This is a genomic window from Priestia taiwanensis (assembly GCF_014638355.1).
GTDB classification, from domain to species: Bacteria; Bacillota; Bacilli; order Bacillales; family Bacillaceae_G; genus Priestia_D; species Priestia_D taiwanensis.
On the sequence record NZ_BMFK01000002.1, the window covers coordinates 173,014 to 230,684 of the forward strand.

Below are 57,671 nucleotides of genomic sequence, written 5' to 3' on the forward strand. Positions count from 1 at the left end.
AGAAATGGAGTTTGTCGCAATTAGAGAGAGTGTCTCGCCTGAATTCGTTCGCTCTGAGATTGCACGTGGAAGAGCGATCCTTTTAGCAAACGTAAATCATCCTGAATCAGAGCCTATGATTATCGGACGTAACTTCCATGTAAAAATCAATGCAAACATCGGGAATTCTGCCGTTGTTTCATCCATTGAGGAAGAAGTAGAAAAAATGACGTGGGCAACAAGGTGGGGTGCCGATACGATTATGGATTTATCAACCGGAAAAGATATCCACACAACACGTGAATGGATTATCCGAAACTCCCCTGTCCCAATTGGAACAGTACCAATTTATCAAGCACTAGAAAAAGTAAATGGCATTGCCGAAAATTTAACATGGGAAGTGTACCGCGATACATTAATCGAACAGGCCGAACAGGGTGTCGATTACTTTACAATTCACGCAGGAGTCTTGCTGCGCTATATACCACTTACAGTGAAACGTGTGACAGGAATTGTTTCTCGCGGCGGTTCTATTATGGCACAGTGGTGTCTACACCATCACAAAGAGAGCTTCTTATACACACATTTTGAAGAAATTTGCGAAATCATGAAACAATACGATGTAGCTTTCTCATTAGGAGATGGCTTACGTCCAGGCTCACTCGCAGATGCGAATGATGAGGCACAATTTGCCGAGTTAGAAACATTAGGAGAACTAACAAAAATTGCATGGAAACATGATATTCAAGTCATGATTGAAGGGCCTGGGCATGTTCCAATGCATCTCATTAAAGAAAACGTCGATAAACAAATGGAAATTTGCCAAGAAGCCCCTTTCTATACACTCGGACCGTTAACGACAGATATTGCACCTGGTTACGACCACATTACATCTGCCATTGGTGCTGCAATGATTGGTTGGTTCGGTACAGCGATGCTTTGTTACGTAACACCAAAAGAACATCTAGGCTTGCCAAACAAAGACGACGTACGCGATGGCGTTATTACATACAAAATCGCAGCTCATGCAGCCGACTTAGCAAAAGGTCACCCAAGCGCAAGAAAGCGAGATGACGCTCTATCTAAAGCACGCTTTGAATTCCGTTGGCATGACCAATTCAACCTATCTCTTGATCCAGAGCGGGCAATGGAATACCACGATGAAACACTACCAGCAGAAGGAGCGAAAACAGCTCATTTCTGCTCCATGTGCGGACCTAAATTTTGCAGCATGAAGATTTCTCATCAAATACGTGAACAATCGACAGAACAAGAGATTGAAGCCGGTCTAAAAGAAAAAGCAAAAGAATTTAAAGAAACAGGTGGCGCAATTTACCAATAAGTTTCTACACAAAAAAACCGACAATGAATAGCTTCACTGTCGGTTTTCCTTATACTTAAAATACTTTTTTCAATAAATTAATATCCTCTAGCATCTGTCTTCCATTAATTAAATAATGGATATTTTGCATATAGTCCTCATACTCCTCTGGTGACATTTTCTTCAATTTCGCTACAATTTCATCTGTATCTTGATAGAAAAGATCTCCCGTTTGTTCAGCTATATGCACTTTTGAGATGAACGAAAAGAAGTTTTTATGCTGTTCCCAATCAAATATTGCTATCTCATCAAAAAAATCACTCGCATCAAGTTGAAGACGTTTGAACTCATCTGCCAATGCTACAGCAATCTCATCCTTCTCGCCATCTACATTCTCTTCTTCCTCTAAAAGAAAATCCCTATCCTCCCAAGCGGAAGAATAGTACTTTTCCACCTCTTCTACAGACATTTTCTTATCAAAATGAAAGACTTTCTTTGCAATATTATCTGTATTTTTCGCTACTGCCAATAATTCAGCCACATTTTCAACAGACGGGATTACTTCTTCTGTCTGCTTTGCGACATATACTTCACCATCGTCTTTTATATCTATTAATGTTTCTTCTTGAAACTTCGCATATTCCATTAAATCTTGTATATTAATAAACGCATGTAAGCGTATTGCTCCAAAAATGAGTACACTAGCAACTACTCCTAGAAAGGCTAATCTTCTCACATTCTCCACCCTTTCTTCCCCACCACAAAATTCCAACCGCTCCATTATACCATAGTTACTGTATGTATCAAAAGGGGATAGAATAAAGAAGAAAGGCTATTAAAGCCTTTCTTCTTTATTTCTCCTCTAATTCTGCCGCATCTACTGAAACACTTTCTTGCGGATACGCCACATCATGTACTTGTACAAGTTTGCCATTTTCTTCACACTTTTCAATCCACACCGGGACACCGTTATACTCTACACTGATTGTATCTGACGAAGATAAAATTTGTTTCACACGTTTAATATCCACCTTAATCACCTTTCCTTTTCTTTTCTTTTATCCCTTTTATACTTCCCCGAAAAAATTATTTTTATTGATTTCACTCGCATATATCATTACCTACTCATTTCACCGTTTCGCTATACTTATATATACCAATCAACGAAGGAGGTGATTAACATCCAAAAATGTACAGCTAGCTTCTTAATTGACCTTGTCATCGGTGTATTCCTCTCTCCAAGGATTCAACTTAACATCATTCAAAAAAGTAGTCATTTCTCCATTAATAGCGACAAAAGTACACGTCCACTTATCCATAACCGTATTATAGCTACTAACTACAACAACTCTACAGCTAAGAATCAGTAAATTTGGCATACTTTAGCTAAATATGCATAATCATCTACATATTGGAGAATATAAGGACAAATATTCTTTCCCTATTGAGGTGATTTCATGTCAAAAGTCCGACAAGATGCATGGTCCCACGAAGATGACGTATTATTAGCAGAAACTGTTTTACACTTTATTCGAGAAGGTAATACCCAATTAAAAGCATTTGATGAAGTTGGAGACAAGTTAAACCGTACTTCCGCTGCTTGCGGATTCAGATGGAATGCAGAAATAAGACAACAGTACGAACAAGCCATTGCAGTGGCCAAGAAACAACGGAAAGAAAAGAAGCGAGCTATAACTACGAACAAAAAAAGCAATCCAACACGCTCTTTGTTATCTGTTCTCCATCAACCAACTATTTCTTATGAAGAAGTACCAACAGAAATAACACCGGCTACGCCACTCATAGCACCTACACTTACAATGGATGATGTTATTTCTTTTTTACAAACGATGCAGAACGAACACGCGTCTACGCAACAGCTTTATGAAGAAAATATGGTACTCAAACAAGAAAACAAGAAATTGAAGCAAGAATATGAGCAACTCCAACATCGATATGCCATGTTAACGGAACAACAAAACGGCATTCAAGAAGATTACGAAGCGCTTATGAAAATTATGGATCGCGCTAGAAAACTTGTCTTATTTGAAGATAATGAAGACAGAATGGCACCTATTTTCAAAATGGACAAAAACGGGAATTTAGAAATCGTCTCTAATTAACAACAAAAAGCAAGAATGCTTCTATTATAAACTAGAAGCATTCTTGCTTTTCCCTTTACTTATCGATGCCTACTCGGCTAACTTGCACATCTTTAATTAACTCACGTACAACATGACTTGCTGCAATTAACCCAGCAACCGATGGGACGAAAGCATTTGATGATGGTGGCATTTTTGCCTTACGAATTGGTGTGTTTTCGTCACTTACGATTGATTGACGAATTTCTTCACGAATAACGATTGGGCTTTCATCAGAGAAAACAACGTTAACACCTTTATGAATTCCTTCTTTACGTAAACGGGTACGAATTACTTTTGCAATCGGGTCATGTGTTGTTTTTGAAATATCAGCAATACGGAAACGAGTTGGATCCATTTTATTTGCGGCACCCATGCTTGAAATCATCGGAATCTTACGCTTACGACATTCTTTAATTAAGTGAATTTTGAATGTAATTGTGTCCGATGCATCAACTACAAAGTTTAGTGGAAATTCAAAAAACTTCTCATATGTTTCGTCCGTATAGAACATTTCTAACGCATGTACTTCACACTCTGGATTAATATCTGCAATACGCTCTTTCATTAACTCCGCTTTTGAACGACCTACTGTTGATAATAATGCGTGGATTTGACGATTCACGTTCGTAATATCTACAACATCTTTATCGACAAGAATGATGCGTCCTACACCAGAACGAGCTAACGCTTCTGCTGCGAATGAACCTACTCCACCAATACCTAAAATCGCAACTGTACTATTTTTTAAAATTTCTAATCCTTCTTTTCCAAACGCAAGTTCATTGCGTGAAAACTGATGTAGCATATGATGTAATCTCCCTTATAAACGTAATAAATACCTATGTGGACTAGTATATCCACATAGGTACATCTATTTCAATTTCTATCTCTTCCGAATATGAAAGAGATTCACTCTTACTTCTCTTCTTTTTGAACAGCTAAGCTTAACTCTGTTAACTGTGCGTCTGCAACTGGGCTTGGCGCATGTGTTAATAGACAGCTTGCACTTGCCGTTTTCGGGAACGCAATCGTATCACGAAGGTTCGTTCTACCAGCAAGTAACATCACAAGACGGTCTAGTCCAAGTGCAATACCACCGTGCGGAGGAGTACCATACTCAAATGCTTCTAATAAGAAGCCGAACTGCTCATTTGCTTCTTCTTTCGTGAAACCGAGTGCTGCAAACATTTTCTCTTGAATGTCACGCTCGTAAATACGAAGTGATCCACCACCAAGCTCGTAACCATTTAATACTAAGTCGTAAGCTTGTGCACGTACACGTCCTGGATCGCTTTCTAAGTATTGTAAGTCTTCACGAACAGGCATTGTGAATGGATGATGTGCTGCGAAATAACGGTTTGCATCTTCATCGTACTCTAATAATGGCCAGTCTGTTACCCATAAGAAGTTGAACGTCTCTGTGTCAATTAAGTCTAAGTCTTTACCTAACTTCGAACGTAATGCACCTAATGCATCTGCAACAACACTCTTCTTATCTGCGACGAATAATAATAAGTCACCAGCTTCCGCATCTGTTAAACTCATTAATGTCTTAGCTGACTCGTCTGCGAAGAATTTCGCGATTGGACCAGTTAAGCCTTCCTCTGTTACTTTTAACCAAGCTAATCCTTTGGCACCGTAACGACCAACGAATTCTGTTAACGCATCAATATCTTTACGAGAGTACTTATCAGCAGCGCCTTTTGCATTTAATGCTTTCACTTCTCCGCCATTCTCTACAGCATTTGTAAATACTTTGAAGCCGCAATCTACTGCGAACTCAGAAATGTTGATTAACTCCATTCCAAAGCGAGTATCTGGCTTATCAGAACCGTAACGACCCATTGCATCGTCGTATGTCATGCGTGGGAATGGTGCTGATACGTCCACTCCTTTTGCTTCCTTCATGACTTTTACCATCATCTCTTCCATCATCGCAAGAATCTCTTCTTGGTCTAAGAATGATGTCTCAATGTCGACTTGTGTAAATTCAGGTTGACGGTCTGCACGTAAGTCTTCATCACGGAAGCAACGAGCAATCTGATAGTAACGCTCAAAACTAGAAACCATTAATAATTGTTTAAAAATTTGTGGTGACTGTGGTAATGCATAGAACTCACCTGAATGTACACGACTTGGTACTAAGTAGTCACGTGCTCCTTCTGGTGTTGACTTCGTTAAAATTGGTGTTTCTACTTCTAAAAATTCTGCACTGTCTAAGTAGTTACGGATTGTTTTCGTTACGTCGTGACGTAATTTGAATGTGTCATACATTACTGGACGACGTAAGTCTAAATAACGATATTTTAAGCGAATATCTTCTGATACATCTGTTTTGTTTTCAATAACAAAAGGAGGTGTTTTCGCACGGTTAATAATTGTAATATCACTTACTTGTACTTCTACTTTACCTGTTGCCATGTTTTTGTTTACTGCGCCTGCTTCACGCTGGGCAACTGTTCCCTTTACATGCAACACATATTCATTACGTACTTCTTCTGCAATTTTCAATGCTTCTGGTGCAACTTCAGGGTTTACAACAACTTGTACAATCCCTGTGCGGTCACGAAGATCAATGAAGATTAATCCACCTAAATCACGGCGTTTTTGTACCCAACCTTTTAACTCTACTTGTTTGCTTGTTTCCGTTTCCGTTACTTGACCACAAAAATGTGTTCTTTCAGCCATTTTTTCTCTCTCCCTTATACTCGTTCTTGTAAATAAGAAACAAATGAATCAATTGAAATTTCTTCTTGCTCACCTGTTGTCATATTCTTCATGTTAATTGAACCACGCTCTAACTCGTCATCTCCTAGTACCGCTACGAATTTAGCACTATAACGGTCTGCCGCTTTGAACTGAGCTTTCGCCTTACGATCTTGATAATCTTTCTCTGCCGAAAGACCAACTTTACGTACATCGTGTAATAGTTTTGCTGAGTAGTCTTTCGCTTTCTCACCTAATGTTACAACGAAACAATCTATTGATTGCTCTACTGGTAATTCTACCTTCTCCGCTTGAAGAGCAAGTAATAGACGCTCAATACTCATCGCAAATCCAATACCAGGTGTTTCAGGACCACCAACTTCTTGAACTAGACCGTTGTAACGACCTCCACCAGATAATGTTGTGATCGCTCCGAACCCTTCTGCATCACTCATAATTTCAAATACAGTGTGGTTGTAATAGTCAAGTCCACGTACTAAGTTTGCATCACACTCAAACGGAATACCCATGCTTGTTAAATAGCTTTGAACTTTTTCGTAATATACTTTTGACTCTTCATTTAAGTATTCCACGATAGACGGCGCAGTTGCCATTAATTCATGATTACGGTCTTTTTTGCAATCTAAGATACGAAGAGGGTTCTTCTCTAAACGCGACTGGCAATCTGAGCAAAACTCGCCAATACGTGGCGCAAAATGATCCATTAATGCATCACGGTGTGCTTTGCGGCTTTCATTGTCTCCTAAGCTGTTAATAACTAACTTCAATTTTTGTAAGCCTAATGATTGATACATCCCCATTGCTAGTGCAATTACTTCTGCATCAATTGCTGGATCATTACTTCCTAATGCCTCTACACCAAATTGTACAAATTGACGGTAACGCCCAGCTTGTGGACGCTCATAACGGAACATTGGTCCAATATAGTATAACTTCGTCGGTTGGTTCGGATTTCCGAACATTTTGTTTTCCACATACGAACGAACGATAGAAGCTGTTCCCTCCGGGCGAAGCGTTAAGTTACGCTCTCCACGATCGTTGAATGTATACATTTCTTTTTGAACGATATCCGTCGTATCTCCTACACCTCGTAAGAATAACTCCGTATGCTCAAAAATTGGTGTGCGAATCTCTTTGTAGTTATACGCTTTACAAATTGCACGTGCTTTCTCTTCAACATGTTGCCAAAGTTCTACTGTTCCTGGCAAAATATCTTGTGTTCCTCTTGGAATTTGAATCGACATGTACTATGTACCTCCTCTAAAAATAAAACACTCAGTGTCACTACTTATTACTTCTATAATAACGAGACAAGAATGGAATAAATCTAACAAAAAAACAACAAAAGCCCCCGTCTCTACTATTCCAACATAGTAGGGACGAGAGCTTATAACCCGTGGTGCCACCCTAATTGAAGACAAAAAATCTATCTTCCACTTTTTCGTTAACGCCTATACACGTCCAACTCCTACTAAAGAAAATCTTACCTTTCCCTTTCAGAGAGAAACCTCCGGAGTGTTCATTCAATAAGTCATCATGTAGAATTGCTTTCACCCAATGGCAATTCCTCTCTAGTCATGTGTACTCTTATCTACTATTCCCCATCACTGGTTATATCTTATTAACTTTTGAAGTTTATATTTAATGTTACTTTCCAACAACCCTCTTGTCAAGATGTTTACGAGCGTTCTAACTGTTTTTTTAGCTTTTGTACATCTCGTAACGACAACCCGAATTCAGAAGCTAATTCAATCATCGAGCTACTTTGCTCTTTTGCCAAGAAATCATGGAAGCTAACATCAAATAATTGATTTCCACCATTTGTTAATGATTGTCCTTTGTTGTTCGTACGCATATATGCATCCCTCTTTTTCTCTATGTTGTTAATACTTGTATTGTGTCCAATTTCATGATTTTTTTAACATAAAAAGAGAAAGGAATTTGCAAATTAAACAAGAATACTTTAAGAGGAAAGGGGACTTGCTATTATTATGATCACAAAACAACATTATTTGTTGTGGACAATCTTTCTACTCCTTGTCGCTCTCATCTTATACCGTTTCTTTTCTTCTTCACAACTAACAACCTCCAAAGAACATATTCAACGCACCGTTGTCCTCTTAGAAGACAACGTCAATATTCGAACCGAAGCTTCCGAAAAGAGTTCTATTGTAACAAAAGGAAAGAAAGGAGAAGAATTTCCCTATCTTCATCAAGAAGATGATTGGTATCACATTGCTCTCCCAAATAATGAAACAGCATATGTTACACGTGCATTAGCTGCTATGTCTTATGAAAAAACGGATAACTTATTAGAAGGAAAAACCATTATTCTTGATGCAGGACATGGCGGAAAAGATGAAGGTGCTACCGGTAAAAGAGGAACTCTTGAGAAAAACCTTACACTACAAACAGTGAAGAATATTCAGCAAGAACTTCTGACCTTAGGTGCTACCGTCATTTTAACAAGAGAAGATGATACATACATTGAATTGGAAGACCGTGTTGCCGTCTCCAAACAACAATGGGCAGATCTTTTCATCAGCATTCATTACGATAGCGCATTAACAAGTGCAGCAAAAGGCATTACAACCTTTTATTATCGACAGAAAGAAGATAAGCCGCTCGCTAAAACCATACATGAGTCCCTTATCAAACGGACAAAAGCGAACAACCGCAACTTCTTATATGGAGACTACCTCGTACTACGAGATAACAAAATCCCTTCCATTTTACTCGAGTTGGGTTTTTTATCCAACGAAGAAGACGAAAAACGGGTAAACACAGAAGAATTCCAACAAACTGCTGTTGAAGCGATTGTGGAAGGGATTATTGAATATGTCCATAAATGAAAAGGAGGTAGCTCTATTGGCTACCTCCTTTTCTTTATTTGCTTTCAACAATTAATGTAACAGGACCACTATTCGTAAATGATACGTCCATCATTGCACCGAAAACACCTGTTTCTACATTAATGCCTTTTTTGCGTAACTCTTCGTTGAAGAACTCATACAATTTCTTCGCTTCATCCGGCTTCGCTGCCGACATGAAGTTTGGCCTTCTTCCTTTTCGACAATCGCCATACAATGTGAACTGCGAAACAGATAGTATTTCTCCGCCAACATCTACTAAAGATAGATTCATCTTTTCATTTTCATCTTCGAATATACGTAGATTAGCAATTTTATCAGCAAGAAACACTGCATCTTCTTCCGTATCTTCATGAGTCACACCCACTAATACCATCAAGCCGAACCGAATTTGACCAACTATTTCTTCGTTAACTGTAACAGAAGCTTCTTTCGTCCGTTGAACAATTACTTTCAATGCTACTTCCTCCTAGTGCATAATTCGTCTTACAGAATAAATATCCGGAAGTTGCTTCACACGCTCGACCACTTTCTGTAAATGTTGAACGTTATGAATCGAAATAGACATATTAATTGTCGCCATTCGGTTACGATCTGTACGACCTGACACAGCCGAGATAAACGTCTTCGTTTCATTCACAGCCGATAACACTTCATTTAATAAACCACGACGATCATATCCGGAAATTTCAATATCAACATTGTATTCACGCTCTTGTGTAAAACTACCTTCCCATTCTACTTCTAATAAACGCTCTCTGACATCATCTTGTTGAACATTCACACAGTCTATACGATGCACCGATACACCACGACCTTTCGTAATGAAACCAACGATGTCATCACCCGGTACCGGATTACAACATTTAGACAGACGAATAAGCAAGTTGTCTACACCACGTACACGAATGCCAGAATCACGCTTCTTCGAGCCAGAACCACGCTTTAGCTCTACAACAACCTCTTCAATAGAGCCTTCTACTTCTAATTCACGTTGGCGACGAATTTTATCCGTTAAACGCGTCGCAATTTGTGCTGCTGTAATGCCGTTATACCCGACAGCCGCATACATATCTTCTTCATTCGAGAAATGGAACTTCTCTGCAACGCGCTTTAGATTCTCTGACGTTAATATTTCTTTCACATCAAAGTCCATTGCTTTAATTTCTTTTTCAACAAGTTCGCGACCTTTTTCCACATTTTCTTCACGACGTTGCTTCTTAAAGAATTGACGTATTTTATTTTTCGCATGAGATGTTTGCGCTAACTTCACCCAGTCCTGACTCGGCCCATACGAGTGCTTAGACGTTAAGATTTCAATAATATCGCCCGTTTTCAACTTATAATCTAACGTCACCATCTTACCATTTACTTTTGCACCGATTGTTTTGTTCCCTACTTCAGAATGGATGCGATATGCATAATCAATCGGCACTGAACCAAGTGGTAATTCGATTACTTCTCCCTTTGGCGTAAAAACAAATACCATATCAGAGAATAAATCAATTTTAAGCGACTCCATAAATTCTTGGGCATTATTCATATCACTTTGCCATTCAAGAATTTCTTTGAACCAGGTCATCTTCGTTTCTAATGTTTGGACTGGATTCATCGTCTTTCCTTCTTTATACGCCCAGTGAGCAGCAATCCCGTATTCTGCAATTTGATGCATTTCCTTCGTACGAATTTGTACTTCGAACAGCTCACCTTTTGGTCCAATAACGGTTGTGTGAAGCGATTGGTACAGATTCGCCTTTGGCATCGCAATATAATCTTTAAATCTACCAGGCATCGGCTTCCAACATGTATGAATAATACCTAATACTGCATAACAATCTTTAATACTATCCACAATAACTCGCACAGCTAACAAATCATAAATTTCATTAAACTGCTTATTATCCATAACCATTTTTCGATAAATGCTATAAATATGCTTTGGACGTCCAGAAATATCGCCTTCAATTTCTACTTCATCTAACTGTACTTCAATTTCGTGTTTCAACTCGTCTAACTGTTGCTCACGTTCAGCACGTTTTCTCTTCATTAAATTAACAATGCGGTAATATTGCTGTGGGTTTAAATAACGAAGAGCTGTGTCTTCTAATTCCCACTTAATACGCGAAATCCCTAGACGATGTGCAAGTGGCGCAAAAATTTCTAACGTCTCATTCGAAATACGGCGTTGCTTCTCCGTTGGCAAATGCTTTAACGTACGCATATTATGCAAGCGGTCTGCAAGTTTGATCAAGATAACTCGTATGTCTTGTGCCATTGCAACGAACATTTTCCGATGATTCTCCGCTTGTTGCTCGGCATGCGATTTATATTTAATTTTCCCTAGTTTCGTCACACCATCAACAAGCATCGCCGCTTCTTTGCCAAATTCACGTTCAATATCTTCAATTGTAACGTCCGTATCCTCCACGACGTCATGCAAAAACCCTGCCGACACAGTAACTGGATCCATATCGAGATCCGCTAAAATACCCGCAACCTGAATAGGATGAATAATGTATGGTTCACCCGATTTACGATACTGCTCTTTATGTGCTTCACGTGCAAATTCATACGCATGTTGGACATACAGAACATTCTCTTCATTTAAATATTTACTTACCTTCTCAATAACTTGTTCAGCCGTTAACACTTGTTCGTTTGCCATGGAATCACCTTTGAAAAATATTTATCTTTCTCCTAGACAAGTTCTCTTCCTTGTCTATACTGATACAGCTACCGTTGTTTATAAATAGCTCTTTTTTCCCCTTCTTAAAAAGAACCTCATTCAACAATATTTTCACGCTATGAGTTATGAAAGACACAGAACTTATTCTGTGTCTTTCATAATTGTTTGCATAATACGAAATTATCACTAATTAAAATGTATACTTTCACCTAGTATATCAAAAAGTTCCTCTATTCGCATCGTTTAATTACTATTTTCCATATATTTAATCTCGTCCGTATATAAATACACAGTCTCTCTTGTTTTCCATATTTTATACGCATTTCTTGTATAAAAAAAACAGGAAGCAAGTAGCTTCCTGTTAGGTAAAATTAATATTTCATTAAGCAAAGAACATCGTATCCATCTAATTTGTCCATACCATTTAAGTATGTAAGTTCGATTAAGAATGCGATACCTACTACAATACCACCAAGTTCTTCTACTAACTGAATTGTCGCTTCAATTGTTCCACCTGTTGCAAGTAAGTCATCTGTAATTAATACACGTTGACCTGGTTTAATTGCATCTTTGTGAATTGTTAAGTAGTCTGTTCCGTATTCTTTTTCGTATCCTTTTTGGATTACTTCACGTGGAAGTTTCCCTGGCTTACGAACTGGTGCGAAACCAACTCCTAATGAGTAAGCTACTGGGCAACCAATAATGAAACCACGCGCTTCTGGTCCAACGATTAAGTCTACTTGCTTTTCTTTTGCATATTTAACGATTTCATCTGTCGCATATCTATATGCTTCACCATCATTCATTAATGGTGAAATATCTTTAAATTGTACCCCTTCTTTCGGATAATTAGGTACAACTGCAATATATTGTTTTAAATCCATCTTTTAATTGCCTCCTCATAATGGCTAACGTTACTTTAATGCTTCAAACCATTCTTTTAGTTCTTGATAAGAAGAATAAAGCAACTCATTTTCTAATTTCATTTTTGCTTGCTTGTTTTGGTATGTCGGTGATTCTAACAAGTCACGCTTTACCGCTTTGTTCACTAGTGTCACGACACCATCGTCTATTGTAACAAATTCTAACTCAAAAAACACCTGTGTCATGAAAGTTAATGTTTCTTTTGACCATCCTTTATGCTTTAACACTTGTTCAGCCTGTCGTTTCATATGGAAAGGGCTATATTTCATCAAGAATCCATAATACCATTTGAAATGGTCACGCGTCGGATTCGTTTCAAATAGATGCGTTTCCTGCGTGGCAAACATCGTATAAATTCTTGAAGGATATCCATTCTCAAATAACGCACGCATGACATCTTCTGACGATGGTAAATCAAGAAAGACAACATTTTTGTTTAGCAATTCGATATGCGAAGCTTCTTCAACTGAATCAATAAAATAAAAACATTCTTCATAGCCATTAATATGGCTACTCGTTGACTCCTGGAAAGCAATAATACAAAGTGAGTCTTTCTCTACCGAAGAAATGACTTTCTGTATATCTTTACTTCCTCTCACATCAAACAATTGCCAATCATCTACGCGAATATCCTTCATCATTAGTTGTGGCTTTTTGATATTATTCCATTCATTAATTGATAATTCACCTAAAACGGATACTTTCGCCTCTTTCGAAAGATGATCATAAACAGCTCCAAATCCAAATCCTACTGTATCTAACGAAGTTCCGTTATCACACAGCGTCATTTTCAGATGATTTCCATTTCCGCCAATTTTGCGAATACCATCTGCATGTGCATCACAAATCATCACATACGGCTTTGGATTACCAACCCCATACGGAGCAAGCATCTTCATTTGTTCAATTACTTCTAACGTAACCTCTTCTACCGTACACTCTAAGTCAACTTCCATCGTAGGAATGAAATCCTCTTCTGTTAATTGTTCATTTGCGAAAGCATTCAAACGATTACGCAGTTCATCTACATCATCCATACTTAACGTCATACCAGCCGCCATCGGATGACCACCAAAGTGTGGTAAAATGTCTCGGCAATCAGATAAGTTGGCAAACAAGTCAAATCCGCGAATACTACGAGCAGAACCTTTTGCTATTCCTTTTTCCGCATCAATACCAAGAACAATTGCCGGACAACTATATTTATCAACAAGTCTCGAAGCAACAATTCCGATGACACCGACATTCCAGCCTTCTTTTGCTAATACAAGAACGCTGCCATTTTCTACGTAATTATTTGCTTCTACTTCTGCAATAGCTTCTTCCGTAATCGTATTTACAATTTGTTGACGTTCTTTATTTAAACTATCGATAAATTCCGCAATACTTTCCGCTTCTTCTGTATCCTCTGTTAATAATAAATCAACCGCAGGATGTGCTGATTGCAAACGTCCAACTGCATTAATACGCGGTCCTATTGAGAAACCTATACTCTCTTCAGACAATTCTTTTCCATTCAAACCACAAATAGATAATAACGCCTTCAAACCAATATTTTTCGTATGTTGTAACCGTGCAATACCTTCCTTCACAATTAAACGATTCTCATCATGTAATGGTACTAAATCTGCTACCGTACCAATCACTGCGAGTTCTAATAAATGTTCTGGCAAACGTCCAAGGAGCGCATGTGCTACTTTAAATGCAACACCTACCCCGGCCAGTTCCTTAAACGGATAAGCAGACCCATCCATTTTCGGATGAATAATGGCATATGCATCTGGTACAACTGGTGGTACTTCATGATGATCGGTAATAATTAAATCCATGTCTAATTCTTTTGCTAATGCAGCTTCATTCACCGCAGATATTCCTGTATCAACTGTTATGATAATAGAATATCCCATCTCCTTCGCACGACGGAACGCTCCCTCATTCGGGCCATACCCTTCTGTAAAGCGATTCGGTATATAAAAATCAACATTGGCATGTAACTCTTTGAGCGCTGTCATTAGAACAGTAGTACTACTCACGCCGTCCGCATCATAATCTCCATATACTAATATCTTTTCGTTCTGTGCAATTGCATCCTTTATACGAGTAACAGCTTTCTCCATATCTTCTAATAGAAACGGATCGTGAAATGTTTCTTCGTGATTTAGAAATGACCTTGCTGTTTCTGATGTTTCAAATCCACGCTGTACAAGCAACGAAGAAATAAGAGATGTTATACCAAGTTCATGGGATAAACGCTCTACTTTCTCTTTATCCATTTCTTTCTTTAACCAACGTGCTTTCGCCTGTAACAAGCTATCACCCCTCAACCAACCTATTATACTAAATGACCTATTAGATGGTAAATAGAAATTTATCCCGTACGAACAAACAGTAATTATTCTATTCATCTCATAAAGCCAAACAATCCATAAACATTAGATTAATCGAATACTTCTCCAAGTAAAGGGTACCCCTTATCTCCTATTAACAACTATTTTTCCGATTCGATTCCCTAATAAAAAAAGATTCCAAGGTACTCTTGCCCCTTGAAATCTTCCTTCTACCTTATACTTGTGGTTCGTCCGAAGTCTTTACTTTTTTCTTTACTGGCTTGTTTAATGTTTTTGCTTTCCACATTAACCATAGCTGTGATGCAACGAAGATTGAAGAGTATGCACCTGCAATTAAACCAACTAATAACGCTAACGAGAAGTTGGCAATTGCTTCACTACCAAATACATACAATGCAACAACTGTGAATACTACCGTTAAGACGGTGTTCACCGAACGAGTCAACGTTTGACGCAGTGCATCATTTACAATATCTCGTAATTCTTCTTTCGTACGAACTTGCTTTCTTAACTTCATATTTTCACGAATTCGATCAAACGTAACAATCGTATCATTAATCGAATAACCGATAATTGTTAATACCGCTGCGATGAAGGTAACATCCACTTCAATTTGGAAAATACTAAAGAACGTAATAATAAAGAATGCATCATGTAACAACGCAACAATTGCGGCCAATGCGAAGAAAATCTCAAATCGAATTGTTACGTATAAAATAATCCCAATCGATGCAATTAACACCGAATATAAGGCACTCCGTGCTAACTCTTTTCCTACAGTTGGTGATACCGTACTAACATTCGGCTCTGCACCGTACTTATCTTTTACATGCTGCTTCAATGTTGCGATTTCATCTTTATCCAACGTATCAATTGTGCGAACAACACCCATCGTATTGTTATCACCAGAAACTGTTACGTCTTTCGGCTCAACCGTTACCCCTGGAACCGATGTAATTGTACCACGTACGTCTTCTGTCGTTAATGATTCTTTTGCTGTAAATTCAATACGCGTTCCACTTACGAAATCAATACCTAAGTTTAATTTGAAAACGAATAATACGATAATCCCCACAACCGTTATAACTGCCGAGAATGCTAGACAACGATTTCCGATTTTCACAAAATCAATACGATCGAAAATAGTCGGCGGGTAAATTGTCTTATCCGTATCTGCTAATGACATAATACCTTTTTTCTTTACTCCGAACCATGTTGGCTTCTTATCAAAAGCACGACTATTTACTAATAACGAAAGAATCATGCGTGTTCCAAATACACACGTAATGAATGACACTAAAATACTAACAATTAATGACGTCGCAAACCCTTTAACAGAGCTTGTACCAAATGCGTACATAACGCCACCAGCTAGTAAAGTTGTTAAGTTGGCATCTAAAATAGTACCTAGCGAACGCTTCGTACCAGAACGGAATGCCGAACGTACAGACTTACCTACTTTTAATTCATCTTTAATACGCTCGTACATAATGATATTCGCGTCAACAGCGATACCTACCCCAAGTACAAGCGCTGCAATACCCGGTAATGTTAATACTGCGTTCATCCAGTCAAATACGAGTAATACTAAATATACGTAAGCAGCAAGCGTAATAACAGCTACTAAACCTGGAAGACGGTAATACACAAGCATAAATAATAGAATTAATCCTATTCCGATATAACTTGCGAAAATGGTTTTCTCTAATGCTGCTTCACCGAACGATGCACCAACAGAAGTAGAATATATTTCTTCTAATTCTACTGGAAGTGCTCCTGCATTTAATAAACTAGCAAGTTCTTTTGCTTCCTCTACTGTGAAGTTTCCTGAAATTTGGACATCTGTTGTATCTAATACTTCATTTACATGCGGAGCGGAAATATATTTAGGTGTTGTTGATTTGAAAGAATCTACACCTTCTTCAAAGTCTAACCAAATTGCCATTTGATTAGCTGGAGCCTTCGCCAATACTTTCCCTGTTACATCCGCAAATTTTGCTGCATCTTTTAATTTCAATGAAACGATTGGACGGTGTTCATCAAACTGTTGACTCGCGCCACCTTCTTTCAAATCTGAACCATCCATTAATAATACATCATCCGCATCACGGAATGATAATTTTGCTTGTGTTGATAAAATTTCACGAGCTTTATTTTGATCTGTTACGCCCGCTAATTGAACACGAATACGATTGTCACCTTCAATTTGAATATTCGGTTCACTTACACCTAATACGTTAATACGCTTATCAAGTGCTTTAACCGTACTCTTTAACGCCTCTTCATTGATGATGTCACCATCTTTTGCTGGGTGTACTTCATATAAAATCTCGAAGCCACCTTGCAAATCAAGCCCCAGCTTGATATTATCAGTTGTTTTTGTCGTTGTCGTTCCAATTGTTGTCACTAATAGAATAACGAGTAAGAAGAACGCAACAATTCTACTTCTTTTCACCATATTATGTATGATTACGTCACGAAAGGCTTATAATTCTTTCAACTCTGTAATGTTAGCTATAAATACTAACCTATAAGTCCGTAACGTGTCCTCCTCCCATTTTATTTGTCTATGCTTTTTACACTAAAATACTTTCATAATTATACCACTTCCATCTCCTAGAAGCGTATTTTCTAGAAAGAAATTTCCACAAAAGTTCTCATATTATTTTTCATAATCTTTGAAGAACCACTCAGGTGATGCATTTTGCGCCTCAATTGTTAAGTAATTCATAAATTCACTTGGTGACAATGATAGTACATCATTAACAAGTTGATGCAACAATTTATCTTCTTTATACTTCTTCCATTTCTTCTTCTTCAAGCAATCCCATATTTCCTCTACCGTTACACGGTCATATCCTAAGAAATGAAATTCTTCTACTTTACTCATAATTACCTCTGCTAATTCATCTCGATGCTTATCAACAGGATGTTCTTTTGCAGTTTTCATCGTACTTCCTCCTTTTAACAACCATCACATGGAATGCTTGGCCCACCCCTGTGCATATATATAATTGTAAAACATTCTTAACTGTTTGAGAAGGTGGGAAACACAATGTCAAAGCAAACATTCATACGAGGTACACTTATCTTAATTGCCGCGGGCTTCATTACAAAAATCCTTGGATTCGTCAATCGAATTGTCATTGCTAGAATTATGGGAGAAGAAGGAGTAGGTCTCTACATGATGGCAGTTCCAACCTTACTTCTAGCTATTACATTAACTCAATTAGGACTACCAGTCGCCATTTCCAAACTCGTTGCCGAAGCAAATGCAGTAGGTGATAAACAACGGGTGAAACGAATTCTCGTTGTATCTCTTACCGTCACAACCTTACTAAGCATTGTCTTTACATTACTTCTCGTAACACTAGCTCCTTTATTAGCAAATATTATGTTTACTGACCCTAGAACACTTTATCCACTTCTAGCCATCTCTCCAATCATCCCAATTGTTGCAATTTCAGCGGTTATCCGCGGCTACTTCCAAGGAATTCAGAATATGCGTCCAACCGCTATCTCTCAAATTATTGAACAAATAACAAGAATTGCACTCGTAGCTGTATGTACAAATACACTTCTACCATATGGCGTAGAGTTCGCCGCTAGCGGCGCAATGATTTCTGCTGTATGCGGAGAGTTAGCTTCCTTGATATACATGTATATCATTTTTCATCGCTCTAAAGATGTAAAATTACGAGAAAATGTGAAACAAACCATTCAATCAGGTAAGAGAACCTTTCACGATTTAATGAAAATTTCCCTTCCAACAACAGGAAGTCGCTTAATTGGTTCTATCTCATACTTCTTTGAACCGATTGTTGTGGCACAAAGCCTTGCTATCGCTGGCGTTGCTTCTGCTGTAGCAACGAAGCAATATGGGGAACTAACTGGTTATGCGCTCCCTCTTTTGCTATTACCATCTTTTATTAGTTACGCTCTATCAACGTCACTTGTTCCGTCCATTAGCGAGGCACTCGCAAAAAAACATAAACGTCTCATTGAATTCCGTCTCCAACAAGCAATGCGTTTCTCTTTTATTGCAGGTGGTTGGTCTGCGCTCATCATGTTTGTATTTGCTGCGCCAATTCTCCAGCTTATGTACGGCACAGATAAATCAGCCATTTATATTCATATGATGGCACCATGTTTTATTTTCTTTTACTTACAAGGCCCTCTTCAAGCTATTTTACAAGCACTCGATCTTGCCAACGCCGCAATGATAAATAGTCTTGTTGGCAACATAGTTAAGATTGCATGCATCTTCCTTCTTGTATCACGCCCTGAATTCCAAATCATGGGCGCAGCAATCGCAATATGCGCCGGTATGCTAACTGTCACATTTCTTCACTTCGCAACCGTGCTAAAAGCAATGCCTTTTACTATTTATATCCGAGAATACATCGGCACAATCATCGCCATTCTTTTCGCAGGTGGCGGCGGATACTATTTATACCACCATGTTACACTTTCTACTTCTCTTCTTATTCAAACAATTAGTTGGATTGTATTCACCACACTTCTCTACCTTTTCCTACTCATCATGTTCAAACTTATCCGGAGAGAAGAACTGAAGAAATTCCCACTCATAAAGAAACTATTTTAAAAAACAATAGAATCGCCAACATATCAATAGATATAAATTGGCGATTCTATTCTTTCATATCAACAAAAAACTCTCCATTTCGATAACTACAATATGAAATACGCTTTAAATCCGTATAACCTAGTTCTTTCAATTGTTGTCGCAACCATAAATTCGTCCTCCCTATTCTCTCTAAATATACTTCTTGTACAGCACCATCTAGAATAAGTGGATAAACAAACATAGATGACTGATGATTCTTTACAAAAACGGATAAATTTCCAGAAGCCTCAAGAATAGCATACTCCACATCACGAACATCCCCAATTTGTTGCTCTCGCAACTGTAATAATAAATCGTCTAAATTATACCGTTGTTTGCGCATCATCTTCTCATCTATCTTGCCTTTGTTCACAATGATAACAGCCTCACCATCAATAATTTTTCTAAACCTTCTACTTCTAATAGAAATAGCTGCTAGTGAAATTTGAACAATCATTAAAATAATCATTGGCAAGATTGCATCAAAGAACGGCATCTCTGCATTTTCAATCGACATCGAGGCCAATTCTGCAATCATAATAAAAATAACTAAATCTAATAAACTCAACTCTCCTACTTCCCTCTTTCCCATTAAGCGAAAAATAATAACGATAACAAGATATACAACTAACGTTCGGAAACCAAGAACTACATACTCCATCTTTCTCTCTCCTATAATCGTTATAATCACATCACTATTATTGCCACAATTAGTAGGATCATATCCATTTTCGTTCGTCTTTAAATGGCGAAACTCGTCCTATATTGAAGGGTCTATTTTTACAGTACAAGAATATGCTTGTATAAAGCCAATCTTCCATTTCACCACGTTTCTTTACTGAACTACTACGAAGTTGAATGGGAGTACATAGTCATTTTTAAAAGGAGTCGATGAAAGATGGATTCAAAACAAATGGGAAAGGGTATTTTATACGGTTTCATTACTATTTGCTTCATGTTTCTTTTCTTTACTTTCTTTTTTGCCGTTCTAATTAAATCTACAAATATGACAGAAACATCCCTTTCAACCATTCTACTTATCACAGCATTCATTATTATGTTCGTTGGTGGATTCGTATCAGGAGTGAAAGGAAAAGAGAAAGGATGGCTAATCGGAGGGGCTACAGGAACCTTCTTCATTTTACTTCTTTTCCTTATTAAATTTCTTGCATACAGCAGCTCTTTCACTAGCTCACAACTGCTGTTTTTCACGGGATTTATAGGTACCTGTATCGTAGGTTCCATTATTGGGGTGAATATTGCAAGCAATCGACAGTAATAAAAAAAATCTTGGGAACTCGTCCCAAGATTTTTTATGTACGTAGTATTATGCTTGTACTGATTCACGAATTGCGTTACGGTCGAACGTTAAGCGAGAACCATCACCAGATTTAATTACAACTACATCGTCTGTAATAGAATCGATAATACCGTGGAATCCACCGATTGTTACAACTTTGTCACCAGCTTTTAATTCACTTTGCATTAAAAGAACTGCCTTTTGACGCTTTTGCTGTGGACGAATTAACAAGAAGTAGAATACTACGATTACCGCGATAAATGGTAAAAACTGAATAATCATTTCCATGTTCTGTACCTCCTAAAAAAATATTATTACTGAAGCTAGAAGAAAAAACTAGAAGTTCTTCGCATTAGGTTTGTTGAAACCATATTGCTCAAAGAACTCTTCACGGAAGTCGCCTAAGCGGTCTTCTTTAATTGCCTCTCTTACTCGCTCCATTAATTTTAACAGAAAATAAATGTTATGATAAGAGGTTAAACGAATTCCTAACGTCTCATCACAACGAATTAAGTGACGAATGTATGCACGGCTGTAATTTTTACATGTGTAGCAATCACAATTCGGGTCTAATGGACCGAAATCACGCGCATATTTCGCATTCTTTACAACTAGACGACCTTCTGATGTCATGCATGTACCGTTACGTGCAATACGTGTCGGTAATACGCAGTCAAACATATCGATACCACGCATCGCTCCATCAATTAATGAGTCAGGTGAACCTACACCCATTAAGTAACGTGGCTTGTTTGTTGGTAATAACGGTGTCGTGAACTCTAACGCACGGTTCATTACGTCTTTTGGCTCTCCTACCGATAAACCGCCTACTGCATATCCAGGGAAGTCCATTGAAATTAAGTCTTGTGCACTTTGACGACGTAAATCTTCATACTCCCCGCCTTGTACAATACCAAATAGCCCTTGGTCTTGTGGACGTTTGTGTGCTTCTAAGCAACGCTCGGCCCAACGACTCGTACGCTCTACAGACTTCTTCATGTACTCATGCGTTGCAGGGAATGGTGGACACTCATCGAATGCCATCATAATATCAGAACCTAACGCATTTTGAATTTCCATAGCCTTTTCCGGTGATAAGAATAACTTATCTCCGTTTAAATGGTTACGGAAATGTACTCCTTCTTCCTCAATGCGACGGAATTCACTTAAACTAAAGACTTGGAAACCACCAGAGTCTGTTAAAATTGCGCCATCCCAGTTCATAAACTTATGAAGGCCACCAGCCTCCTCTACAATTTCATGACCTGGACGTAACCATAAATGATATGTATTACTTAAAATAATTCCTGCACCCATTCCAGCAATCTCTTCTGGCGTGAATGTCTTTACAGTCGCTAACGTTCCTACCGGCATAAATGCAGGTGTATCAAATGAACCGTGCGGTGTATGTACACGTCCTAAACGCGCACCAGTTTGTTTACATGTTTTAATTAATTCATAACGTATCGCTGTCAATGTATATCTCTACGAAAAAAACTCGTAGATGCCTCCCTTCATGATGAACCTCATCTTTATTTAATAAACATCGCGTCTCCGAAACTAAAGAAACGATATTTCTCTTTTACAGCTTCCTCGTAAGCTGCCATTACATTGTCTCTACCAGCTAATGCACTAATTAACATAATTAACGTTGATTTTGGTAGATGGAAGTTCGTAATCATACCATTAATTGCTTTGAATTCATAACCAGGATAGATGAAAATACTCGTCCAACCTGATTCTGCAACAAACTTCCCGTCATGCTTACTTGCAATTGTTTCAAGCGTACGAGTAGAAGTAGTACCTACTGAGACAATACGACCACCTTCTGCTTTGACGATATTCAATAGGTTCGCTGTTTCTTCACTCATATGATAATACTCTGCATGCATATCATGTTCAAGTACATTTTCCACTGAAACAGGTCGGAATGTACCAAGTCCTACATGAAGCGTAATAAATGCGACGCGAATTCCCTTTGCTTTAATTTCCTCTAATAATGATTCTGTAAAGTGAAGTCCAGCTGTCGGTGCTGCCGCAGATCCAACTTCCTTCGCATATACTGTCTGATAACGATCACGATCTTCTAATCGTTCCTTAATATACGGCGGAAGTGGCATTTCTCCTAATGAATCCAGTATCTCATAAAAAATACCATCGTATTCAAACTTCAGTTTTCTTCCACCTTGTTCACCTAATCCGATACATGTTGCTTTTAGGCGTCCGTCACCGAATGTAATGACCGATCCTTCTTTCACACGCTTCGCTGGCTTCACAAGTGTATCCCACACATCTTGTTCTTCTTGTGTTAATAATAATACTTCAATAGAAGCACCTGTATCTTCTTTTTGCCCATACAGACGAGCAGGCATTACTTTCGTTTCATTTAAAACTAAGCAATCTCCTTCTTCTAAATAAGAAAGAATGTGTGAAAATGTTTCATGCTTCACTTCACCCGTTTCTTTATTTAACACCATTAGGCGCGATGTTTCACGCTCTAGAAGTGGTGTTTGGGCAATTAATTCTTCTGGTAAATGAAAATCAAATAAATTTACATCCATAATTCCACCTATTTTCCATATAACTTTTCAGTTCGTCACCAAAAACATGGTTGGTAGCACTTCACTCCGAGTAGACGCTTTCCATCCGTGCATAAAACATTCGTTTTAAAAAAACCAACCACATAATTTGGTAATAAGCCAACTTTTCATGTTGTTCTCTTCTTTTATTTAAAACGACTAATAATGTAGAAGACGAGTGATAAAATCCCGCTAATAAGCATGCACGTAACAATTGGAAAATAAAAAGAAACATTCTCCTTCTTTACGACAATATCACCTGGTAGCTTACCAATAAACTTCCATAACACCCCAATTACAATGAAAACAATACCTAAGATAATAAACCCTTTTTGCATATCCATTATTTCTCTGGTACCTCTATTTGGAAATGTTCATACACAAGATGCGTCACAACACGTCCTCGAGGTGTTCGTTGTAAGAAACCGATTTGCAATAAGTATGGTTCATATACATCTTCAATCGTATGTGCTTCTTCTCCAATCGATGCAGCAATTGTTTCTAAGCCAACTGGTCCGCCACGGAATCGTTCAATAATACCACGCAGTAACTTATGATCAATATGATCTAGTCCACGCTTATCTACTTGGAGTAATTCGAGGGCAGTACGTGTAATCTCATTCGTAATCGTCCCGTCGCCCCTTACTTGGGCAAAATCTCGCACACGGCGTAACAAGCGATTTGCAATTCGTGGTGTACCACGTGACCTTCTCGCAATTTCTATCGTTGCCTCTTGTTCAATTCCAATAGTGAACACATCTGCTGTTCGCTCCACGATATTCGCTAAATCATACTCTTCGTAATATTCCAATCGACAAAGTACACCGAAACGATCTCGAAGCGGTGCTGACAACATTCCCGCTCTTGTTGTTGCACCTACTAATGTAAATGGTGGCAAGTCAACACGTACACTTTTCGCTGTTGGCCCTTTTCCAATGACAATATCCAGACAGAAATCTTCCATCGCTGAGTATAATACTTCTTCGACAGATCGATGCAAACGGTGAATTTCATCGATGAACAATACATCGCCCGGTTCAAGAGCCGTTAAGACTGCAGCTAAATCACCCGGTCGTTCAATTGCAGGACCTGATGTTGTTCGAAGGTTTACCCCCATCTCATTTGCAATAATTGCCGCTAATGTTGTTTTCCCAAGTCCCGGAGGACCATATAGCAACACGTGATCTAAAGCTTCGTGACGAAGTTTCGCAGCCTCAATAAAGATTTGCAAATTATGCTTTACTTTATCTTGTCCAATATATTGGGTAAGATTTTGTGGACGAAGAGAAAATTCTATTTCTTGTTCTTCATACGTGGAATCACCAGAAACTAAGCGCTCATCCATCACGATCACCTCTTACCATTTAATAATAACTGTAGTGCCTTCCTAATATATTCATCTGTTGAAAGCTTGTCTTTTTGTAACGTTGGAACGATACGGCTAATTTCACGCTCTGCATATCCTAATACTTTCAGCGCCTCTAACGCTTCTTCTAAATCATTCGAAGATGTTGCCTCTTCTGGTATATGTTCAGAGAATAAATCGTATGACACAGCTACAACGTCATTTAACTTGCCTTTTAAATCAAGAATCATTTGGCGTGCCGTCTTCTTCCCGACGCCAGGGAACTTCACTAAAAATGTTTCATTTTCATTCTCGATCGCTTCTACTACTTGCTCTGGTTGTCCGCTCGCCAAAATCGCTAAAGCACCTTTTGGACCAATACCCGATACATTTAATAGCTTCATAAACATTTCACGTTGTTGACGAGAAGTAAATCCATATAAAGCGATAACATCTTCTCGTACATATTGATATGTATAAACTTTAATTGTTTCCTCACTTCGTTTAAAGACGTATGGATTTGGCGTCACAATTTGATACCCAATGCCGTTATGATCGACAACAACATACTGCGGTCCAACAAATGTAACAATTCCTGTTATATAATCAAACACTCATTACCTCTCCTTTTACACACTGTATTCCATTTTAACACACTTTTACATAGGATGAAGCGAAACTTTCTCTCCATTTTATGCGTATATCATAGAAAAAAGAAGGAAAACAAAAACGTTTGTTCCCTTCTTTTTTATCATATCATACTTCAATTTTCTTTCGCATAGTTTTTTAAGTCTTTCAATACTCTTTCAAATGTAAACTTTGATTTGACACGAATCCCATTCTTTAATCGTTGTTTCTTATAACTTTGCAGTTTTTTCGTATCTATTTGAAAGAATGAATGAATTACCTTCTCTTCTCTTGGCGTCCCTTCAAAGATCTTCAACGTTCCATCATCACCGAGACCAAAGTAACCACTTGTCTTAATGATAGGTGAAATATCATCTATATATTTCTGAAGGGTAATTTGCTCATCATCATAATCAACTAACTTCCACCCCTCATACTTTTGCAACAAAGATTCAACAGATACTTCTTTTGCTGTGTAAATTTCTTCACTTATATCTCCGCCGACATATACTCGCTGCAATAGAATTGTGATCTCCGAATCCGCATGGACACGTCCTACTCCCATCGTGAGACATATAAATACCACCATGCATACAATACGTTTCATCACCATCACCTCTTCTATGAGAAATGTATATTATTACATCTATATTTTGACCATTTCTAGTATATTTATCCTCTAGCGTACAAGAAAGTTTCTTATCCTATTATTCACTTTTCACTATATACAAGAAAAGACGCCTGCACTATGCAGGCGTCTTGATGCGTTTTGTGGCGAGAAACCACGTGACCACATTCACGTGTTTAACCTTCCGGCATGCTCCTCGACTTACACAAATTAGCTCATCGCTTTATTAATATAACACTGAATGCTCTATATCACAAGTATATATTTCAGGTTATTTTTTACTCAATTTATTCCATTATGCTGCTTTAGGTGTTGAGTGATCTGATTTAACGATTCCTTTTTTACGTAAAAATGGCGTTAAGAATCCGTCTACTCCAAACTTACCTGCATTCGTACCAGCAACAATAATAAAGATAGATAATAATACCATTAGTGCATTAGAACTTACTGTTCCACTGAATAAGAATGAAAAGTTCATAACCATTCCAAAGAATACAGCTGTCTTCGTTAAGCATCCTAAAATAAGTCCAAGTCCTACAAAAAGCTCTCCGTATGCAACTAATATATTAAATACATCTGCTCCAGGTAACGCAACATTCTCTAAGAATGATCCCCACCAACCAGCTACAGACGGATTCTCACCTGTTGATTTTGCAATAGTCCCTTTAATAAAACCAGAAGCATCAAATCCTCCAGTTACTTTCTTCCAACCTGCTGTTAACCAAAGATAGCCTACATATACACGAATTGCTGTTAGCGCAACTGCGGCCATCTTATTAGTGCGTAAAAAATTAATTACCACTTAAATCGCCTTCCCTTCTCTCTTGTACTTCTCTGTTGTACTTTTCTTACATCCCCATCATATACAAAGAGTCAGAATTATTCCATGTCTAATTTGTGAACTTCTTCACAAATTAGTGCGTGTTCACAAAATGTTCACTTTTTCCCACTAAAACCAAAAGCCCTCTCATCTTTTTCAGATAAGAGAGCTCCTATACTATTATACAAATTCCGATGGTGCTGCTGCTAATTGACGCTTATGCTCTGAGCGTTTATGTAAACGTTCGATGATTTCACGGTCTTTATCAGGAATGTCTTTTCCTTTTAAATATAAATCAATCATGTCATATGTTGTACCCATTTCATTCTCATCTGTTTGACCTTCCCACAGACCAGCACTCGGGGCTTTCGTAATAACATCTTCTGGTACGCCTAATGCTCTCGCCATCTCACGAACTTCACCTTTTGTTAAGTGAACAAGTGGCACTAAATCTACTCCACCATCACCATACTTCGTAAAGTATCCTGTTAACCATTCAGCTGCATTATCCGTGCCCACAACAAGATAATTATAGTTGTTTGCTACTGCATATAATGTTGTCATGCGTAAACGTGCTCGTGTATTCGCGTCACCTAATGTAGAACGTTCTTCCTGCCATTCCCCTTTTGCTTGTAGTTGTTCTTCAATCGCTTGGAACAACGTATTATGCGTTTCTGTTAATTCAACGACAACATGGTTAATACCACAGCTATCTACTACTTTAAGCGCATCAATTTTGTCTTGCGGGTTGCTCTTCGTCGGCATAATAACGCCTAAAGAATCACTCGGGCACGCACGCTTAATTAAATGTGCAACAACAGCAGAGTCAATTCCCCCGCTAATTCCAACAATTAATCCTTGGACATTTGCCTCCTTCACCTTTTGTTGAAGCCATTGTACTAAATGTTCAATTTTCTTCTCCATGTCACTCTTCCTTCCTATACGGGACAATATTTCATCATAGCGTTATTTTACCCCTCCTATCTTCTTTATGCAAATGACTTTTCTGTTTAATATCCATATAAAAAAGAGTAAAGCATAAAAGCTTCACTCTCTTAATAATTAATGGTTATCCTCATCAAAAATTGGTGGTCCAAATAAAGAATTCTCTTCCTCTTCCCTATAATAAGAGGCATTATCTTGTGCTACCCCTACCGAAGATGGATGAAACGGACTATTTGGTTGAAATGGGAGAGAAGCTTGGTATGCATCACTCTCATATTGCTCCTTACTCATTTCATTTCTCACTGGATAAGCTGCTTGTGGAGTTTCTTGAAACCCACCTTTCTGTTGATATACTTCTGATGGTGGGAAATCTCCTTGTTGTTGGTATGCCTCTGGTGGTGGGAAGCCTCCTTGTTGTTGATATGCTTCTGGCGATGGGAAGCCTCCTTGTTGACGATATGCTTCTGGTGGCGGGAAGCCTCCTTGTTGTTGATATGCCTCTGGTGGTGGGAAGCCTCCTTGTTGACGATATGCTTCTGGTGGCGGGAAGCCTCCTTGTTGTTGGTACACTTCCGGCGGTGGGAAACCTCCTTGTTGTTGATATGCTTCTGGCGGTGGGAAACCTCCTTGTTGACGATATGCTTCTGGTGGCGGGAAACCTCCTTGTTGTTGGTATGCTTCTGGTGGGAAGCCTCCTTGCTGTGCATAACTTCCATACTCATCTTGCGGAGACATCCTTGCTTGTGGTGGGAAACCCCCTTGAGGGAAATAAGCTCCCGGCGGTGCTACTGGCATATACGGCATCGCTCCGTCCACACACCCACAATCATATGGATTCATCATTGGTTGATAATAAGGGTACGGTGCATAACCTCCATATCCAACCGGTGCACCATAACCATATCCATATGCATGCATATACGGAGATACTTGCGGATAAGGCATATATGGCATATACGGTGGCACTTGTTGATAGCCCATTTGTGGATTTGGCATTTGCGGCTGTTGTTCTTGCATTGGAACTTGCTGATAGCCCATTTGTTGCTCTTGCATTGGTGCTTGTTGATTTGATGTTTGTGGATAGCCCATAAATGGCGTCATCTGTGGTGCTTGTGAATCTGTAGATGCACTATCCGGTTGCATTTGCATATTTACAGGCGGAGTATATGGCACTTGTGGTTCTTCATACGTTGGCATGTTCGTTTTCGGAATTACTTGTGGGTTCATATTTGGAACCGACGCCTTCGATTTCTTCTCAGCCATTTCTTCCTGCTCCTTCCCATTTATATCTCCCTGATGTCCTTCCCCTTCCGTTTTCATATCCATATCAAATGTATAGAACGGTGTTGCAGATATATCAGGTGGGGTTGGCGCAGTTGGTACATTCGTTTTAGCAGGTGAAGGTACCTTGAATGATGGTAATAATCCTTTGAACAAACTTCCTGCTCCGCCCTCTTTTCTTTCTTCTCCCTGTTCAGTAGATGTCTCTAATTTCCTGCCAGCATCTTGCGCTACATGTTGTTTCGTTTCCGGCCTTGCTTTACGAACCGATGTGCTTACAACAGGAACTTTAACTTTCATCCCCGGCGCTACATCTTCTGAATTACTCAACTGCGCATTCAAACGCTTTACTTCATCAAAATTCACATTATACTTCTTCGCTATTGTCCAAAGAGTATCCCCTTTTTGTACGATATGGATTTTCACTACTTCTCCCTCCTGCATACATTATCTATCACTTATAAATGAAGAGAATTTATAATAGATACTTCACCACAATGTATGCGTACAAAATGGTAATTATGTACAAAAAGAAAAGAAAAAAAGACTAGCAATCGAATGCTAGTCTTTCCTTCCTACGATAACGTCAACATTCGATCTAATGCTCGTTTTGCATCTGTTGCAACATCTTTGTCTACACGAATCTCATTCACAATATTTCCTTGCTCGATATTTTCTAATGCCCATAATAAATGTGGTAAGTCAATACGGTTCATGGTTAAACAAGGACACATATACGGATTTAGCGAAACAATTTCTTTATCCGGGTACGTAGCAATAATACGTTTTACTAAGTTCATCTCGGTTCCAATTGCCCATTTTGTTCCAGACGGCGCATTCTTAATTGTTTCGATAATGTAATTAGTAGAGCCATTGTAATCAGCCAGAGCAACGACTTCTCTACTACATTCGGGATGCACAATAATGTTCATATCTGGTTTTGTTGCACGAATATATTCAATATTTTTCACCGTAAAATTCTCGTGAACAGAACAATGACCTTTCCACAAAATAACTTTAATATCTTCTTTGTCCCCTTCATATACTAGCTCATCGGTTTGTGGGTCCCAAATCGCCATCTGTTCCAAGGGAATCCCTAACTCATATGCCGTATTTCTTCCTAAATGCTGATCTGGTAAAAACAAAATACGCTCCTTTTGCGTAAACGCCCACGATACTACTTTCTTCGCATTTGAAGAAGTTACTGTCGTTCCACCGTTCTTCCCACAGAAAGCTTTAATTGCTGCAGTTGAGTTCACATACGTCATCGGTAAAATCGTATCATCGTATATTTCTTGAAGCTTCTCCCACGCACGCTCTGTTTGATGAATATCTGCCATATCTGCCATCGAGCAACCGGCACGCATATCAGGTAAGATAACCACTTGATCGTCCGTTGTTAAAATATCCGCTGTTTCTGCCATAAAGTGAACACCGCAGAACACAATATATTTCGCTTCTTTATTTTGTTCTGCAATTTGTGATAATTGCAATGAATCACCCGTTGCGTCTGAGAATTGTACAACTTCATCTTTTTGATAATGATGCCCCGGAAGGAACAAGTCTTCTCCTAGCTTCTCTTTAATCTTCCAGACACGCTTCACCATTTCCTCTTCTGTCATCTCTTTATATTTAGCTGGAAGTATATCTTCCTTTACCCAATCTAATACGTTCATCCTTTTATTCCCCCTCGAATATTGAAACTAATATCTAACGCTGTAACAGAATGCGTTAAGCACCCAAGCGAAATATAATCAACACCTGTATGGTGATATGTGGAAATATTATGTAATCCAATTCCACCTGACGCTTCTGTTACAATATGAGAAGGTACTATTTTCATATATTCCGTAACTTCTTCTGGAGAACGATTATCAAACATAATGACATCTACATTCGACTCAATAGCCTCTAATACTTGGTCCTTAGTTTCCGTTTCTACTTCAATTTTCACCATATGCCCAACCGATGCTCTTACTTGTGCAACAGCTTCTCCTATTGATCCTGCATATGCAATATGATTATCTTTCAACATAACTCCATCCGATAAACCATAACGGTGGTTATAGCCTCCGCCACATGTTACCGCATATTTATCAAACATGCGTAATCCTGGCATTGTTTTTCGTGTATCACAAATACGTGTATGATCGCTATTTAATGCTTCTACCATCTCTTTCGTCGCTGTTGCAATGCCACTCATACGCTGTATCATATTTAATATGACACGCTCACCCGATAACAACGTACGCATTGGCCCTCTTACTCTTGCAATCACATCACCTTTTTGTATATAATCTCCGTCGGCTTTTTCATACGTGACCAGCACACGCGAACTTAATAGTCCATATCCTAGTTCAATTAACGATACTCCAGCCAATACCCCACTCACTTTCGCTACAAAAGCACCTTCTCCTATATCATTCTCATTGAAAATATATTGAACAGAGATATCTCGCTCACCAATATCTTCGAGGAAGAAGCGTTCCATTTCTCGTTTAACTTTTACTATATTCATCCTCTGTCACCCCTTCTACCATTCCTTCTCTATCTTGTCGATAATGTGCCCCAATACTACTCGTTCGTTCTAATGCAGATTTTGTAATTAACCAACCAACTGTCACCATGTTGTATGTTGTTAACTGCTCATTTGTGAAACTCGTAACATGAACTTCCCCTTGTAACAGAAATGATTCGAACCACTCCCTCGCCTGAAGTAACCTTACTTCTTCACGTACAATTCCTACATATTCCATCATCACATGCTGTATTTCTTCTTGTGTTGGCAAGGAGTACCCAATAGATGGCATACTTACATAATCTACATCGTCGATGGATACGTTATGCTTGTTGCATAACAAGTGTTCACCTAAACGATTCCCATATACAAGCCCTTCTAACAAGGAATTGCTCGCTAAACGATTTGCACCGTGTACTCCTTGACAAGCCACCTCACCTACTGCATACAAATTAGGAATCGACGTTTCACTATATTCATTCGTTTTAACACCGCCCATATGAAAGTGTGCACCTGGTACCACTGGAATAGAGCCTCCTTCAATGGAAATACCATACTGACGGCACAACGCTGTAATAGTAGGGAATCGCTTCTCGAAATTTGCAATCATTGAAATATCTAGAAAAACCTCTTCCTTCTGCAACATACGCTTATATATTTCCCTCGACACAACATCCCGCGGTGCCAAGTCTCCCATTTCATGCACACCTTGCATCACTCGTTCTCCTGTTCGAGTAACAAGAATTGCGCCTTCCCCTCGTACAGCTTCAGAGACAAGCCCATATGCGTGACCATTCACATATAACATCGTCGGATGAAATTGAACAAACTCTAAATCCTCTAATTCGCATCCAGCACGATATGCCAGTGCGATACCGTCACCTGTAATTGTTTCTGCATTAGACGTATATCGGTAAAGTCCCCCACTACCACCTGTCGCCAAAATTGTATGTTTCGCAACATACGTTTTTATACGCGCTTGTTCTGTTCGAGTAACAGCACCCACACATACACCGTCACGTACAAGCAGATCAATAGCTGTTTCATTCTCAATAATCGTCGCATGCTCTTGTACCCTTTTAATCATATATTCTGTTAAAAAAGCGCCTGTACGATCGCCACCTGCATGCAAAATCCTTCTCATACGATGTGCACCTTCTTGACCGAGAAGAAGATTCCCCTCCTCATCTTGATCAAATAGCAATCCATCATCAATAAGTGAACGAATGATTCCTGGCCCTTCTTTTACTAACAATTCAACCATTTCTTCTTTATTCGCATAGCATCCTGCTTTCATCGTGTCATCAAAATGATGTTTCCAGTCGTCATCCTCTGCAATAGCAACTGCAACACCACCCTGCGCAAGCATCGAATTGCTGTCTCGTATATGCTTTTTCGTAATAATGACTACCTTTTTCTTTGTACACAACCTCGCTGCTGTCATTAGCGCTGCAATGCCACTACCGATGATTAACACATCTATATCCTTAGGCATAACCTCCGCCTCTCTTTACATTGTTTTTTACAACTGTCTTGACACCTATATTTACATAGATTTATAGTATAATCAAGCGAAAAATCATCGGAAATAAGTCAATAATTTTTTTGATAAGGAGTGAACTTCTATGATTTATGCCGACTATGCCGCCACAACACCTATGAGCGATGAAGCGATTGCTGCCTATACAGAAGCTGCCAAGCATTTATTTGGTAACTCCCAAAGCTTGCATGATGCAGGAACAAGTAGCTCTTCTTTTCTACAAATGTGTAGAAATAAAATGGCAACCTATATAAACGGGGAAGAGAAAGGAGTCTTTTTCACAAGCGGTGGCACGGAATCAAATTATTTAGCACTCCACTCCATTCTCTTGGCGAATAAACATCGTGGAAATCATATTATTACAACCGCAATTGAACATGCTTCCATTCACAATTATTTGTATGAACTTGAACAAACCGGATATGAAGTAACCTACTTACAAGTTGATGAATATGGTCGTATTTCATTAGAACACTTACGACAATCTATTACAGATAGAACTATTATCGCTAGTATTCAACACGTGAACTCCGAAATTGGTACGATTCAAGATATTGAAGCAATCGGGATAATCCTCAAAGAAAACAATGTCATTTTTCATTGTGATTGTGTACAATCATTCGGAAAATTACCGATTGATGTGAAGAAATATCATATTGATAGCTTATCTATTTCGGGGCATAAACTATACGGGCCAAAAGGATTAGGTGTATGCTACATCAATCCGAAAATAACATGGAAATCTGCCTTTACTGGAACGACACATGAAAATGGATTTCGCCCTGGTACCGTTCCTATTCCATCTATTGCTGCATTGATGACCGCTGTAGCACATAGTATACAATCTCAAGAAGAAGAGTACATTCGTATTCAACAGTTGCGGCATTATTTCATGGAACAATTACGAGGTCTCTCATACCCTATCCAAATAGAAGAACATCCGGCCTATTGCCTTCCACATATTATTGGTGTTACACTTTCACATATCGAGGGACAATATACGATGTTAGAATGTAACCGACGAAACATCATGATTTCCACAGGAAGTGCATGTGCCATCGGCAAACAATCACCTTCTGTCACCATGATAGCCATTGGTAAAACAAAAGAAGAAGCGAAAACATTTGTCCGTCTTTCATTCGGAAAACACACAACCGAGCATGATATCGATCAAATAGTTGAGGCATTCCAACATGTCGTGACGATTTACCAGGGGGTACGAAATGAGTAATAACACGAAGAAAATTCTTGGAGAAGAACGAAGAAGTCTAATTTTGTCATGGCTTCAAGAAGCAACGAAACCACTTAGCGGAAATGATCTTGCGAAACGCACGAATGTAAGCAGACAAGTAATTGTACAAGATATTTCTTTATTAAAAGCACGTAATGAACCAATTATCGCAACTGCACAAGGTTATTTATATATGGCTGACCCTTACGCTATTTCAAAACATGAGCGTGTCATCGCTTGCTCCCACAAGCCAGAAGATACGACAAAAGAAATGATAATCCTTGTTGATCACGGTGTTACCATTAAAGATGTCAAAATCGAACACCCTGTATACGGAGACCTAACAGCTTCTATCATGGTAAGCACTCGTACAGAATTAGAACATTTCTTATCACGTATTGCCGAAACGAACGCAACGTATTTATCTGCGCTAACAAGTGGAACACATTTGCATACAATTGAAGCAGATTCTATTCACAAATTAGATGCTGCGTGTAAAGCGCTTGAAGAGGCAGGTTTCCTACTACATAACGAATAACAAAAATAGCCCTTACATTGAAGGGCTATTTTCCATTTCTGTATGCAATACATAACAACTATATCGACCGATAATTGTAACACCACACCCTAAAGCTTCAAGTTCTTCTTTTGCTCCTCGCATCAATACTTCGTCCCACGTTTGCTCGACATCAATAAGGAAGAAATAATTACCAAGACCTGTCTTCATCGGCCTACTTTCAATTTTGCTTAAATTTAATTTCCGCCAAGAGAATGCTGATAGCACTTGATGCAATGCTCCAGCTTGGTTAAATGGCAATGTAATCATCCACGTTGATTTCTCACCTGTATAAGGAATAAATGCATGTGATAATGCCTCCTCTCCCTTCGCCAATATGATGAAGCGTGTGTAATTGCCTTTATACGTATGAATATCATGCGCAACAATTTGGAGTCCGTAATGTTCTACCGCAAATTCATTACATACTGCCGCAATACATTCTCCCTCATGCTCTGCTACATATTTTGCGCCTGCGCTTGTTGATGTCATTTGCTCAAGCACTGCCCCGTGTACGTATGTATGTAAAAACTTATGGCACTGTGCTAACGCATGTGGATGCGATAACACACGCTCTACGTTGCGCCAATTATCTGCATTTATAGGATGAACGGCTAAATGTTGTTTAATTGGTACCGCAATCTCACCGACAATATGCAACGGTTGTTCATGCACTAAATAATCGATTGTAATATTAACGGAACCTTCAATCGCATTTTCTAACGGAACAACTGCACATGTAATTTCCCCTTTCGCAACTGCATCCATACAATCTGGAATTGTCGCGTACGGGATACTTTCCTTTCCCGAAAAAAACGCTTGTACCGCTCCGTGCGTAAATGTTGCTTCTGGACCTAAATAGCCAACTTTCATCCGATATCCCTCTTTCCACTTTCTTACTGTTATATCACAAATAAAGAAGGACTGCTATCGTTTTTATTTGATATACTTCATGTATTCTCGCTGTGCGAAGAAGAAATAGATGATACATCCAACGAAGTAAATAGCTAGTATACTAACTATTTCTACTAACAATGTCTTCTCTAACATAACACGTGTGAACGTATGCAAAGCCACTCCACTATGGAAACATCCTAATACGACAGGGAAGAAAAAAGGAATAGCTAATTGCCAATATAGTACACGACGGGCTTCCTTTTTCGTCATTCCCATTTTACTAAGAGACTCATATTGTTTGCGATCATATTCCATGCTATTGAACCACTTAAAATAAGTAATACTACACGATGCCAAAAAGAAAAGAATACTAATAAACGAACCAACAAATAAGACTAGTGCTCCTGTATCCTGTATAACCTTATATATAAAGATATTGTTACGTACAAGACCGTAGTTGTCATTTAGTACATATGTTGTTAACTCTTTTCCTAATGCTTCTCTGTCCTGCCACTGATCTAGTACGTAGCCATGGTACACATACCTTTCATTCATAGGTACATTAGCAGCAAACCTTTCAAAGTCTCTTTCATTTACTACAAGGAAATCTCCTGCTCTATCATGCATATTGCTATTAAACGTACTCTCCTCAAATGCCCCGTTATATACAAATTCAAATGTTTCACGGGGTAAGTCAAACGAAAGATGTGAATGTTTATACTCATTTCCTTTCGGATACACGCTACTATAAACATACATCGCCGATCCTTCTTCGGGATGAAACTGTTGTCTTCCTTGCATTGCTGCTTCCTCGTTATATTCCTTTTCACTAATGATAGAAACATGCCGTTCCTTATCTAATTTAATATTAGCAGGCAACCCAGTAAACGTAACATAACGATATTCTTCTACACCATGTTTTTTAAATAGTTTCTCCACAGCACCTTTCTCCATCACTTCACCAGAATACAATCCTTTTTCTACATACGAAAAAGTATGTGACTGATCATGACTTAACATAAGTTTCATTCCCAAAATATATAAATATACAACTCCTGTTGCTGTTACAACAAATGTTGTCGCCATGGAAAGGATAAAGAAAAAGCGACGATTATCCTTCATGCGATATAATAGCTGATTTATAACAAATAAATATGGATATTGATACATCACTCTCTTCCATTTTTTCATACAATTTAATAACCAAATCGTTCCGTGCCTACAAGCAAAATATGTGCCGATAGCTGTTAATGCTGTAACAACTGGAAAATAGAGAATAAGAGTATGCAACGTTGCTTGAAAAGTAAATGCATATCCTACTCCTAAACAAAAGATGCCAAGCAAAGCAAGTAAAAAACTACTTTTCGGCTCTTTTTTCTTTCGTTCTATCCCTTTCAACAACTGAATAATATCGAATTTCCATACCATTTGCGCATTATAAATCGATAATAGACTAAAGAGTAAACCATATATCCCCAACGATAAAAAAATAGCTTTTACATTAAATATAAATGGCATTGATGTTGGAAAATTTAAAAGCAAGCTAAAAATCATAAAAAACAGTTTCAAAAACATCGTACCAATTACAATCCCAACAAAAGTTGCACTTAGTCCTATCACAATTTGCTCAATCATCATCATCAAGGTAATATGCTGTTTTGTCGCTCCCATCAATATATACAGGCCAAACTCTTTCTTCCTTGAATCAATAAATACAGAACTGGCATATAAAATGAATATACTAGAAAAACCAAGAATGATGATGGAACAAATATACAGACCTCCTGCTATCCCTCCGTAAAAGGCCTCCTCTGTATTCATCTGAGGATGAAACATAATAGACATATACATATAAAAGGCAAATACAGAGAAACAACTACTTAAGAAAAACATCTTATAACTACGCCAGTTCCCTCTTACATTTTGAAAAGCCAATTCTTTTATATTCATCCTCCTCACCCCATTCCAAAACGCAAAAAGCTAGGAAACCCTAGCCTTGTACATGTTTTAAATATCCTCTCTGTGCAACTAGGAAATATAGTGCTGATGCAAGTAAATACGCCGTTACAATCATTGCTCCTGATTTCCATAAATCGATATACAACATACTTCCTAGCGTATATAATGCAAATCCGCTATGCACAATTCCGACTAAGATTGGCAAGAAGAATACTACTCCCATTTGTCTTAAGGCAATGCCACGAATCTCTTTCTCTGTCATTCCGATACGCTTCAATGACTTAAATTGAAGACGATCTTGCTCTTTATCATTAAACCATTTAAAGTACGTCATGCTACATGCAAAGAAGAAGAACAGAACAGTTACAAAGAAACCGATGAACATTGTAATGGAACTCATTTCTTTAATATCTTTATACGAGCTAGCTGCACTTGTGAAAGAACCCCCGTTCTCTGATACAGTCCGTTCCCTCATTTCAGCCACCAACGCTTCTGTACTTTTCCAATCTTTCATTTCATACCCATAATACATACTCTTCTCTGTGCTTGAAACAATACTCGCATACGTTTCATAATCCTCATCACTTACAACAAATAATTCGCTCTCATTAAAAACAGATGTTGAGCGCATGTCATTAAGCATCACGCTATATGTTTGGTCTTGAACGATAAATTCGAGTGGCTTCGTCATATCTAATTTTAAAAAATGTTGCATGAAGTCTTGCAATGTACCTTCCATAATCATTGTAGCTGTGCCTGGTTTCACATCAATTCCCTCTTGATTTTGCATTTTTGCTTCTTTATTAAAAGCAGACTCAGAAATAATATCAATCGTAAAATCATTTTTATTATCTACATTTTCTAATTTCAGTTTTCCTGGTAATAGCTCAAGTGTAACTAGTCTCGCATCCTCAAATCCATGCTTTTCTAATAAACCTTGGACATCTTTCTCTATTTTATCTGTTTCTACATTTTTCACTGTGTACGAGACAGCTTGTGGATGTGCACTAAGAATTTTATGACTCATATCTTCAAAGAAAACATACAACGTTCCACCAGCTGAAGCAACAACCGCTGTAATAATTGAGATAACGAATAAGAATCGTGCGTTATCTTTCATCTTGTAAATTAAGTTACTAAAGACAAACATATTTGGCTGCTTATAGAAAACCGATTTTCTACGTTGCAATGCTTTTAACAACACAACACTTCCCTGTGTAAACAAGAAGTATGTTCCAACAATTGTTAAACCTACAATCGGTAAGAAATATAGAAAGAAATTCGTAAACTTCACCTGGAAACAAAGAACATACGCTATGATAATACAAGCTAATCCAATAAATAGTAACCACGTACGAGCAAATGGCTCTACTCGTTGCTTTCTTGCATCACGAAGTAAGTCAATGATTTGAAACTTCCATACTATCCGAAGACTAACTAGCGATAAAATGAAGAACAGAACAATGTACACACCCGCTGTAATTCCAATTGCTGTGCCATTTAATACAAAAGGTAATGTCGTTTCAATTCCTAATGCAAAACTTACTGCTTTAAAGAATAACGTGGAGAATAACATCCCAAATGCAATTCCAATCATAATTGACATACTACCTAACATCATTTGCTCACGAATTAACATTTTACTTAATTGACCTTTTGTTGCCCCAATTAACGTTAGTAAACCTAACTCTTTTTTACGTGCACGCAAGAACATCGAGTTAGAATATAAAATAAAGAGTGCCGAGAAGCCAACGACAACATAGTTTAATGCCTTCATCCCTTCTCCTACTCGTGCCTTCTGTGCAATACTTCCTCCCACAACATCTGGATGATAAATAAACGACGCATACATGAAGAAGACGATAATCGATAACGTACTGCTTATAATAAATGCCTTGTAACTACGCCAATTCCCTTTAATATTATTAAACGCCAGCTGCCGAAAGTTCATGATGCTCGCCTCCCAACATTGCTAATACGTCTAATATCTCTTGGAAGAATGCTTGCTTCGTATGCCCTTTATGAATTTCAGAGAAAATCTCGCCATCACGGATAAAAAGAATACGTTCACAGTAACTAGCTGCTACTGGATCGTGCGTTACCATCGCTACCGTTGCATTCTTCTCTTCATGAAGTTGTTGCAACGCACCCATTAATGACTTTGCTGATTTCGAATCTAAGTTACCTGTCGGCTCATCTGCTAAAATAAGCGTTGGATTATGAATCATTGCTCGCGCCGCCGCTGCACGTTGTTGTTGACCACCAGATACTTCATATACTTTCTTATCAAGGATCGCTTCAATATTTAAGAACCTCGCTACCTCTATCACTTTTTGCTCAATTTCCTTCACAGGACGTTTCGCCATTACTAGTGGTAAAATAATATTTTCTTTAATCGACAATGTATCGAGTAAGTTGAAATCCTGGAAGATGAAGCCAAGATGCGTACGTCGGAACGCCGCTAACTTTGCTGCTTTCATTTGGCTAATTTCTTCGTTATTCATATAAACATGGCCTGATGTTGGTTTATCAATTGTTGCAAGTAGATTTAATAATGTTGTTTTTCCACTTCCAGAAGGTCCCATAATCCCAACAAATTCGCCTTCTTCAATTTTGAAATTAATATTATTTAATGCTGTCGTTGTGATAGCGCCTGTCGATTGATATACTTTCGTTAATCCTTTTACTTCTAATACACTCATTTTCATAGCCCCCTATGTCGTTTCTTCTTACCTTTACTATAAAGAAAATAAGAGAACGTAACGAGTGATTTCCCTTACAAAATAACGACTTAGCTTACAATTCTGTCACTTTTCTCATCATGTGGTGATACGCTTCACCTTTATCAAATTGAATTGTAAAAATCGTCCCTTCTCCCTCTGCCGATTGTACCGTTATAGAATGATGCAAACAATCACAAATTTCCTTTGTAATATAAAGCCCCATCCCAGTTGCTTCTCTCGTCTTTCTTCCGTTCACCCCTGTAAAGAATGCTTCAAATACACGCTTCACATCTTGTTTCGGAATACCAATTCCATTGTCTTGAATATGTAAGAAAATGCACTCCTCTCTCTCTTCTAAATGAAAATGTATTTCTTTCTTCTCTTTCTCTGTCATTCTCGTATATTTAAGTGCGTTCATAATGATTTGATTCACCGCTATACTTAACCACTTTTGATCAGAGGTCACCTTGTATAGCTTCTCCTCATATTCAAACTTCGGAAAAATACGAGACTGAATAAACTCTTTCCGGTACTGGTTAATGTTATCGCGAACGAGATTAACGATGTCTACTTCTTCTACTTTGTAATCTTTCTCAAACTGACTTACACGTGCAATATTTAACGCTAGGTCTAAACCATGTAAAATACGATTATTTTCTTCGCGAATGCTTTCAATCGTTTCTCTCGCGTCACGATGTGTTTGTCCAAGTTGTTGAAGCATTAATTCGATAACTGAAACAGGTGTCTTCATTTGATGAATCCATTGATTCATGAAAATATGTTGTTGCTGCCCTTTCCCTTGCTGATCATGCACTTCGTTCAAATATTGTTGCCTTAACAATGAAAATGCTTCCGTAATTTTCTCTTGCTCATATGTATAAGAAGAGCTATTAGCTAATGCATGATGAAGCGTGTGACCTCCATCAATATATTGCTCCACTCGTCGTAGAAAAGCCGCTCGCTTTCGATAATCGTACACAATAAATCCTACGAAAATAGTAAGTGCTAGTGACAGACCATATAACCAAGTTGACCAACTAATCGGTTGCTTTTGTAATAATGATTCTAGTTGCAACACAAGTCCAAATAAGATAAGGCTCACCATGTACGATCCAAGTAACGGTAAACGGTCCATCGCATACACCTTAAACTTCATGTTTCGTCTCCCAATTCGTTAACAATGCATATCCATAACCTCGCTTTGTTGCGATGGCATCTGTAAGACCTAATTCTTCTAACTTTTTACGGACACGCTTTACATTCACCGTCAACGTATTATCATCAACAAACGCTACTTCATCCCATAGAGCTTCTAGCAATTCATCGCGCGTTACATATTCACCAGCGTGCTTCATTAAACACTCTAGTAACAAATATTCATTTTTCGTTAATTCAATACGCTCGTTCCCCAATTGAACAACATGTTGGCCAGGAAGCAATATTAATTCGCCAACAGCTAAAAATTCACTTTCCGCTACTCCTGCATATTCTCCGTACACACGGCGCACTGTACTTTTCACTTTCGCCATCACAATATCCAAATGAAATGGCTTCGTAATAAAATCATCTCCCCCATTCTCAATTGCCATTACTTGATCCATCTCACCAGTTCTTGCTGAAACAAAAATAATGGGTGTATTCGATACAGTACGAATTTGACGACACCAATAGAAGCCATCAAAATACGGTAAATTAATATCGAGTAATACTAAATGTGGGTTAAACTTCACAAATTCATCTTTTATTTGACGGAAATTCTCCACACGATACGATTCATAACCGTATTTCTCTAAATGACCCTCTAAAATATGTGCAATTTTATCATCATCTTCCACAATTAATACTTTGTACATATAATCCCCACCCTTTTTACATTCTCATGATTTATCACCAAAAGATGTGGTACAACATACACTGCACTCCGAATGGACGCTTTCTGCGGGCGAGAGCGAGCCTCCTCAGCAAGTCTGTCTGCGGGGTCTCCCTTTCCTCGCTTTTCCCGCATGAGTCGCCACTCTCCGTTCTGTGTATGAAACATCATCCCCCCAAAACCCAAATCTATGTTACAGTAATAAACCATACTCTTTTCTATTATAAGAATTTTTTTCCATTTAAGGAATCGTTATGATTAAAGAAAAAGTCCATAAAAAAAGACTGCCATAATCGGCAGTCTCTGTATTAGTCGATAAATTCGAATTCGAATTCCATGATTCGAACAACGTCTCCATCTTTTGCTCCACGTTCACGTAATGACTCATCAATACCCATTCCACGTAATTGACGTGAGAAACGACGAATTGATTCTTCACGAGTGAAGTCTGTCATCTTAAATAGACGCTCTAAGTCTGGACCAGTTACAACGAATGTACCATCGCTTTCGCGTGTGATTTCGTAGTTTGTTTCTTCACCATGGAACTTGTACATAACGCGTGTATCTGTCTCTTCTTCTTCTAAGTCGTATAATAAGAATTCTGGCGTTACTTCTAGTAAGTTTGCAATTTCAAATAGTAAGTCACGTAAACCTTGACGTGTTACAGCTGAAATTGGGAAGATTTTCACATCTTCGCCTACTTTTTCTTGGAACGCAGCTAAATTCTCTTCTGCATCAGGCATGTCCATCTTATTCGCTACAACGATTTGTGGACGCTCTGTTAAGCGAAGGTTATATTCTTTTAACTCATCATTAATTGTTACATAATCTTCGTACGGTTCGCGTCCTTCCATACCAGACATATCAATGATATGAACGATAACACGCGTACGCTCGATGTGACGAAGGAATTGGTGACCTAAACCGACACCTTCATGTGCACCTTCAATTAATCCTGGTAAATCGGCCATTACAAAGCTTCTTGCATCTTCTGTTTCTACTACACCTAAGTTCGGAACGATTGTTGTGAAGTGGTATGCACCGATTTTTGGTTTTGCTGCTGATACAACTGATAACAATGTTGATTTACCTACGCTCGGGAAACCAACTAAACCAACGTCAGCTAATACTTTTAATTCTAAACGAACGTCACGCTCTTGACCTGGCTCCCCGTTCTCTGAAATCTCAGGAGCTGGGTTCGAAGGTGTTGCGAAACGGCAGTTACCGCGACCACCACGACCACCTTTGGCAATAACAGCTTGCTGACCATGTGTTACTAAGTCTGCAAGTACTTCACCAGTCGCATCGTCAATTACAACTGTTCCAGGTGGAACTTTAACAATCATATCGTCTGAACCTTTACCATGCTGCCCTTTTGACATTCCGTGTTCTCCACGATCTGCCTTAAAGTGACGCTTATAACGGAAATCCATTAATGTACGTAATCCTTCTTCTACTTGGAATACAACACTTGCACCTTTACCACCGTCTCCACCAGATGGACCACCTTTGGAAACATATTTCTCACGACGGAACGATACCATACCATTCCCTCCGTCGCCGCCTTTTACATATATCTTGACCTGATCGACAAACATGTTGTCACCTCTTTTACTTTCTAGTTGTTAATTTCGTACATACTTCTTCTTGATCGACGTGTATTGTCTCTACGAAGAGATTGTTTACATTTCGATTATCGTGTAACCATTTTTCTACTGTTTCTTTTTCTAGTAGCTTCCCACGAAAATCGAAAAAGAAACAAGCATCTTCCCCATCTAATTCAATACTAACCGTCATATTGTGCTCATACATAGGATCGATATTAGTTTCAAGCATTGCTAAAAATGACGTTGTCCAATCCGTAATAACATTATCGTATATAGACATGTCTTGTGGCTCTTCTAACACTTCATACTCTACGACAATAGGATGAGTTTCCCAATTATACGTTACTAACATTTCAGCGAAATTCTCTAAACGTAAATTAAATAATCTGCCTTCCGTTCTCGCTTCGATGATAATTTTATCAATTAAACCTTGGACTTTATCCATTTGATTTAATGACATGTATCCTTTCAAAAGCTGTATGTCGTTTAACATATCATGTCTGACATGACGAAGTATTTTATTCATATTCCACTGTGCCTTCATTCTACTCTCCATCCTCATTATGCATGATTCTTCCCCTCACTACTTTCTATGACCGTAAAAATAATGTTTCATTGGTTTATCATCCAAAGACGTAGTGACCTATATACACTCCACTGTGAGTGAACTCTTTCTGCGGGGTCTCTCTTTCCTCGCTATTCCCGATAGAGTCGTCACTCTCCGTTCCGTGTATGAAGCATACTTCATCCTCAACATGGTACATCCGTATTAGAGTGATAAGCCTTTTCATTTTTACTCCATATGTAAAGAAAACTCTAACCAATCAAAAATCGGCTAGAGTTTTCTTGTGCATTCTTATGCTTCTTGAGCTACAGGGTATACACTTACTTGCTTTTTGTCACGGCCTAAACGCTCGAAACGTACTACGCCATCAACTTTAGCGAATAAAGTGTCATCGCCACCACGACCTACGTTTACTCCTGGATAAATCTTAGTACCGCGTTGACGGTAAAGAATTGATCCACCAGAAACGAATTGTCCGTCAGCACGCTTAGCGCCTAGACGTTTTGAGATCGAGTCACGACCGTTCTTTGTAGAACCTACTCCCTTTTTAGAAGCGAAAAGCTGAAGATCTAATCTTAACATGTGGTTACACCTCCTGATTCTTTTCTGTTATCGTTATGAATTTACCATAGCTAAGCTCGATAGATCGTAAAGATACAATCATACCTTCGATAAGCAATTGCGCTTTTTTCTTCGTTTCTTCATCTACATCAGCAGGTAAAGAATAGAAGAGATAGCCACTCTTTGCTTCGCAATGCTTATGCGCTGATATCTTACATAACTGATCGATAGCATTAACAGTACCTACGGTAACAGCTGTAACAGCTGAACAGACAATGTCTTTACCGTGGTCCGCGAAATTTGCATGTCCAGTAACCTTAAAAGACACGACACCATCATCGTTTGCACGATTAATTATAACCTTAATCATCTAAACCTTACGCGTTGATTGCTTCAATAACAACTTTAGTGTATGGTTGACGGTGACCTTGCTTACGGCGTGTGCTTCCTTTTTTCGGCTTGTATTTGAAAATAATGATCTTCTTGCCGCGACCATGCTTTTCAACTTTCGCAGTAACTGTTGCACCTTCAACAGTTGGGCTACCAACTTTAACAGCTTCGCCACCTACGAAAAGAACCTTGTCGAATGTTACAGTTTCGCCTTCTAACACATCTAATTTCTCGATGTATACAGCTTGACCTGCTTCAACTTTGATTTGTTTACCACCAGTTTCGATAATTGCGTACATTTAACTGCACCTCCTCATATATACTCAGACTCGCCATAGACAGGTGCCTATTCATAGTCTTGATACCTGTTATGGGCGGTTGTAGCACGGGTGCTACAAACTCAATAACAAATGAAATGTTATCATGAAAATAGTATACATGTCAACTTAATTTTCTTTCTACATTCTTTCTTTTGCTCCTTCAATTGAACCGATGTAACGAATATGATACGTAGTGGAACAACTTGCTATATCCACGATAAATACCTCGTATCCGAGCGATGCTTTTAATTGTTCCATTTGTGGCTGAACAACTTGTACAAATCCCTTATTCGCTTCAACAATAATTGCTTCTACATCTGTACCTTTATATTCCCATAATTCTCGTTCAAGCTGATGAAACGTTTCTTTATCAGAACGAACATGTCCACTACCATGACATTCTTGGCATACATGCTGCAATTGATCACGCAACGACTTTCCACTTCGTTTCCTTGTGACTTCTAATACACCAAGCGCTGTAAAATCATATACACGCGATGTTGTACGATCTTTTCGTAATTCTCGCTGCATCACACTTTTCACTCGTACTTTATCTTCTTCTTTCTTCATATTAATGAAGTCAATTAACACCATGCCACCAATATTACGAAGGCGAAGTTGTTTCGCTACTTCTATTGCCGCCCATTCATTCGTCTTCACCGCAGTGTCTTGTAAATGTTGCTTCCCAACAAACTTCCCAGTATTTACATCAATGACCGTCATAGCTTCCGTATGCTCGATTACTATATATGCTCCGTTCTTTAACGGTACAACTTTATGTACTGCTTCTTCAATTTGAGTCTCGATACGGTAGTGCGAAAATACATTTTCCCTTTCACGGTAGCATACAACGTGCTCATGCCCAATCATTTGTTTATAGGAAACACTATCGACAATAATTTCTTCAAACTGCTCTACTGGATACAATTGAAGGACATAATCAAGGAAAGAAGCTACTGTATGAAGAAGCGTTACTTTTGTCGCTCGTTGCAATGCACCTGTTAACTCCACATACTTTTCACGAATATAGCGTAACTCATCTTCTACAACGTTTATGCCGACCTCATTAGCAGCAGAGCGGAAAATAATTCCGTCTGTGCTAGCGCATAAACTTCTACCTAACGAAAGTAATTCTGCTCGTTTCGTTTCATCTGAAATTTTACGTGATGCTGTAACCGCTCCGTCAAACGGCATATAGACTGCATACTTTCCAGTGAATTCTAGCCGCTCTGTTACCTTTGCTCCTTTATCATCCACTTCATCTTTAACAATTTGGACAAGTATATATTGCCCTTCATGTACGCAACGATTAATATTCGCTTCTTTTTTCTTTGATTGAATGAATTTCGCTGTATCGTGTAGATGTAAGTATGCATTTTTCCCAGTGCCAATATCAACGAAAGCAGCCTGCATACCTGCTAATACAGTGACTATTTTTCCGATATAAATATTCCCTACATTCCCTGCATCTTCAGCATGCATTACTTCAAGAAGTTCGTTATCTTCAACAATTGCCGCTCGCTCATTACCTTCTCTTACATTCATAATCAATTTCTTCACGATTAGAAATCCTCGCTCTTATTCTTTTAATGAGTTCGTCGCAATTTGTGACCAACTTTCTAGCTTCTCATATACATCAGGATTTACTAACTCGTTCACTGTTACCCACTTACCTTCCAGCTGATCTTTCTCACGTACTTCTACAACCGCATCCTCTGGTAACTCAATAATTACAAGTAATCCAATGTGTACGCGTCCAACTTCATTCGCATCATCATTAATTAATCCAATAAAGTTAATGTCTTGACTTGATGCTTCAATCATTAACTCCTCTTCTAACTCACGACGTAAGTTCTCCATTAATACGTCTTGGAATGTATCCGCGTCTGAAATATCATTCATATGACCACCAACACCAATTGATAACTTATCATGCAAACGAGTTTCTCCACCGCCTGCTAAACGGCGATACATAAACACTTCTTCTCCTTTGCGCATCACTGCATATGGAATTGGTTGTTTATACAAAGGATTCTCCTCTGCATCACCACGGCGCATTACTTCATATGTAGAAGAAATTGCTTCAACAATTTCCGTTACCTTTTCTTTTGTTGTTTCTACTCCTTGAAACGCAAGTGCTTCACCATGAAACACCGCCTCTCTTTTTGCAACAATAATCATTTCATCCATTTTACCCATTTTCTCGTACTCTCCTTCTATGTATTATTCAATTACTTTATCGTATCTATTTACTTGAAGCAACCTATACTATTGTTTCTTTCCCACAAAAAAGCCAGTGCCTTTGCACTAGCTAATTAATTCTTGTATGGATGAAGCAGTCTTTTTTTGTGCAAAATAAGCATACAGTAGCTCATTTTCATCCAACATGTGCTCGCCATATTTTTGTTGGACGGCGATAGGGTGCTTGTAGCCTCGTTGAAACTTCCAAAATACTTGATACAACGGTTCACTTCCCGTAACACGTATCGGTTTCAACTTAGTCACTTGCTCCCTATCACCGTAATATCTGTCTAATAGGAAACGCAGAAACACAAATGTCCGCTGTCTCCACTCCACCCAAATTGAAAAGAATAAGAACACTAGAACAACCCACATTGTTAAATTATAAGGAATAATAAACGTCGCTATTACTAACATGATAACGCATATACTAAATGAAAAAACAAGTGTGTAATAATGCGCGAGACGAAACGGATAACGTGTAGATAAGAAACAAAACATTAACTTCCCACCATCTAAAGGCCACACAGGAATTAAATTAAAAAGGAGCAACGTAATATTATTCCACATTAAGAACTCATACAATCCACTCTCCATCATTTTCGCTTGAAAAAGTCCATAACAAAGAACCATCATCCATACATGCTGAACCGGACCAGCTAGTAGAACAATCACTTCTTCTCGCAATGGTTTATTACCATGTTCCTCCATGACAGCTACACCACCAAATGGCAAAAGCTCAATTTTACGAATACGCCACCCGAAATAATGCGCTGCTACCGCATGCCCCATCTCATGAATGAACACAATGAGAAACAAAAAAACTAACTCCTTCACATGGGCAGTAAATAGTCCAATGACAATTGTTAACCAAAACAACGGATGGATTTTAATTTTCGAAAGGAGTTGAAGCATATTATTCAAACGAAATTACTTTGTCTGGATCGACAAAGCCATTTTCTTGTTTGATAGCAAAATAATAGTTTCCTGCTTTCTTCTCCTCATTTGTACTCACAGTCCCAATTGTCCGCTTCGCATCCACTTTGTCATAAAGTCTTACCGCAACACTATCTAACTGCCCATACCATGACTCACTACCATCGCCGTGCTGAATAACAACTGTTTTTCCTAATCTTTCCTTTGTCCCAATGAAACTAACCGTTCCTTCGTCAATTGCCTCCACAGAAGCGTGAAGAGCTGTCTCAACTAATACACCTTGACCATTCGCTTGAAACGTTTCAATTATTTTCCCAGTTGCTGGAACAACATAGTCGACTTGGGCAATATTTTGCTCTTTCTTCGGACTATTCGGCCATAATGCTAACGGCGTTCCAAACTGTTCTTCGTACCATTGAGAAATAGCTGCAAATTGAAACTCTTGCTCAAACACTCCTCGCACAACAACACGAGAAGGATCAAGTGCAACATGATTTGTTCGAAACAAAATAGCAACAATAATAACTAGAATAGCAGAAATCATTATTTTCATCAGAAATACTTCTTTTTTAAATAAAGGGTGACGTGGAGACCCTGTATCATCATCAAAAATAGACGATGACTTCTCCATTACAGGAAAATCGTCGTACGTAATCGGTAAATCTCGAATTTCAACTTCTTGATTCAAGCGACGGACTTGCCTCTCTTTCCTCATAGCAATCCTCTTTCTTACTTCATCAGCTCGTCTATTCATGTTCTACCCTTCCCTTATTAGCATTTGTACAAGTATATGAACAGACAAAAAAGAAAAGAACAAGCCCTCTATGTTTCTCACCTAACAAAAAAACTAGGAGTGATAGTCTCCTAGTTTTTTAACGAATACCGAAAAATTTCTTCACTTTTGATAATACACCGCTATCCTCTTCTAATGCACGAAGTGGAACAGATTCACCTAATACACGTCTCGCCACGTTGCGATATGCGATTGATGCTTTCCCAGCTGGGTCTAACGCTACCGGCTCACCACTGTTCGTCGCTTTAATAACGAGATCATCATCCGCAACGATGCCGATTAATTCAATCGAAAGAATCGATACGATTTCATCAACATCTAACATATCACCATTCTTCATTAAATGACCACGAATACGGTTTACGACTAACTTCGGAGGCGCAATTTCCTCTTTTTCTAGTAGCCCAATAATACGATCTGCATCACGAACCGAAGATACTTCCGGTGTTGTAACAACAATTGCTTGATCCGCACCAGCAATTGCATTCTTAAATCCTTGTTCAATCCCTGCTGGACAATCAATTAATATGTAATCATATTCTTTCTTTAGCTCTTCAACAATCTTCTTCATTTGTTCCGGCTTTATCGCAGATTTATCACGCGTTTGCGCTGCAGGTAATAGGTATAAGCATTCAAAACGCTTGTCCTTAATCAATGCTTGATGCAAACGGCAACGCTCTTCTGCGACATCTACTAAATCATAAATAATACGATTCTCTAGCCCCATTACAACATCTAAGTTACGCAAGCCAATATCTGTATCAATTAAACATACTTTCTTTCCAGACAGTGCTAATGACGTTCCTAGATTAGCGGTTGTTGTAGTCTTACCAACGCCGCCTTTTCCTGATGTAATTACAATAGCCTCTCCCACAATTACATTCTCCTTTCTAACCTTGTCAAATGAGGTCTAAGATGAGTAAGAAGTTGAATGCGATCGACAACGATTTGGTCATCTTCAACATACGCACATTCCATTTCATTACCATCCTCAGGATAATGATCATCCGGTGCCCGACTCATAATATCACTAATACGTAGTTGCATCGGTTTCATCAAGGATGCTGCAATAACTGCTTGTTTATTTCCATAACATCCTGCATGCGCAATACCACGTAAGGCACCCATTATAAAGATATTCCCTTTTGCAACAACTGTTCCTCCAGGATTCACATCTCCAATTAATAATAAATCACCTTGTACTTCTAACACTTGGCCCGAACGGACCATTCGTGTCACTGTTACAACTTCATTACTCCGCTTCCACTCAAGCGCTTTTTCTTTTGAAATCACTTCACTATCTATAGAATCCACAACAAGATTTTTCTTAGCTCTAATTAACGTACGAAGTTCTTCTTCTTGTTGATCCGTCAAATACCTGTTGCCTACGTGCACATGAACTGGAATTAACGCACCCTCACTATTAGCAAATAAATTCGTCGACAATTTCTCATCTAATTCTTGTAAAATAATCTCATAAGCACATGTATCTTCGAGATGTAACGTCAAGCCATCTTTCGTACCCTTAATTGTTATATATTGTTGTTTTTGTTCCATCACTAACGCTCACCTCAACGAGAGTTATTCGACACAGCCTTTCAAAATTCCTCTTTTATTTCCACAATTATAATGCTTCTTTCTCTTTCTTTACCGCTTCAAAATAATTTTGAAGTGGCTTTGCAAATAGTACTAAAAATACAAGATTTAATAGAAGCGACGGGAATAAACGATATAACAAGAACGGTGTCGCTGCCATTTCACTTTTCCCTATTAATAAAGTAAAACCATATACGTAATACTCTAAAATGTTAATTGCAATTAATGATAATACAGAAACAATCACAAGATGTGAATGAAGTACCTTCATCGCTCTTGCAAAACCAAACGCTAAAATCGGAAATACAAAAACATATACTCCAAGTACTTCTGTATATACTAAATCAAATAAAAATCCAAATATAAGCCCATAATAGAACGCTTGCATTTGATTATAATACGCTGACATGAATAAAATACCAATAAAAAGAAAATACGGCACTAATATTACATCTTTCCCTACTGACACAACCGGAAATATAGAGGCGAATACCCCCTCACTTACAAAAAGAACAACGAAAAGGACAGGAAGGAAATATCGCTTCATTCCTGGACTCCCTTACTCTTTGTTACAATCACATGACGAATATCATAAAAATCAGCTACTGGTTTCACGTAAGCAATTTTCGTTAATCCAAACTCATCAGGCTCTACTTTTTCTACTGTACCAATTGCTAAGTCTTTTGGGAAAATATCACTCATTGCAGAGGTTACGACTTCTTGCCCTACTTCAATTGGAGCATTCGAAGGAATACGCTTAAATAATAATGTTTGTGTTTCCTCATCATAACCTTCAATCGTTCCAAAGATGTCTTTACCTTCAGGCCCTCTAGCAATAGCACTAATACGATTTGTACGACTATCTCCACTTAATAACTCGACATCAGAATAGAATTCGCCAACACTTTTCACTTTGCCAACTAAACCTTGCGCTGTCGTAACAGCCATGTCTTTCTTGATGCCATCCTCTTTCCCCACATTAATTCGAACGACATCATACCATCCATTTGGATTACGAGTTATTACGTCCGCTACAATCGGTTCAAAGGCGTGAAGGCCTTCTTTCTTCTTAAGTATCGCTTCTAATCGCTTAACCTCGTCTTCTAACCCATTAACTTTCGCAGCCACTGCAGCTGATTCGTCTATGCGTGCCTTTAACACTTTATTTTCCTCATATGTGTTCTTTAAGTCTTTGACATTTTCAAAGAAGCCCGCAACATATTGTGCGGGCACATGAAACGCAGATTGAACTAATCCCACTGTATCTTTCGCAAATCGTTCCGGCCATGTCAACTCTCGATTTTCGCGTAGAGAAAAGATTATTAATGCCACAAGCACTACAAAACTAATCGCCAAAATAACTACTCGTTTATTTCGAAAAAATCGTGGCATCTTTTCACCCTCTTATCGTTTCTTAGAACGAACTTTCTCTTGCAGATTTTTGTTTGAATAAATCAATATTGTCTAAAGCTTTCCCTGTACCAATTGCAACACAGTCTAAAGGCTCTTCTGCAATTAATACTGGCATACTTGTTTCTTCACTAATTACCTTGTCTAAGTTACGTAATAATGCACCGCCACCAGTAAGAACGATTCCACGGTCCATAATATCTGCAGCTAGCTCAGGTGGAGTTTGCTCTAATGTTGATTTTACAGATTCTACAATTGCAGTTACTGTATCGTTTAATGCTTCTGAAATTTCTTCTGCTTTAATCGTTACTGTTTTCGGTAGACCACTGATTAAGTCACGACCACGAATGTCCATTGTCTCTCCAGAAGTTTCTACTCGTGCAGAACCAATTTCTAATTTTAACGCTTCTGCTGTACGTTCACCAATCATTAAGTTGTAGTTCTTCTTAATGTATTGAATAATTGATTCGTCCATTTCGTCACCAGCGACACGGATTGATTGGCTTGTTACAATTCCGCCTAATGAAATGATTGCAACTTCTGTTGTACCACCACCGATATCTACAACCATGCTACCAGTCGGCTCCCATACAGGTAAGTTTGCACCAATTGCTGCTGCGAATGGCTCTTCAATTGGATATGCATCACGAGCACCAGCTTGGCGAGTCGCTTCAATTACCGCACGCTTCTCTACCGCTGTAATACCTGATGGTACACATACCATTACGTATGGCTTACGTGAGAAGAATCCTTTTGATTTTTGCGCTTGTTGGATATAATACTTCATCATTACTGCTGTTGTCTCATAATCTGCAATAACGCCATCTTTCATTGGACGTAATGCGACAACATTTCCTGGTGTACGACCAATCATATTCTTCGCATCGTTACCTACCGCAACGATTTGTTTTGAGTCCGTTTGCATCGCTACTACTGAAGGTTCACGTACAATTACTCCATTTCCTTTTACATATACAAGTGTGTTTGCTGTACCTAAATCTATACCAAGGTCTTTTGTAAAACCACCTAATCCAAACATATGTATCTTCCTTTCTACCCTGAAAATACTCATTCATATTTCATTTTTTAGTTTTTATTTTTTAATTTTTTGTATGGATACTCATATCCATCTTTCTACAGGCTTCTACTCACTTCTCCAAAGTTCGCAACAAGACATCTATTGTTTAGACAAATCTCAAAAAACCCATAAAACACATTATATAACAATTTGTCAAACTTGAACAGTGTCAAACATATCCTTTTTCCTTTAAACTGACATATTTATGCTCTCCAATAATAAGGTGATCTAATATATCAATCCCAATCATTTTTCCGCATTCTACTAATCGTTTCGTTACCTCAATATCTTCACGACTTGGATTTGGATCGTAGGGTGGAAAGCATGCGCCTTGCTCTCATAATAAAGAGTAGGTTTCATTCAGTCTCCCTCAGAACCGTACGTACGCCTTTTAGCGTATACGGCTCGCCAGTTGATTCATTAGCATATCTCTATTCGCCTTTGTATCTTCCCTTTACATCCTTTAATTGAATAAACGAATGAAGAGAATTATCTTCTCCTACTAAACACAATTGCCCTTTCTTATGAATACGCATGCGCAGTACAACTTTCCGACATGTACTCTTACGTTTACTCGCAATTGTTTTGATGAAACTACTCTCTGCTAGAGAAAATAAACGTTGAAGATGATGATAATTCGTTGCTAGCCTGTAATAATGTGCTATTTTTTGTAATTCTGCATGATACGTATGCAAAATCTCTAGCTCCGAACGATTGATGAGCTTTGTTCGATGTGTACTGATGAAATGAGTGATATCCCCATATTGATGTTTTCTTGCATATGCTTCCAATTTCGCTTTAGGGATTTCTAATCGAATAGTTCTTTCGTTCATTTCACATGCATAACCGAGAAAAAGAATCGGTCGCTCCACATGCGTGAGAAACAATTCAGTTTCTTGGAGATACAAACTATTTCTCAGAAAATAATGTATCTGCTCTTGCATTCCCGCAGCTCGTCGTTTTGTACTAGCTAGCCCAACGATAAATTGATTCTCATAACGAGCATATTCACCCTGTTGTCCGACAGCGTTCTCCATCCATCGATCAAACGTATAAAAGTAAATATCACGTAACAACCGTCGAAATGTATCACCCTTTTCGATACGATTAGACAAATTCCACTTCTTCATTATACCGCAAATGAGTGCATTGTGAATAAGTAAGAGAAATCGCTGGTCATTTATTTTCACCTGAAGCAAATGAAGAAAGACAGAATGACCCTTTTTTTCATTCCATCCTTTCATATTTCCACAGATACACCACGTTACCTCACGCCATGTCTCCTTCATATGTAAAAGGACGTCATGACGACTTTTTCTCTTCTTCATACTACATATGTTTGGTTCATATATACATTCGATAATTATCCGCATCACTTCTAAAACATACGCTTCCCATCTTTTCTTTCCATGTCCAAAACGAAATGTTCCCATTCTCAGTTGCTCAATAATATTTTCTATTTCCACTACTGAAATAGGGGCCTCTCCTGTTGAACCGCATACTGTTTCCTGCGCTTGAATCCATAATTCTTTTTTATACATAAGGCGATAGCAATCTGTAATACGCTTCCCTCTCTGAGAAGCCTTTCGAATAGCGTCTAATTGATGAAATGGATTTGTCGCCATATTCATGACTCCTTTCTCATAGACGATTAATCAACCTGCCTCCCTTCCCCATGCTAAACTCATTACAAGCAAACGTTGAGTACTACGAAGACTCCGTTACCTTATGTATCCCCTTGATACACGTAGGTAATCCCTGCATTATGATTCCTTTTAGATACGTGGTGGTTAAGTATTCCTTTCGACGGTTTCCTCTCTCTGAGGATTGAAGGGTTATCCTTACCATAAAGACGATCTGATGAGTCACCCTTATCTAACCCTCGTTGCCTAATAGCTATCGTAGACAACGGCGCATCCATCACCCATTCGTCTAGAATTCAAGCAGTTTAGCCTTTACCATACACCACTTAGTCTGAAGAACGGTTTCGACACCGATAACTTTGGCGTCTTTCTCCTTTTCACATCATGCTTTGTTCCCTCAAATAAGTTTCCCCATGAGGTAAGATGCTGACTATAGAATATTATAAGGAATTCCAGTTTTCGAAGAAAACACTAAAAGGATACACCTTGCAGGCGCACACCAGATGGATGGTTATGAAGACATATAATAGAGGCTGCAGAACGGCGAAACGCTTCGCGGAATACCTCACGAGGATGTACAATGGAGGCATTTAAACTTCCGATAAATACTGTTTGGCGATGAATCACTTGATTTTTGGTGTTTAAATAAAGACAGATGAAATGCTCTTGCGTTAAGAAGCGCATTTCTTCCATCATGTACTCAGCACAATCTTCAGGGCTACGAATACTAAAGCGATCTTCATATTTCAAACGCTGTATTCGCCTCCCTAATTCAAACGCAGCCATTAGCTCAATAGCTTTTACTTTCCCAATCCCTTTAATACTCATCATTTCCTCAATTGAGGCATCTCGTAACATTCGTAATCCGTCAAAATGCCTCAACAAACGATTCGCTAGTTGGATAACAGACTCATCTTTCGTACCAGAACGCAATAAAATCGCGATTAACTCGTGATTAGATAAACTATCCGCTCCTTCTGTTACTAATCGTTCTCTAGGACGATCATCCTTCGGAAAATCACGAATAAGAAAATTTCCTTGTTCCAATGCTCTCTACTCCTTTTCTAAAAAAGAAACGAAATGAACAAGATACACACTAACCTTAGAAACTAGTCGCTCCCATTTCCTTTAACTCACGATATACTTTTGCAATAGGTAAGCCTACCACTGAGAAGTAATCTCCATTGATTTTTTGAACGAACATCGCTCCCAACCCTTGAATACCGTATGAGCCCGCTTTATCCATCGGCTCTCCACTTTCAATATACGCATGAATCTCCGCATCACTTAATTCATAAAATGTCACTTCTGTTCGTTCAAAGAACGATATTTGTTCACCACCACATAACATCGCTACTCCTGTGAATACTTCATGCGTTTGGCCAGATAGCATCTGTAACATTTCATACGCTTCTTCTTTTGTTTTTGGTTTTCCTAAAATAACTCCGTCATACGTAACAATTGTATCTGCGCCTAACACAACATCATGTGGGACATACTTTGCTACATCTTGTGCTTTTTGTAGCGCTAATGATACAACGACATCTTCGGGCCTTGTTAACCCTTCTACAATCTCTTCTACATCACTAACACGTACTTCAAACGAAACATTAATCTGTTCCAGTAATTCTTTTCTGCGTGGAGAAGCAGAGGCTAAAATAAGTTTTTTCATTTCAAAAATCATCCTTTACTAAGTAATTCAGTCTAAAAAAGAAGATACACTGCAATCGTACCAAAATCAACCAAACGCAACAAATTCTGAAAAAACATTTTTCATCTTCATAAAGAAAAAAAAAGAATACGTATAGTATCCTTGGTCTCATTCTTCTATATTCGCAATTGCATAATAAGCAGACATCGTATCAAGTAATGCTTGTTGGGATTTCAAAAGAGTCTCTTCATTTTTCTTCTGCTCATATCCCTTTAACAAATCATACGTATTCGTTAATGCCCCTATAAGCGGCTTCAATTCCTTGGCAACTTCCCCTTGCAAACTCGTAGCTATCTTTTCTATTTCTCCCTTTTCATCTGCTGATACACTCTTTCCTTTCCCTAAAACATCCATCATACTAATCAACTGCTCATA

At 38.5% G+C, this 57,671-nt stretch carries 57 protein-coding genes, 1 pseudogene and 2 other annotated features (2 of these 60 only partly in view); of the genes and pseudogenes, 7 read left to right on the top strand and 51 right to left on the bottom strand.

Features of this window, described 5'->3' with window-relative positions:
• A protein-coding gene (thiC, locus tag IEV41_RS13035) for a phosphomethylpyrimidine synthase ThiC (RefSeq protein ID WP_188388945.1) crosses the window boundary here: on the top strand, positions 1-1,321 show its 3' portion. The gene continues 416 nt to the left of window position 1, outside the view; 1,321 of the gene's 1,737 nt are visible here — the last part of the coding sequence; its start codon lies off the left edge, out of view; it ends in the stop codon at positions 1,319-1,321.
• Between the two features lie 55 nt (positions 1,322-1,376).
• On the opposite strand, the gene IEV41_RS13040 is transcribed toward thiC, so the two are convergent.
• Both IEV41_RS13040 and IEV41_RS13045 read right to left on the bottom strand, forming a co-directional pair.
• The gene (locus IEV41_RS13040; RefSeq protein ID WP_188388946.1) at positions 1,377-2,045 is read right to left on the bottom strand and encodes a hypothetical protein; all 669 of its coding nucleotides are present in this window, start codon (positions 2,043-2,045) and stop codon (positions 1,377-1,379) included.
• A gap of 106 nt (positions 2,046-2,151) precedes the next feature.
• Positions 2,152-2,331, bottom strand: coding sequence for an H-type small acid-soluble spore protein (locus tag IEV41_RS13045; protein ID WP_188388947.1), 180 nt, complete (start codon positions 2,329-2,331; stop codon positions 2,152-2,154).
• Positions 2,332-2,757: 426 nt separating this feature from the next.
• Here IEV41_RS13045 and IEV41_RS13050 point away from each other — a divergent pair, with 426 nt between their 5' ends.
• Positions 2,758-3,423: an RsfA family transcriptional regulator gene (locus IEV41_RS13050; protein WP_188388948.1), complete on the top strand. Its 666-nt coding sequence runs from the start codon at positions 2,758-2,760 to the stop codon at positions 3,421-3,423.
• Positions 3,424-3,478: 55 nt separating this feature from the next.
• On the opposite strand, the gene IEV41_RS13055 is transcribed toward IEV41_RS13050, so the two are convergent.
• The 4 genes from IEV41_RS13055 to IEV41_RS13070 form a co-directional block, all read right to left on the bottom strand.
• Positions 3,479-4,249 carry a tRNA threonylcarbamoyladenosine dehydratase gene (locus IEV41_RS13055; RefSeq protein ID WP_188388949.1) on the bottom strand — a complete coding sequence of 257 codons (771 nt, stop codon included), beginning with the start codon at positions 4,247-4,249 and terminating at the stop codon, positions 3,479-3,481.
• Positions 4,250-4,359: 110 nt separating this feature from the next.
• A complete protein-coding gene (aspS, locus tag IEV41_RS13060; protein ID WP_188388950.1) occupies positions 4,360-6,132 on the bottom strand; it encodes an aspartate--tRNA ligase in 1,773 nt (590 codons plus the stop codon).
• A 14-nt stretch (positions 6,133-6,146) separates the two neighbouring features.
• Positions 6,147-7,415 carry a histidine--tRNA ligase gene (gene hisS / locus IEV41_RS13065; protein ID WP_188388951.1) on the bottom strand — a complete coding sequence of 423 codons (1,269 nt, stop codon included), beginning with the start codon at positions 7,413-7,415 and terminating at the stop codon, positions 6,147-6,149.
• A 128-nt stretch (positions 7,416-7,543) separates the two neighbouring features.
• Positions 7,544-7,788, bottom strand: a binding site (T-box leader).
• A gap of 61 nt (positions 7,789-7,849) precedes the next feature.
• Complete coding sequence (locus IEV41_RS13070; protein WP_188388952.1) at positions 7,850-8,026, bottom strand: hypothetical protein; 177 nt, start codon at positions 8,024-8,026, stop codon at positions 7,850-7,852.
• A gap of 136 nt (positions 8,027-8,162) precedes the next feature.
• Here IEV41_RS13070 and IEV41_RS13075 point away from each other — a divergent pair, with 136 nt between their 5' ends.
• On the top strand, positions 8,163-9,023 hold the full coding sequence (locus IEV41_RS13075) for an N-acetylmuramoyl-L-alanine amidase family protein (protein WP_188388953.1): 861 nt from the start codon (positions 8,163-8,165) through the stop codon (positions 9,021-9,023).
• A gap of 34 nt (positions 9,024-9,057) precedes the next feature.
• Here IEV41_RS13075 and dtd read toward each other — a convergent pair whose 3' ends face one another.
• The 6 genes from dtd to IEV41_RS13105 form a co-directional block, all read right to left on the bottom strand.
• Positions 9,058-9,498, bottom strand: a complete 441-nt coding sequence (dtd, locus tag IEV41_RS13080) for a D-aminoacyl-tRNA deacylase (protein ID WP_188388954.1) — start codon at positions 9,496-9,498, stop codon at positions 9,058-9,060.
• A gap of 12 nt (positions 9,499-9,510) precedes the next feature.
• Positions 9,511-11,706, bottom strand: coding sequence for a RelA/SpoT family protein (locus IEV41_RS13085; RefSeq protein WP_188388955.1), 2,196 nt, complete (start codon positions 11,704-11,706; stop codon positions 9,511-9,513).
• A gap of 392 nt (positions 11,707-12,098) precedes the next feature.
• Complete coding sequence (locus tag IEV41_RS13090; RefSeq protein WP_188388956.1) at positions 12,099-12,611, bottom strand: adenine phosphoribosyltransferase; 513 nt, start codon at positions 12,609-12,611, stop codon at positions 12,099-12,101.
• A gap of 30 nt (positions 12,612-12,641) precedes the next feature.
• Positions 12,642-14,960 (bottom strand): single-stranded-DNA-specific exonuclease RecJ, encoded by a 2,319-nt coding sequence (gene recJ, locus IEV41_RS13095; protein WP_188388957.1) that lies wholly within the window; start codon positions 14,958-14,960, stop codon positions 12,642-12,644.
• Positions 14,961-15,213: 253 nt separating this feature from the next.
• On the bottom strand, positions 15,214-17,457 hold the full coding sequence (secDF, locus tag IEV41_RS13100) for a protein translocase subunit SecDF (protein WP_188388958.1): 2,244 nt from the start codon (positions 17,455-17,457) through the stop codon (positions 15,214-15,216).
• 204 nt (positions 17,458-17,661) lie between these two features.
• Positions 17,662-17,949 carry a post-transcriptional regulator gene (locus tag IEV41_RS13105; protein WP_188388959.1) on the bottom strand — a complete coding sequence of 96 codons (288 nt, stop codon included), beginning with the start codon at positions 17,947-17,949 and terminating at the stop codon, positions 17,662-17,664.
• Between the two features lie 105 nt (positions 17,950-18,054).
• On the opposite strand from IEV41_RS13105, the gene spoVB reads away from it, so the two are divergent.
• Positions 18,055-19,605, top strand: coding sequence for a stage V sporulation protein B (gene spoVB, locus IEV41_RS13110; RefSeq protein ID WP_188388960.1), 1,551 nt, complete (start codon positions 18,055-18,057; stop codon positions 19,603-19,605).
• Between the two features lie 46 nt (positions 19,606-19,651).
• Here the strand turns inward: spoVB and IEV41_RS13115 are convergent, their stop codons facing one another.
• Positions 19,652-20,287, bottom strand: coding sequence for a DUF421 domain-containing protein (locus IEV41_RS13115; RefSeq protein WP_188388961.1), 636 nt, complete (start codon positions 20,285-20,287; stop codon positions 19,652-19,654).
• Between the two features lie 237 nt (positions 20,288-20,524).
• Between IEV41_RS13115 and IEV41_RS13120 the strand changes: the two genes are divergently transcribed.
• Positions 20,525-20,905 carry a TIGR04086 family membrane protein gene (locus IEV41_RS13120; RefSeq protein WP_188388962.1) on the top strand — a complete coding sequence of 127 codons (381 nt, stop codon included), beginning with the start codon at positions 20,525-20,527 and terminating at the stop codon, positions 20,903-20,905.
• Positions 20,906-20,953: 48 nt separating this feature from the next.
• Here the strand turns inward: IEV41_RS13120 and yajC are convergent, their stop codons facing one another.
• The 13 genes from yajC to nadB all read right to left on the bottom strand — a co-directional run bounded on the left by yajC (position 20,954) and on the right by nadB (position 33,164).
• The gene (gene yajC / locus IEV41_RS13125; RefSeq protein ID WP_188388963.1) at positions 20,954-21,214 is read right to left on the bottom strand and encodes a preprotein translocase subunit YajC; all 261 of its coding nucleotides are present in this window, start codon (positions 21,212-21,214) and stop codon (positions 20,954-20,956) included.
• 48 nt (positions 21,215-21,262) lie between these two features.
• Entirely contained in the window at positions 21,263-22,402 is a 1,140-nt protein-coding gene (gene tgt / locus IEV41_RS13130) for a tRNA guanosine(34) transglycosylase Tgt (RefSeq protein WP_188388964.1), read from the bottom strand.
• 56 nt (positions 22,403-22,458) lie between these two features.
• A complete protein-coding gene (queA, locus tag IEV41_RS13135) occupies positions 22,459-23,487 on the bottom strand; it encodes a tRNA preQ1(34) S-adenosylmethionine ribosyltransferase-isomerase QueA (RefSeq protein WP_188388965.1) in 1,029 nt (342 codons plus the stop codon).
• A 164-nt stretch (positions 23,488-23,651) separates the two neighbouring features.
• Positions 23,652-23,852, bottom strand: a complete 201-nt coding sequence (locus IEV41_RS13140) for a DUF2905 domain-containing protein (protein ID WP_373284242.1) — start codon at positions 23,850-23,852, stop codon at positions 23,652-23,654.
• Positions 23,849-24,850, bottom strand: a complete 1,002-nt coding sequence (ruvB, locus tag IEV41_RS13145) for a Holliday junction branch migration DNA helicase RuvB (protein WP_188388967.1) — start codon at positions 24,848-24,850, stop codon at positions 23,849-23,851. The genes IEV41_RS13140 and ruvB overlap by 4 nt, the downstream gene beginning before the upstream one ends.
• A gap of 5 nt (positions 24,851-24,855) precedes the next feature.
• On the bottom strand, positions 24,856-25,464 hold the full coding sequence (ruvA, locus tag IEV41_RS13150; protein ID WP_188388968.1) for a Holliday junction branch migration protein RuvA: 609 nt from the start codon (positions 25,462-25,464) through the stop codon (positions 24,856-24,858).
• 149 nt (positions 25,465-25,613) lie between these two features.
• Positions 25,614-26,084 (bottom strand): BofC C-terminal domain-containing protein, encoded by a 471-nt coding sequence (locus IEV41_RS13155; protein ID WP_188388969.1) that lies wholly within the window; start codon positions 26,082-26,084, stop codon positions 25,614-25,616.
• A gap of 316 nt (positions 26,085-26,400) precedes the next feature.
• Positions 26,401-26,907, bottom strand: a complete 507-nt coding sequence (locus IEV41_RS13160) for a DoxX family protein (protein WP_188388970.1) — start codon at positions 26,905-26,907, stop codon at positions 26,401-26,403.
• Positions 26,908-27,105: 198 nt separating this feature from the next.
• Positions 27,106-27,849 (bottom strand): NAD(+) synthase, encoded by a 744-nt coding sequence (nadE, locus tag IEV41_RS13165; protein WP_188388971.1) that lies wholly within the window; start codon positions 27,847-27,849, stop codon positions 27,106-27,108.
• A 138-nt stretch (positions 27,850-27,987) separates the two neighbouring features.
• Positions 27,988-29,577, bottom strand: a complete 1,590-nt coding sequence (locus IEV41_RS13170; RefSeq protein ID WP_188388972.1) for a LysM peptidoglycan-binding domain-containing protein — start codon at positions 29,575-29,577, stop codon at positions 27,988-27,990.
• 149 nt (positions 29,578-29,726) lie between these two features.
• Complete coding sequence (gene nadA / locus IEV41_RS13175) at positions 29,727-30,827, bottom strand: quinolinate synthase NadA (protein WP_188388973.1); 1,101 nt, start codon at positions 30,825-30,827, stop codon at positions 29,727-29,729.
• Positions 30,824-31,669: a carboxylating nicotinate-nucleotide diphosphorylase gene (gene nadC, locus IEV41_RS13180; RefSeq protein WP_188388974.1), complete on the bottom strand. Its 846-nt coding sequence runs from the start codon at positions 31,667-31,669 to the stop codon at positions 30,824-30,826. The genes nadA and nadC overlap by 4 nt, the downstream gene beginning before the upstream one ends.
• Positions 31,650-33,164, bottom strand: coding sequence for an L-aspartate oxidase (gene nadB, locus IEV41_RS13185; RefSeq protein WP_229722239.1), 1,515 nt, complete (start codon positions 33,162-33,164; stop codon positions 31,650-31,652). Before nadB ends, nadC begins: the two co-directional genes overlap by 20 nt.
• Before the next feature lie 130 nt (positions 33,165-33,294).
• Here nadB and IEV41_RS13190 point away from each other — a divergent pair, with 130 nt between their 5' ends.
• Together IEV41_RS13190 and IEV41_RS13195 are read left to right on the top strand one after the other, a co-directional pair.
• Positions 33,295-34,440 (top strand): IscS subfamily cysteine desulfurase, encoded by a 1,146-nt coding sequence (locus tag IEV41_RS13190; RefSeq protein WP_188388975.1) that lies wholly within the window; start codon positions 33,295-33,297, stop codon positions 34,438-34,440.
• Positions 34,433-34,978, top strand: coding sequence for a transcription repressor NadR (locus tag IEV41_RS13195; protein ID WP_188388976.1), 546 nt, complete (start codon positions 34,433-34,435; stop codon positions 34,976-34,978). The genes IEV41_RS13190 and IEV41_RS13195 overlap by 8 nt, the downstream gene beginning before the upstream one ends.
• A 12-nt stretch (positions 34,979-34,990) precedes the next feature.
• Here IEV41_RS13195 and pheA read toward each other — a convergent pair whose 3' ends face one another.
• The 25 genes and pseudogenes from pheA to IEV41_RS13320 form a co-directional block, all read right to left on the bottom strand.
• Complete coding sequence (pheA, locus tag IEV41_RS13200; protein WP_188388977.1) at positions 34,991-35,869, bottom strand: prephenate dehydratase; 879 nt, start codon at positions 35,867-35,869, stop codon at positions 34,991-34,993.
• Positions 35,870-35,932: 63 nt separating this feature from the next.
• Positions 35,933-37,843, bottom strand: coding sequence for an ABC transporter permease (locus IEV41_RS13205; protein WP_188388978.1), 1,911 nt, complete (start codon positions 37,841-37,843; stop codon positions 35,933-35,935).
• A 40-nt stretch (positions 37,844-37,883) separates the two neighbouring features.
• On the bottom strand, positions 37,884-39,803 hold the full coding sequence (locus IEV41_RS13210) for an ABC transporter permease (protein WP_188388979.1): 1,920 nt from the start codon (positions 39,801-39,803) through the stop codon (positions 37,884-37,886).
• Positions 39,778-40,554: an ABC transporter ATP-binding protein gene (locus tag IEV41_RS13215; protein ID WP_188388980.1), complete on the bottom strand. Its 777-nt coding sequence runs from the start codon at positions 40,552-40,554 to the stop codon at positions 39,778-39,780. Before IEV41_RS13215 ends, IEV41_RS13210 begins: the two co-directional genes overlap by 26 nt.
• Before the next feature lie 94 nt (positions 40,555-40,648).
• Positions 40,649-41,731: a sensor histidine kinase gene (locus IEV41_RS13220; protein ID WP_188388981.1), complete on the bottom strand. Its 1,083-nt coding sequence runs from the start codon at positions 41,729-41,731 to the stop codon at positions 40,649-40,651.
• Entirely contained in the window at positions 41,721-42,428 is a 708-nt protein-coding gene (locus tag IEV41_RS13225; RefSeq protein ID WP_188388982.1) for a response regulator transcription factor, read from the bottom strand. Before IEV41_RS13225 ends, IEV41_RS13220 begins: the two co-directional genes overlap by 11 nt.
• Before the next feature lie 325 nt (positions 42,429-42,753).
• On the bottom strand, positions 42,754-44,043 hold the full coding sequence (gene obgE / locus IEV41_RS13230; protein ID WP_188388983.1) for a GTPase ObgE: 1,290 nt from the start codon (positions 44,041-44,043) through the stop codon (positions 42,754-42,756).
• Positions 44,044-44,056: 13 nt separating this feature from the next.
• The gene (locus IEV41_RS13235; protein WP_188388984.1) at positions 44,057-44,596 is read right to left on the bottom strand and encodes a sporulation initiation phosphotransferase B; all 540 of its coding nucleotides are present in this window, start codon (positions 44,594-44,596) and stop codon (positions 44,057-44,059) included.
• Positions 44,597-44,908: 312 nt separating this feature from the next.
• Positions 44,909-45,199 carry a 50S ribosomal protein L27 gene (gene rpmA, locus IEV41_RS13240; protein WP_188388985.1) on the bottom strand — a complete coding sequence of 97 codons (291 nt, stop codon included), beginning with the start codon at positions 45,197-45,199 and terminating at the stop codon, positions 44,909-44,911.
• Positions 45,200-45,203: 4 nt separating this feature from the next.
• On the bottom strand, positions 45,204-45,548 hold the full coding sequence (locus IEV41_RS13245; protein ID WP_188388986.1) for a ribosomal-processing cysteine protease Prp: 345 nt from the start codon (positions 45,546-45,548) through the stop codon (positions 45,204-45,206).
• A 7-nt stretch (positions 45,549-45,555) separates the two neighbouring features.
• Positions 45,556-45,867, bottom strand: coding sequence for a 50S ribosomal protein L21 (gene rplU, locus IEV41_RS13250; protein WP_188388987.1), 312 nt, complete (start codon positions 45,865-45,867; stop codon positions 45,556-45,558).
• 16 nt (positions 45,868-45,883) lie between these two features.
• Positions 45,884-45,958, bottom strand: a sequence feature (ribosomal protein L21 leader region).
• Positions 45,959-46,026: 68 nt separating this feature from the next.
• A complete protein-coding gene (locus tag IEV41_RS13255; RefSeq protein WP_188388988.1) occupies positions 46,027-47,448 on the bottom strand; it encodes an Rne/Rng family ribonuclease in 1,422 nt (473 codons plus the stop codon).
• Between the two features lie 18 nt (positions 47,449-47,466).
• A complete protein-coding gene (locus IEV41_RS13260; RefSeq protein ID WP_188388989.1) occupies positions 47,467-48,087 on the bottom strand; it encodes an NUDIX domain-containing protein in 621 nt (206 codons plus the stop codon).
• A gap of 108 nt (positions 48,088-48,195) precedes the next feature.
• The gene (locus tag IEV41_RS13265; protein ID WP_373284223.1) at positions 48,196-49,053 is read right to left on the bottom strand and encodes a M50 family metallopeptidase; all 858 of its coding nucleotides are present in this window, start codon (positions 49,051-49,053) and stop codon (positions 48,196-48,198) included.
• Positions 49,046-49,819 (bottom strand): M23 family metallopeptidase, encoded by a 774-nt coding sequence (locus tag IEV41_RS13270; RefSeq protein ID WP_188388990.1) that lies wholly within the window; start codon positions 49,817-49,819, stop codon positions 49,046-49,048. Before IEV41_RS13270 ends, IEV41_RS13265 begins: the two co-directional genes overlap by 8 nt.
• A 118-nt stretch (positions 49,820-49,937) precedes the next feature.
• Positions 49,938-50,732 (bottom strand): septum site-determining protein MinD, encoded by a 795-nt coding sequence (gene minD / locus IEV41_RS13275; RefSeq protein ID WP_188388991.1) that lies wholly within the window; start codon positions 50,730-50,732, stop codon positions 49,938-49,940.
• A gap of 2 nt (positions 50,733-50,734) precedes the next feature.
• Positions 50,735-51,415 (bottom strand): septum site-determining protein MinC, encoded by a 681-nt coding sequence (gene minC, locus IEV41_RS13280; RefSeq protein WP_239534556.1) that lies wholly within the window; start codon positions 51,413-51,415, stop codon positions 50,735-50,737.
• A gap of 67 nt (positions 51,416-51,482) precedes the next feature.
• Positions 51,483-52,001: a rod shape-determining protein MreD gene (mreD, locus tag IEV41_RS13285; protein WP_188388993.1), complete on the bottom strand. Its 519-nt coding sequence runs from the start codon at positions 51,999-52,001 to the stop codon at positions 51,483-51,485.
• The gene (mreC, locus tag IEV41_RS13290) at positions 51,998-52,846 is read right to left on the bottom strand and encodes a rod shape-determining protein MreC (RefSeq protein WP_188388994.1); all 849 of its coding nucleotides are present in this window, start codon (positions 52,844-52,846) and stop codon (positions 51,998-52,000) included. The genes mreD and mreC overlap by 4 nt, the downstream gene beginning before the upstream one ends.
• 22 nt (positions 52,847-52,868) lie before the next feature.
• Positions 52,869-53,903, bottom strand: a complete 1,035-nt coding sequence (locus IEV41_RS13295) for a rod shape-determining protein (protein ID WP_188388995.1) — start codon at positions 53,901-53,903, stop codon at positions 52,869-52,871.
• A 208-nt stretch (positions 53,904-54,111) separates the two neighbouring features.
• A pseudogene (locus IEV41_RS13300) lies at positions 54,112-54,261 on the bottom strand (JAB domain-containing protein); the annotation flags it as partial.
• Positions 54,262-54,373: 112 nt separating this feature from the next.
• Complete coding sequence (locus IEV41_RS13305; protein WP_188388996.1) at positions 54,374-55,567, bottom strand: group II intron reverse transcriptase/maturase; 1,194 nt, start codon at positions 55,565-55,567, stop codon at positions 54,374-54,376.
• A 489-nt stretch (positions 55,568-56,056) separates the two neighbouring features.
• A complete protein-coding gene (gene radC, locus IEV41_RS13310; RefSeq protein ID WP_188388997.1) occupies positions 56,057-56,632 on the bottom strand; it encodes a RadC family protein in 576 nt (191 codons plus the stop codon).
• Between the two features lie 55 nt (positions 56,633-56,687).
• A complete protein-coding gene (locus IEV41_RS13315) occupies positions 56,688-57,257 on the bottom strand; it encodes a Maf family protein (RefSeq protein ID WP_188388998.1) in 570 nt (189 codons plus the stop codon).
• A 147-nt stretch (positions 57,258-57,404) separates the two neighbouring features.
• Positions 57,405-57,671 carry the final stretch of an SPOR domain-containing protein gene (locus tag IEV41_RS13320; protein ID WP_188388999.1) on the bottom strand. The gene runs 687 nt beyond the window's last position, so the window shows 267 of its 954 coding nt (coding positions 688-954); its start codon lies beyond the right edge, outside the window; the stop codon is at positions 57,405-57,407.

Bases quoted from the DNA above. Each gene is read 5' to 3' on its own strand.
- IEV41_RS13050 (WP_188388948.1), top strand. From the start codon at position 2,758: ATGTCAAAAGTCCGACAAGATGCATGGTCCCACGAAGATGACGTATTA.
- IEV41_RS13055 (WP_188388949.1), bottom strand. From the start codon at position 4,249: ATGCTACATCAGTTTTCACGCAATGAACTTGCGTTTGGAAAAGAAGGA.
- aspS (WP_188388950.1), bottom strand. From the start codon at position 6,132: ATGGCTGAAAGAACACATTTTTGTGGTCAAGTAACGGAAACGGAAACA.
- hisS (WP_188388951.1), bottom strand. From the start codon at position 7,415: ATGTCGATTCAAATTCCAAGAGGAACACAAGATATTTTGCCAGGAACA.
- IEV41_RS13070 (WP_188388952.1), bottom strand. From the start codon at position 8,026: ATGCGTACGAACAACAAAGGACAATCATTAACAAATGGTGGAAATCAA.
- IEV41_RS13075 (WP_188388953.1), top strand. From the start codon at position 8,163: ATGATCACAAAACAACATTATTTGTTGTGGACAATCTTTCTACTCCTT.
- IEV41_RS13085 (WP_188388955.1), bottom strand. From the start codon at position 11,706: ATGGCAAACGAACAAGTGTTAACGGCTGAACAAGTTATTGAGAAGGTA.
- IEV41_RS13090 (WP_188388956.1), bottom strand. From the start codon at position 12,611: ATGGATTTAAAACAATATATTGCAGTTGTACCTAATTATCCGAAAGAA.
- secDF (WP_188388958.1), bottom strand. From the start codon at position 17,457: ATGGTGAAAAGAAGTAGAATTGTTGCGTTCTTCTTACTCGTTATTCTA.
- IEV41_RS13105 (WP_188388959.1), bottom strand. From the start codon at position 17,949: ATGAAAACTGCAAAAGAACATCCTGTTGATAAGCATCGAGATGAATTA.
- spoVB (WP_188388960.1), top strand. From the start codon at position 18,055: ATGTCAAAGCAAACATTCATACGAGGTACACTTATCTTAATTGCCGCG.
- IEV41_RS13115 (WP_188388961.1), bottom strand. From the start codon at position 20,287: ATGGAGTATGTAGTTCTTGGTTTCCGAACGTTAGTTGTATATCTTGTT.
- IEV41_RS13120 (WP_188388962.1), top strand. From the start codon at position 20,525: ATGGATTCAAAACAAATGGGAAAGGGTATTTTATACGGTTTCATTACT.
- yajC (WP_188388963.1), bottom strand. From the start codon at position 21,214: ATGGAAATGATTATTCAGTTTTTACCATTTATCGCGGTAATCGTAGTA.
- queA (WP_188388965.1), bottom strand. From the start codon at position 23,487: ATGGATGTAAATTTATTTGATTTTCATTTACCAGAAGAATTAATTGCC.
- ruvB (WP_188388967.1), bottom strand. From the start codon at position 24,850: ATGGATGAGCGCTTAGTTTCTGGTGATTCCACGTATGAAGAACAAGAA.
- IEV41_RS13155 (WP_188388969.1), bottom strand. From the start codon at position 26,084: ATGAAACGTATTGTATGCATGGTGGTATTTATATGTCTCACGATGGGA.
- nadE (WP_188388971.1), bottom strand. From the start codon at position 27,849: ATGGAGAAGAAAATTGAACATTTAGTACAATGGCTTCAACAAAAGGTG.
- nadA (WP_188388973.1), bottom strand. From the start codon at position 30,827: ATGAACGTATTAGATTGGGTAAAGGAAGATATACTTCCAGCTAAATAT.
- nadC (WP_188388974.1), bottom strand. From the start codon at position 31,669: ATGAATATAGTAAAAGTTAAACGAGAAATGGAACGCTTCTTCCTCGAA.
- nadB (WP_229722239.1), bottom strand. From the start codon at position 33,164: ATGCCTAAGGATATAGATGTGTTAATCATCGGTAGTGGCATTGCAGCG.
- IEV41_RS13190 (WP_188388975.1), top strand. From the start codon at position 33,295: ATGATTTATGCCGACTATGCCGCCACAACACCTATGAGCGATGAAGCG.
- IEV41_RS13195 (WP_188388976.1), top strand. From the start codon at position 34,433: ATGAGTAATAACACGAAGAAAATTCTTGGAGAAGAACGAAGAAGTCTA.
- pheA (WP_188388977.1), bottom strand. From the start codon at position 35,869: ATGAAAGTTGGCTATTTAGGTCCAGAAGCAACATTTACGCACGGAGCG.
- IEV41_RS13205 (WP_188388978.1), bottom strand. From the start codon at position 37,843: ATGAATATAAAAGAATTGGCTTTTCAAAATGTAAGAGGGAACTGGCGT.
- IEV41_RS13210 (WP_188388979.1), bottom strand. From the start codon at position 39,803: ATGAACTTTCGGCAGCTGGCGTTTAATAATATTAAAGGGAATTGGCGT.
- IEV41_RS13215 (WP_188388980.1), bottom strand. From the start codon at position 40,554: ATGAGTGTATTAGAAGTAAAAGGATTAACGAAAGTATATCAATCGACA.
- IEV41_RS13220 (WP_188388981.1), bottom strand. From the start codon at position 41,731: ATGAAGTTTAAGGTGTATGCGATGGACCGTTTACCGTTACTTGGATCG.
- IEV41_RS13225 (WP_188388982.1), bottom strand. From the start codon at position 42,428: ATGTACAAAGTATTAATTGTGGAAGATGATGATAAAATTGCACATATT.
- obgE (WP_188388983.1), bottom strand. From the start codon at position 44,043: ATGTTTGTCGATCAGGTCAAGATATATGTAAAAGGCGGCGACGGAGGG.
- IEV41_RS13235 (WP_188388984.1), bottom strand. From the start codon at position 44,596: ATGAAGGCACAGTGGAATATGAATAAAATACTTCGTCATGTCAGACAT.
- rpmA (WP_188388985.1), bottom strand. From the start codon at position 45,199: ATGTTAAGATTAGATCTTCAGCTTTTCGCTTCTAAAAAGGGAGTAGGT.
- IEV41_RS13245 (WP_188388986.1), bottom strand. From the start codon at position 45,548: ATGATTAAGGTTATAATTAATCGTGCAAACGATGATGGTGTCGTGTCT.
- rplU (WP_188388987.1), bottom strand. From the start codon at position 45,867: ATGTACGCAATTATCGAAACTGGTGGTAAACAAATCAAAGTTGAAGCA.
- IEV41_RS13260 (WP_188388989.1), bottom strand. From the start codon at position 48,087: ATGGGTAAAATGGATGAAATGATTATTGTTGCAAAAAGAGAGGCGGTG.
- IEV41_RS13270 (WP_188388990.1), bottom strand. From the start codon at position 49,819: ATGAATAGACGAGCTGATGAAGTAAGAAAGAGGATTGCTATGAGGAAA.
- minC (WP_239534556.1), bottom strand. From the start codon at position 51,415: ATGGAACAAAAACAACAATATATAACAATTAAGGGTACGAAAGATGGC.
- mreD (WP_188388993.1), bottom strand. From the start codon at position 52,001: ATGAAGCGATATTTCCTTCCTGTCCTTTTCGTTGTTCTTTTTGTAAGT.
- mreC (WP_188388994.1), bottom strand. From the start codon at position 52,846: ATGCCACGATTTTTTCGAAATAAACGAGTAGTTATTTTGGCGATTAGT.
- IEV41_RS13295 (WP_188388995.1), bottom strand. From the start codon at position 53,903: ATGTTTGGATTAGGTGGTTTTACAAAAGACCTTGGTATAGATTTAGGT.
- IEV41_RS13305 (WP_188388996.1), bottom strand. From the start codon at position 55,567: ATGGCGACAAATCCATTTCATCAATTAGACGCTATTCGAAAGGCTTCT.
- IEV41_RS13315 (WP_188388998.1), bottom strand. From the start codon at position 57,257: ATGAAAAAACTTATTTTAGCCTCTGCTTCTCCACGCAGAAAAGAATTA.